Annotated in this window: 48 protein-coding genes, 1 pseudogene and 1 riboswitch; of the genes and pseudogenes, 28 read left to right on the top strand and 21 right to left on the bottom strand. The window is 64.4% G+C overall.

Annotated features, from left to right (window positions below):
- From AC5RUU_RS09310 to metE, 3 genes and pseudogenes are all read left to right on the top strand, one after another.
- Positions 1–494, top strand: a pseudogene (locus AC5RUU_RS09310) (HNH endonuclease); the annotation flags it as partial.
- Positions 495–696: 202 nt separating this feature from the next.
- Positions 697–1,659, top strand: coding sequence for a methylenetetrahydrofolate reductase (locus tag AC5RUU_RS09305; protein WP_493974906.1), 963 nt, complete (start codon positions 697–699; stop codon positions 1,657–1,659).
- 61 nt (positions 1,660–1,720) lie between these two features.
- Positions 1,721–4,051 (top strand): 5-methyltetrahydropteroyltriglutamate--homocysteine S-methyltransferase, encoded by a 2,331-nt coding sequence (gene metE / locus AC5RUU_RS09300; RefSeq protein WP_493974905.1) that lies wholly within the window; start codon positions 1,721–1,723, stop codon positions 4,049–4,051.
- A gap of 72 nt (positions 4,052–4,123) precedes the next feature.
- On the opposite strand, the gene AC5RUU_RS09295 is transcribed toward metE, so the two are convergent.
- Together AC5RUU_RS09295 and AC5RUU_RS09290 are read right to left on the bottom strand one after the other, a co-directional pair.
- Complete coding sequence (locus AC5RUU_RS09295; RefSeq protein ID WP_493974904.1) at positions 4,124–4,630, bottom strand: DUF2004 domain-containing protein; 507 nt, start codon at positions 4,628–4,630, stop codon at positions 4,124–4,126.
- A gap of 45 nt (positions 4,631–4,675) precedes the next feature.
- Complete coding sequence (locus AC5RUU_RS09290; protein WP_493974922.1) at positions 4,676–5,593, bottom strand: LysR family transcriptional regulator; 918 nt, start codon at positions 5,591–5,593, stop codon at positions 4,676–4,678.
- 511 nt (positions 5,594–6,104) lie between these two features.
- On the opposite strand from AC5RUU_RS09290, the gene nrdH reads away from it, so the two are divergent.
- The 4 genes from nrdH to nrdF all read left to right on the top strand — a co-directional run bounded on the left by nrdH (position 6,105) and on the right by nrdF (position 10,141).
- The gene (nrdH, locus tag AC5RUU_RS09285; RefSeq protein ID WP_013601222.1) at positions 6,105–6,350 is read left to right on the top strand and encodes a glutaredoxin-like protein NrdH; all 246 of its coding nucleotides are present in this window, start codon (positions 6,105–6,107) and stop codon (positions 6,348–6,350) included.
- Positions 6,351–6,459: 109 nt separating this feature from the next.
- Positions 6,460–6,930 (top strand): class Ib ribonucleoside-diphosphate reductase assembly flavoprotein NrdI, encoded by a 471-nt coding sequence (gene nrdI, locus AC5RUU_RS09280; RefSeq protein ID WP_493974921.1) that lies wholly within the window; start codon positions 6,460–6,462, stop codon positions 6,928–6,930.
- 20 nt (positions 6,931–6,950) lie between these two features.
- Positions 6,951–9,071 carry a class 1b ribonucleoside-diphosphate reductase subunit alpha gene (gene nrdE / locus AC5RUU_RS09275; RefSeq protein ID WP_493974920.1) on the top strand — a complete coding sequence of 707 codons (2,121 nt, stop codon included), beginning with the start codon at positions 6,951–6,953 and terminating at the stop codon, positions 9,069–9,071.
- 95 nt (positions 9,072–9,166) lie between these two features.
- On the top strand, positions 9,167–10,141 hold the full coding sequence (nrdF, locus tag AC5RUU_RS09270) for a class 1b ribonucleoside-diphosphate reductase subunit beta (protein WP_493974903.1): 975 nt from the start codon (positions 9,167–9,169) through the stop codon (positions 10,139–10,141).
- Between the two features lie 86 nt (positions 10,142–10,227).
- Here the strand turns inward: nrdF and AC5RUU_RS09265 are convergent, their stop codons facing one another.
- Entirely contained in the window at positions 10,228–12,096 is a 1,869-nt protein-coding gene (locus AC5RUU_RS09265) for a vWA domain-containing protein (RefSeq protein ID WP_493974902.1), read from the bottom strand.
- Positions 12,097–12,440: 344 nt separating this feature from the next.
- Between AC5RUU_RS09265 and AC5RUU_RS09260 the strand changes: the two genes are divergently transcribed.
- Complete coding sequence (locus AC5RUU_RS09260) at positions 12,441–12,713, top strand: hypothetical protein (protein ID WP_493974901.1); 273 nt, start codon at positions 12,441–12,443, stop codon at positions 12,711–12,713.
- 26 nt (positions 12,714–12,739) lie between these two features.
- On the opposite strand, the gene AC5RUU_RS09255 is transcribed toward AC5RUU_RS09260, so the two are convergent.
- The 10 genes from AC5RUU_RS09255 to AC5RUU_RS09210 form a co-directional block, all read right to left on the bottom strand.
- Positions 12,740–13,210 carry a VOC family protein gene (locus tag AC5RUU_RS09255; RefSeq protein ID WP_493974900.1) on the bottom strand — a complete coding sequence of 157 codons (471 nt, stop codon included), beginning with the start codon at positions 13,208–13,210 and terminating at the stop codon, positions 12,740–12,742.
- 90 nt (positions 13,211–13,300) lie between these two features.
- Complete coding sequence (locus tag AC5RUU_RS09250; RefSeq protein WP_493974899.1) at positions 13,301–14,833, bottom strand: glycoside hydrolase family 32 protein; 1,533 nt, start codon at positions 14,831–14,833, stop codon at positions 13,301–13,303.
- Positions 14,834–14,840: 7 nt separating this feature from the next.
- Positions 14,841–15,719 (bottom strand): carbohydrate ABC transporter permease, encoded by an 879-nt coding sequence (locus AC5RUU_RS09245; RefSeq protein ID WP_493974898.1) that lies wholly within the window; start codon positions 15,717–15,719, stop codon positions 14,841–14,843.
- A 1-nt stretch (position 15,720) separates the two neighbouring features.
- On the bottom strand, positions 15,721–16,698 hold the full coding sequence (locus AC5RUU_RS09240; protein WP_493974897.1) for a carbohydrate ABC transporter permease: 978 nt from the start codon (positions 16,696–16,698) through the stop codon (positions 15,721–15,723).
- A 72-nt stretch (positions 16,699–16,770) separates the two neighbouring features.
- The gene (locus AC5RUU_RS09235; protein WP_493974896.1) at positions 16,771–18,063 is read right to left on the bottom strand and encodes a sugar ABC transporter substrate-binding protein; all 1,293 of its coding nucleotides are present in this window, start codon (positions 18,061–18,063) and stop codon (positions 16,771–16,773) included.
- Positions 18,064–18,206: 143 nt separating this feature from the next.
- Positions 18,207–19,229 (bottom strand): LacI family DNA-binding transcriptional regulator, encoded by a 1,023-nt coding sequence (locus AC5RUU_RS09230; RefSeq protein WP_493974895.1) that lies wholly within the window; start codon positions 19,227–19,229, stop codon positions 18,207–18,209.
- Positions 19,230–19,340: 111 nt separating this feature from the next.
- Entirely contained in the window at positions 19,341–20,213 is an 873-nt protein-coding gene (locus AC5RUU_RS09225; RefSeq protein ID WP_493974894.1) for an HNH endonuclease, read from the bottom strand.
- A 55-nt stretch (positions 20,214–20,268) separates the two neighbouring features.
- Positions 20,269–20,463, bottom strand: coding sequence for a hypothetical protein (locus AC5RUU_RS09220; protein WP_493974893.1), 195 nt, complete (start codon positions 20,461–20,463; stop codon positions 20,269–20,271).
- On the bottom strand, positions 20,460–20,990 hold the full coding sequence (locus AC5RUU_RS09215) for a hypothetical protein (RefSeq protein ID WP_493974892.1): 531 nt from the start codon (positions 20,988–20,990) through the stop codon (positions 20,460–20,462). Before AC5RUU_RS09215 ends, AC5RUU_RS09220 begins: the two co-directional genes overlap by 4 nt.
- Positions 20,991–21,049: 59 nt before the next feature.
- Positions 21,050–21,922 carry a universal stress protein gene (locus AC5RUU_RS09210; RefSeq protein WP_493974891.1) on the bottom strand — a complete coding sequence of 291 codons (873 nt, stop codon included), beginning with the start codon at positions 21,920–21,922 and terminating at the stop codon, positions 21,050–21,052.
- A 375-nt stretch (positions 21,923–22,297) separates the two neighbouring features.
- Here AC5RUU_RS09210 and AC5RUU_RS09205 point away from each other — a divergent pair, with 375 nt between their 5' ends.
- The 5 genes from AC5RUU_RS09205 (at position 22,298) to AC5RUU_RS09185 (ending at position 27,322) form a co-directional block, all read left to right on the top strand.
- Complete coding sequence (locus AC5RUU_RS09205; protein WP_493974890.1) at positions 22,298–22,510, top strand: hypothetical protein; 213 nt, start codon at positions 22,298–22,300, stop codon at positions 22,508–22,510.
- A gap of 91 nt (positions 22,511–22,601) precedes the next feature.
- A complete protein-coding gene (locus AC5RUU_RS09200; protein WP_493974889.1) occupies positions 22,602–23,033 on the top strand; it encodes a hypothetical protein in 432 nt (143 codons plus the stop codon).
- A gap of 350 nt (positions 23,034–23,383) precedes the next feature.
- On the top strand, positions 23,384–24,313 hold the full coding sequence (locus AC5RUU_RS09195; protein WP_493974888.1) for a ribonuclease Z: 930 nt from the start codon (positions 23,384–23,386) through the stop codon (positions 24,311–24,313).
- Positions 24,314–24,407: 94 nt separating this feature from the next.
- On the top strand, positions 24,408–25,850 hold the full coding sequence (locus tag AC5RUU_RS09190) for an APC family permease (protein ID WP_493974887.1): 1,443 nt from the start codon (positions 24,408–24,410) through the stop codon (positions 25,848–25,850).
- Complete coding sequence (locus AC5RUU_RS09185; protein WP_493974886.1) at positions 25,847–27,322, top strand: protein adenylyltransferase SelO; 1,476 nt, start codon at positions 25,847–25,849, stop codon at positions 27,320–27,322. The genes AC5RUU_RS09190 and AC5RUU_RS09185 overlap by 4 nt, the downstream gene beginning before the upstream one ends.
- A 112-nt stretch (positions 27,323–27,434) precedes the next feature.
- Here AC5RUU_RS09185 and AC5RUU_RS09180 read toward each other — a convergent pair whose 3' ends face one another.
- Both AC5RUU_RS09180 and AC5RUU_RS09175 read right to left on the bottom strand, forming a co-directional pair.
- Positions 27,435–28,283 (bottom strand): LysM peptidoglycan-binding domain-containing protein, encoded by an 849-nt coding sequence (locus tag AC5RUU_RS09180; RefSeq protein WP_493974885.1) that lies wholly within the window; start codon positions 28,281–28,283, stop codon positions 27,435–27,437.
- 3 nt (positions 28,284–28,286) lie between these two features.
- A riboswitch (cyclic di-AMP (ydaO/yuaA leader) is annotated at positions 28,287–28,455 on the bottom strand.
- Positions 28,456–28,785: 330 nt separating this feature from the next.
- On the bottom strand, positions 28,786–29,019 hold the full coding sequence (locus AC5RUU_RS09175; RefSeq protein WP_493974884.1) for a hypothetical protein: 234 nt from the start codon (positions 29,017–29,019) through the stop codon (positions 28,786–28,788).
- Positions 29,020–29,191: 172 nt separating this feature from the next.
- Here AC5RUU_RS09175 and AC5RUU_RS09170 point away from each other — a divergent pair, with 172 nt between their 5' ends.
- From AC5RUU_RS09170 to AC5RUU_RS09155, 4 genes are read left to right on the top strand one after another with little or no spacing between them, the layout of a single operon-like run.
- Entirely contained in the window at positions 29,192–30,502 is a 1,311-nt protein-coding gene (locus AC5RUU_RS09170; RefSeq protein WP_493974883.1) for an aggregation-promoting factor C-terminal-like domain-containing protein, read from the top strand.
- Positions 30,503–30,522: 20 nt separating this feature from the next.
- Positions 30,523–30,879 (top strand): TraR/DksA family transcriptional regulator, encoded by a 357-nt coding sequence (locus tag AC5RUU_RS09165; RefSeq protein WP_493974882.1) that lies wholly within the window; start codon positions 30,523–30,525, stop codon positions 30,877–30,879.
- On the top strand, positions 30,876–31,463 hold the full coding sequence (locus AC5RUU_RS09160) for a DNA alkylation repair protein (RefSeq protein WP_493974881.1): 588 nt from the start codon (positions 30,876–30,878) through the stop codon (positions 31,461–31,463). Before AC5RUU_RS09165 ends, AC5RUU_RS09160 begins: the two co-directional genes overlap by 4 nt.
- Positions 31,447–31,890, top strand: a complete 444-nt coding sequence (locus tag AC5RUU_RS09155) for a DUF1810 domain-containing protein (protein ID WP_493974880.1) — start codon at positions 31,447–31,449, stop codon at positions 31,888–31,890. Before AC5RUU_RS09160 ends, AC5RUU_RS09155 begins: the two co-directional genes overlap by 17 nt.
- A 3-nt stretch (positions 31,891–31,893) precedes the next feature.
- Here AC5RUU_RS09155 and AC5RUU_RS09150 read toward each other — a convergent pair whose 3' ends face one another.
- Together AC5RUU_RS09150 and AC5RUU_RS09145 are read right to left on the bottom strand one after the other, a co-directional pair.
- Positions 31,894–32,787 carry a glucose 1-dehydrogenase gene (locus AC5RUU_RS09150; RefSeq protein WP_493974879.1) on the bottom strand — a complete coding sequence of 298 codons (894 nt, stop codon included), beginning with the start codon at positions 32,785–32,787 and terminating at the stop codon, positions 31,894–31,896.
- A 165-nt stretch (positions 32,788–32,952) separates the two neighbouring features.
- Positions 32,953–33,459 (bottom strand): metallophosphoesterase family protein, encoded by a 507-nt coding sequence (locus AC5RUU_RS09145; protein ID WP_493974878.1) that lies wholly within the window; start codon positions 33,457–33,459, stop codon positions 32,953–32,955.
- A gap of 74 nt (positions 33,460–33,533) precedes the next feature.
- Here AC5RUU_RS09145 and AC5RUU_RS09140 point away from each other — a divergent pair, with 74 nt between their 5' ends.
- Positions 33,534–33,725, top strand: a complete 192-nt coding sequence (locus tag AC5RUU_RS09140; protein ID WP_493974877.1) for a DUF1918 domain-containing protein — start codon at positions 33,534–33,536, stop codon at positions 33,723–33,725.
- 51 nt (positions 33,726–33,776) lie between these two features.
- Entirely contained in the window at positions 33,777–34,307 is a 531-nt protein-coding gene (locus tag AC5RUU_RS09135) for an NUDIX domain-containing protein (RefSeq protein WP_493974876.1), read from the top strand.
- Here AC5RUU_RS09135 and AC5RUU_RS09130 read toward each other — a convergent pair.
- Positions 34,304–34,981 carry an endonuclease/exonuclease/phosphatase family protein gene (locus tag AC5RUU_RS09130; protein WP_493974875.1) on the bottom strand — a complete coding sequence of 226 codons (678 nt, stop codon included), beginning with the start codon at positions 34,979–34,981 and terminating at the stop codon, positions 34,304–34,306. The two genes, AC5RUU_RS09135 and AC5RUU_RS09130, sit on opposite strands and share 4 nt — an antisense overlap.
- Positions 34,982–35,156: 175 nt before the next feature.
- Between AC5RUU_RS09130 and AC5RUU_RS09125 the strand changes: the two genes are divergently transcribed.
- The gene (locus AC5RUU_RS09125) at positions 35,157–35,960 is read left to right on the top strand and encodes a thioesterase family protein (protein WP_493974874.1); all 804 of its coding nucleotides are present in this window, start codon (positions 35,157–35,159) and stop codon (positions 35,958–35,960) included.
- A gap of 140 nt (positions 35,961–36,100) precedes the next feature.
- Positions 36,101–36,850 carry a lipoate--protein ligase family protein gene (locus AC5RUU_RS09120; RefSeq protein ID WP_493974919.1) on the top strand — a complete coding sequence of 250 codons (750 nt, stop codon included), beginning with the start codon at positions 36,101–36,103 and terminating at the stop codon, positions 36,848–36,850.
- A 42-nt stretch (positions 36,851–36,892) separates the two neighbouring features.
- On the opposite strand, the gene AC5RUU_RS09115 is transcribed toward AC5RUU_RS09120, so the two are convergent.
- Positions 36,893–37,150: a mycoredoxin gene (locus tag AC5RUU_RS09115; RefSeq protein WP_454485301.1), complete on the bottom strand. Its 258-nt coding sequence runs from the start codon at positions 37,148–37,150 to the stop codon at positions 36,893–36,895.
- Positions 37,151–37,279: 129 nt separating this feature from the next.
- On the opposite strand from AC5RUU_RS09115, the gene AC5RUU_RS09110 reads away from it, so the two are divergent.
- Positions 37,280–38,041, top strand: coding sequence for an SOS response-associated peptidase (locus tag AC5RUU_RS09110; protein WP_493974873.1), 762 nt, complete (start codon positions 37,280–37,282; stop codon positions 38,039–38,041).
- 22 nt (positions 38,042–38,063) lie between these two features.
- On the opposite strand, the gene AC5RUU_RS09105 is transcribed toward AC5RUU_RS09110, so the two are convergent.
- Positions 38,064–38,486, bottom strand: coding sequence for a VOC family protein (locus AC5RUU_RS09105; RefSeq protein WP_493974872.1), 423 nt, complete (start codon positions 38,484–38,486; stop codon positions 38,064–38,066).
- 19 nt (positions 38,487–38,505) lie between these two features.
- Here AC5RUU_RS09105 and AC5RUU_RS09100 point away from each other — a divergent pair, with 19 nt between their 5' ends.
- Positions 38,506–38,826 carry a chorismate mutase gene (locus tag AC5RUU_RS09100; RefSeq protein WP_493974871.1) on the top strand — a complete coding sequence of 107 codons (321 nt, stop codon included), beginning with the start codon at positions 38,506–38,508 and terminating at the stop codon, positions 38,824–38,826.
- Positions 38,827–38,877: 51 nt separating this feature from the next.
- On the opposite strand, the gene AC5RUU_RS09095 is transcribed toward AC5RUU_RS09100, so the two are convergent.
- On the bottom strand, positions 38,878–39,267 hold the full coding sequence (locus AC5RUU_RS09095) for a hypothetical protein (RefSeq protein ID WP_493974870.1): 390 nt from the start codon (positions 39,265–39,267) through the stop codon (positions 38,878–38,880).
- 146 nt (positions 39,268–39,413) lie between these two features.
- Here AC5RUU_RS09095 and AC5RUU_RS09090 point away from each other — a divergent pair, with 146 nt between their 5' ends.
- From AC5RUU_RS09090 to pgsA, 5 genes are all read left to right on the top strand, one after another.
- On the top strand, positions 39,414–39,752 hold the full coding sequence (locus AC5RUU_RS09090) for a DUF6504 family protein (RefSeq protein WP_493974869.1): 339 nt from the start codon (positions 39,414–39,416) through the stop codon (positions 39,750–39,752).
- The gene (locus AC5RUU_RS09085; protein WP_493974868.1) at positions 39,749–43,237 is read left to right on the top strand and encodes a DNA polymerase III subunit alpha; all 3,489 of its coding nucleotides are present in this window, start codon (positions 39,749–39,751) and stop codon (positions 43,235–43,237) included. The genes AC5RUU_RS09090 and AC5RUU_RS09085 overlap by 4 nt, the downstream gene beginning before the upstream one ends.
- A 116-nt stretch (positions 43,238–43,353) precedes the next feature.
- Positions 43,354–45,363, top strand: coding sequence for a threonine--tRNA ligase (gene thrS, locus AC5RUU_RS09080; RefSeq protein WP_493974867.1), 2,010 nt, complete (start codon positions 43,354–43,356; stop codon positions 45,361–45,363).
- A 17-nt stretch (positions 45,364–45,380) separates the two neighbouring features.
- On the top strand, positions 45,381–45,968 hold the full coding sequence (locus tag AC5RUU_RS09075; RefSeq protein WP_493974866.1) for an HIT family protein: 588 nt from the start codon (positions 45,381–45,383) through the stop codon (positions 45,966–45,968).
- On the top strand, positions 45,958–46,581 hold the full coding sequence (pgsA, locus tag AC5RUU_RS09070; protein ID WP_493974865.1) for a phosphatidylinositol phosphate synthase: 624 nt from the start codon (positions 45,958–45,960) through the stop codon (positions 46,579–46,581). Before AC5RUU_RS09075 ends, pgsA begins: the two co-directional genes overlap by 11 nt.
- The last annotated feature ends 140 nt before the right edge of the window (positions 46,582–46,721 follow it).

The following is a 46,721-nucleotide window of genomic DNA, read 5'->3' as shown; positions in this document are numbered from 1 at the left end:
TTCGAAGGCCCGGCTCTTCCCGGCAGGGCTCAAACGCTTCCTCCAGGTCCGGGACGACACCTGCCGCACCCCGTATTGCGACGCGCCGATCCGCCATGACGACCACATCACCGCCTGGCACGACGGCGGCTCCACCAATGCCGGCAACGGCCAGGGGCTCTGCGAGGCCTGCAACCACACCAAGGAAACCCCCCCGCTGGACGGCCGAACCGGTACTGGGACCACGCCATGCAGTCCGCCACGCAGTCCAGACCCGGACCCCCACCGGCCACACCTACCAATCCACCGCACCACCACTCCCCGGCACACTACGAACCGCGGCTGCCGCTGGCGGCAGGCCGGGAACAACAGGAGGCACCGTAACAAAGCAGCCGGTTTGGCGAAGATTATTCCGTCCAGCAACGAAACAAGTCGTAAAAGTGCGTCTTAATTCGGAGGCCGATTTGAATGCTCCGCCGGCCGCTCCTAGAGTCTTATACAAGTTACCGCGGTAACGTGTCAGCGATCCTCCGTGCCGGAGGGTGTGGGTGCCCCCATGTGGGCCTGACATTTGCTCACGGACAACTTCATTTCAGGCGTAACAGTCGCGGCTGCGTCCTGTGAAGTTCTTTCGTGTGTTCCCCAAACTCAATTCATTGCCGGTTGCCTTCACCCCTGTGGCAGGCAGACCTCAATGGCCCAAAGCCAAGGACGCAAATGTCACCACCAAGCCTTACTGACACACACCCCCATCTCTCGGACGCCGCCCCGGTGGCGCTTTCCTACGAGCTGTTCCCGCCCCGTTCGCCGGCAGCCGCGGAGACTCTCTGGACCACCATCCGTGAACTCGAAACCACAGAGCCGGACTATGTCTCCGTCACCTACGGCGCCAGCGGATCCAACCGGGACACCGCCGTCGAGCTCATCAATCGGCTCCTGCTTGAAACCACGCTCCGGCCGCTGGCCCACTTGACCTGCGTCGGCAACACGCCGCAGGAACTGGCTGGGATCATCGGCCAACTGCTGGACACCGGGGTGCGCGGCATCCTTGCCCTCCGCGGCGATCTTCCCAAGGACGGCGGCGAGCCGGTGGACGGGTCGCTGCGCTACGCCCAGGATCTGATCGACCTCATCCGCCGGGTTGAGCAGCGCCGTTCCGCACTGCTCTGCGCGGGGAAAATCGCGGTTGGCGTGGCGGCCTACCCCACCCGCCATCCCGAATCGCCAAGCGAGGGGCACGACGTCGAGGTGCTTCTGGCAAAGCAGCGGTCCGGCGCCGATTTCGCCATCACCCAGGTCTTCTTCCACGCGGACCAGTACGCGGACCTGTTGACCAGGGCGCGCCGGGCTGGGGTTACCATTCCCATCATCCCGGGCGTCATGCCACTCACCAGCCTCCGCCGGCTCAACCGGCTGGGTGAACTGGCCGGCGTGGAACCCGCCCCGGAGCTGATGGCCCGCCTGGCCGCCGCCGACAGCGATCTGGAACGGCTCCACATCGGCGTCGACGCCACGGTGGACCTGGCCAATGCGGCCCTGGAAGCCGGTGCGCCCGGCATCCACCTGTACACCTTCAATGAGCATCAAAGCGCGCTGGAAGTGCTGGACAAGCTGGCCCTTCCGCGGAGCAGCCGATCCGGCAGCCGCCGTGCATCAGCGGCCCGCCAGCTTGCCAGCTGACCGGCTCCCGCCGACCATCCATAGCCTTAGACGCACACCTCCCGAATAGAGGAACTTTGCCATGCCTGAAAACAACACTTCCTTCCCGTCCGCCTCGCTCCTGGGCTACCCCCGCATTGGCCGCCGCCGCGAGCTGAAGAAGGCCGTCGAGGCCTACTGGGCCGGCAAGATCGACGCCGCCGCCCTGGACGCCGCCGCCAAGGACATCCAGCTGACCATCGCCAGGCGCCTGCAGGAACTCGGCCTGACCGAGGCCGCAGCCATCCCCGGCACCTTCTCCTACTACGACCAGGTCCTGGACGCCACCGCGCACCTCGGCGCCGTGCCCGCCCGTTTCGGAAAGCTCCTCAACGATGAGGGCCAGCTGGACATTGACGGCTACTTCACCCTGGCCCGCGGCAACAAGGAACAGCAGCCGCTTGAAATGACCAAGTGGTTCGACACCAACTACCACTACCTGGTTCCGGAAATCGGCCCGGAGACCGAGTTCACCCTCGCCTCAACAGCCAAGGTGGACGAGTTCACCTTCTCCCTGGCCAACGGCATCGAGACCCGCCCGTACATCGTCGGCCCGGTCACGTACCTGCTGCTGTCGAAGGCTTCCGACGCCGCCCCGGCCGGGTTCGCGCCGCTGTCCCGCCTTGAGGACATCCTGCCCGTCTACGTCCAGCTGCTCGAGAAGCTGGCCGCCGCCGGCGCCAGCTGGGTCCAGCTCGACGAGCCCGCACTGGTTGTCGACCAGGACACCCCCGCCGCCGAAGTGGAAGCAGCCGTTGCCCGCGCATACGAAGTCCTCGCCGCTGCAGCCAACCGCCCGCAGATCCTCGTTGCCACTCCGTACGGTTCGCTGGACAACCAGCTCGGCACCCTTGCGGCCACGAACATCGACGCCCTGCACATCGACGTCTTCAAGGGCGCGGTTCCGTCGGCAGCAGCCCTGGCAGGCCTGGGCAACAAGACCCTGGTTGCCGGTGTAGTCGACGGCCACAACATCTGGCGCAACGACCTCGCCGCCTCGGCCGCCAAGCTGGACGCCCTGAAGGCCGCCGCCGGGAAGCTCGCCGTCTCCACCTCCACCTCCACCCAGCACGTCCCGCATGACGTCGCGGAGGAGACCCTGCTGTCCGAGCAGCTCCGCAGCTGGCTGGCCTTCTCCGACCAGAAGGCCGTTGAAGTCAAGACCCTCGCTTCCTACCTGGCCGACCCCGCCTCCGCCAAGGCTGCGATCGACGAGGCAACAGCCTTGATCGCTTCCCGCGCCACCGCCGAAGGCGTCCGCCGTGCCGACGTCCGTGCCCGCACCGAAGCCCTGACTGCCGGAGACTTTGCCCGTTCCGAGTACTCGGTCCGCGCGGCCGCCCAGGAAGAGGCGCTGCAGCTGCCGCCGCTGCCCACCACCACCATCGGTTCCTTCCCGCAGACGTCCGAAATCCGCTCGGCCCGCGCCCGCAACACCAAGGGCGAGCTGAGCGACGAGCAGTACCAGCAGCTCATGAAGGACGAGATCAAGCGCGTTGTGGACCTGCAGGAAGAGCTCGGCTATGACGTCCTGGTGCACGGCGAGCCAGAGCGCAACGACATGGTGCAGTACTTCGCCGAGAACCTTGAAGGCTTTGACGTGACAGTGCACGGCTGGGTCCAGTCCTATGGCTCACGCTGCACCCGCCCGTCCATACTCTGGGGTGACGTCACGCGTTCGGCTCCGATCACCGTTGAGTGGGCGAAGTACGCACAGTCCCTGACCAACAAGCCGATGAAGGGCATGCTTACCGGTCCGGTCACCATCCTGGCGTGGTCCTTCGTCCGCGACGACCAGCCGCTGGGCGAGACCGCCAACCAGGTTGGCCTGGCATTGCGCGACGAGATTGCCGACCTCGAAGCGGCGGGCATCAGGATTATCCAGGTGGACGAGCCCGCGCTGCGCGAACTCCTCCCGCTGCGCAAGGCTGACCACGCCGGCTACCTGAAGTGGTCCGTGGACTCCTTCCGCCTGGCCACCGCGGGTGCGGCTGACGCCACCCAGATCCACACCCACCTCTGCTACTCCGAGTTCGGCGTGATCATCGACGCGATCGACGGCCTCGACGCAGACGTGACCTCCATCGAGGCGGCCCGCTCCCGCATGGAGGTTGTCCACGACCTCGAGTCCCACGGCTTTGGCCGCGGCGTTGGCCCGGGCGTCTACGACATCCACTCGCCCCGCGTCCCGGGCGAGCAGGAAGTCACCGAACTGCTCAGCACCGCCGTCAAGCACGTTCCGTCCCGCCAACTGTGGGTCAACCCGGACTGCGGCCTGAAGACCCGCGGCTACGCCGAGACCGAAGAGTCGCTGCGCAACCTGGTCAAGGCAACCCAGGCGGTCCGTGCGGAACTGCTGGAAGCCGCCAAGTAACCACCGAAAGCACGACGCCGGCCGGTCACCTTACGGGGGACCGGCCGGCGTCGTGCTTAGGAAGCAGTTTTTTCAGGACTCCCAGAGGATCTCGTCGTCCACAACACCGTCTTCGTCGGCAGAGGCCACCAGGACTTCGTCCGTGAAGTGCTCGCCGAGGGTGAAGTCCAAAACGAAGTAGCGTTCAGGCTGGCCGGGGTATATGCCCACGTGGCCCAGTTTCAGTGCTTTGAGGAACACCTCATTGGTCAGCTGGCTGCGTTCCTCCACACCGAAGACCTTATGCAGGTGCTCGTCCTTGAGGGCGCTGCAGTGGAAATGCAGATACTCCTGCGGACTGGTGCCCTCCTGCTCCAGTTCCTCGGCAATCTTGTCGCGGACTTCGTCCACGAGTTCCGGGAGGAAGCGCAGCCGGTAGTCAACCTTGCGCAGTGCGGCTTCGTCGAGGTGGTCGTGGGCGGTGATGTTCAGGTCGAGTTCCAGTGGATGGCCGCGCAGTTCATGCTTGGCGGCGATGGAGTGATCCCTGCCGTGATTGAGCTCGATCTCTCCAAAGTGCTGGCTCGCTACCTTGTTCATATTCTCAACATAGACCCGAAGAGCAGACCATTCCAGCGTTCAGGCCTAATTCACCGACGTGCGCATTCCCGCCAACGTCTCGGCCAGCAGGTCAACGAAGAGCTGGACGCGGGCGGTTTTCCGGTCGTTTATCAGCAGCGCGAAGACGTTGCGGGCCAGCCGGATCTCGGGAACGTCGAGGACCACAACCCCTGCGGGCTTGTTCCGCAACGCAAGCTCCGGTACCAGTGCGGCTCCGAGGCCGGCGGCCGCCATTTCAAGACTGGCGTGGAAGTCGTCGCTGTGCGCCACTACCCGCGGGTGGAGGTTGCAGCCGGCGAAGAGCCGCTCGATCACCATGGCGTCGCTGGTCCCGGGATGGTGCATGATCCAAGGCAACTCCGAGAGATGGTCAGCCGCCACTTTCGCATCGGGACGGAAGCCCCATCCGGCGGGCAGGACCACCCGGAAGTCGTCGTCACCGATCCACTGCCGGTTGATGGTGGCCGGCCACGCCACACCGGTCTGGCCCACCTGGAACACTACGGCCAGGTCAAGGTCCCCGCCGGTGCGCAGGCCCTGGATAGTCTGGCCAGGTTCAGCCACGGACACTTTCAGGTCGATGCCCAGGTTCTTCCATGCAGGGTTCTTCAGGATCCGAGGCAGGACATAGGTGGCCAGGCTGGGAAAGATCCCGAGCCGGAGTTCCTGGCTGGCGCTGTCCTGGGTTTTGGCGGCGGCGGCCATCAGCGCCTCGATGTCTGTCAGCACCTTGGCGGCGTGCCTGGTCATGACGACGGCGGCCTCCGTGGGGACAACGCTCCGCGCCGAGCGCTGGAACAGGACCACGCCGGTGTCCCGTTCCAGGGCAGACATCTGTTGGGAGACGGCGGAGGCCGTGTAGCCCAGCGTTGACGCGGCGGCCGCGAACGAGCCGAGCCGCGTGACCTCCATGAGGGTTTTCAGGTGTACCGGATTTACCACCAGCCCACAGTACTCTGCGAAAAACCATTCCGTGTGGGCCATTCCGGGCCGCACTCCTCAGCGGCACCGGCGGCGCCGAATGGCACTCTGCATACCCACCCTTGGCAAGTGTTCAGGAAGCGCAGCTCCGGCGACGGCCGGATCCGGGGTCCCGGCCCTTGCCGCCGTCGTGCCGTTAATCACCAGGAGGGGTTCCGAAGGTCACTTCGATGCCGTTCTCGGTGCCCTCACGGTGCCCCGTTCACGGATGCGACACGCCGTCTTTCGCGCGACACGCTGGGCGTTAATTGTGCCTAACTACTCCACAGGGTGTGGATTCCGTCCGTGAAAAAGCCGTGATTCCGGACATTTTGAAGGGGCCTGCCTGTGGATTAACGGTGCATTAAATGACATACTTGTAATACATCATCTTGGGGTTCCAAAGAGGCGTCTGCACTACATGTAGTATCGACATACAGCTTGGACGGGGACACCGGGCCAGCGACGATTTCGACAAAAGGGGACAGCGACCATGACCGTAACGGTTTACACCAAGCCTGCTTGTGTTCAGTGCAACGCCACCTACCGTGCGCTCGACAAGAAGGGCATCACCTACCAGAGCGTTGACATTTCCCAGGATGCAGAGGCCCTCGAGCGCCTGAAGGCACTGGGCTACATGCAGGCACCCGTTGTGGTCACGGACCAGGACCACTGGTCAGGTTTCCGCCCGGACAAGATCGAGGAACTGGCCCTCTCGGCCGTTTCCTCCGTGGCCTAGGGGTCCTGCTTTTCCTGCCGGCAACCATCAACCAGCTGAGGTGACTCCCACGGCAGCGCCAACAGCACAGCAAGGCCACACGGCTTCGCAGATCCACGCGGCTCAGCGCGTGGAGGTGTCCCCGCCGGCCCGGATTTTGAATGACCCGGAAGCAGTCCGGACAAGCAGCCAGCTCATCTATTTTTCCTCGGCGTCCGAGAACACCAGCCGCTTCGTCTCGAAGCTCGGCCGCGAGGTGTCCCGGATTCCGCTGTACCCCAGGGACGCACCCCTTCTAGCCACCCGGCCGTTTGTGCTGGTGGTGCCCACCTACGGCGGCACCGGGGGAGAGGGGTCCGTCCCCAAGCAGGTCATCCGGTTTTTGAACAACCCGCAGAACAGGCAACTGCTCCGCGGGGTCATCGGAGCCGGCAACACAAACTTCGGTGACAACTACTGCCTGGCGGGCGACATCATCGCCGCCAAATGCGGAGTACCGCACCTCTACCGCTTCGAATTAATGGGCACGCCAGACGACGTGTCCCGCGTCAACAATGGATTGGACACGTTTTGGACACGACTGTCGCAGACACGGAAGTAACCAGGGCCCAGAAGCCCGAGATGCCGGCCGCGTACAAGGGACTGGGCTATCACGAGCTGAACGCAATGCTGAACCTGTACGGTCCCAGCGGCGAAATCCAGTTCGAAGCGGACCGCGAGGCCGCGCACCAGTACTTCCTGCAGCACGTCAACAACAACACCGTGTTCTTCCACGACCTGGAGGAAAAGCTCGACTACCTGGTAAAGAACCAGTACTACGAGCGCGAAACCCTGGACCAGTACACGATGAACTTCATCCGTGAGCTGTTCAACCGTGCGTACAAGAAGAAGTTCCGCTTTGAGACCTTCCTGGGCGCGTTCAAGTTCTACACGTCCTACACACTGAAGACATTCGACGGCAAGCGTTTCCTGGAGCGCTACGAGGACCGCGTCTGCATGGTGGCGCTGCACCTGGCCCGCGGCAACGAACAGCTGGCCACCCAGATGGTGGATGAGATCATCGAGGGCCGCTTCCAGCCGGCCACCCCCACATTCCTGAACGCCGGCAAGAAGCAGCGCGGCGAGCTGGTCTCCTGCTTCCTGCTGCGCATCGAAGACAACATGGAGTCGATCGGCCGCTCCATCAATTCCGCCCTGCAGCTCTCCAAGCGCGGCGGCGGCGTGGCGTTCGCGCTGACCAACATCCGCGAGGTGGGTGCGCCCATCAAGCAGATCGAGAACCAGTCCTCCGGTGTCATCCCCGTGATGAAGCTCCTCGAAGACAGCTTCTCCTACGCCAACCAGCTCGGTGCCCGCCAGGGTGCCGGTGCGGTATACCTGCACGCGCACCACCCGGACATCTACCGCTTCCTGGACACCAAGCGCGAGAACGCAGACGAAAAGATCCGTATCAAGACCCTCTCGCTGGGCGTCGTCATCCCGGACATCACCTTCGAACTGGCCAAGAAGGACGAGGACATGTACCTGTTCTCGCCGTATGACGTGGAGCGCGTCTACGGCATGCCGTTCTCCGATGTCTCGGTCACCGAGAAGTACTACGAGATGGTGGACGATTCCCGGATCAAGAAGACCAAGATCAAGGCCCGCGAGTTCTTCCAGACCCTCGCCGAGATCCAGTTCGAGTCCGGCTACCCGTACATCATGTTCGAGGACACCGTAAACCGCGAGAACCCGATCGACGGCAAGATCATCATGTCCAACCTGTGCTCGGAGATCCTCCAGGTTTCCCAGCCCACCACGTACAACGATGACCTGTCCTACGCTGACACCGGCAAGGACATCTCCTGCAACCTGGGCTCGCTGAACATCGCGAAGACCATGGACTCGCCGGACTTCGGGCTGACCATCGAAACGGCCATCCGGTCCCTCTCGGCAGTGTCCGACATGTCCAACATCACCTCGGTGCCCTCCATCGCCAAGGGCAATGACCAGAGCCACGCCATCGGCCTGGGCCAGATGAACCTGCATGGCTACCTGGCGCGCGAGCGGGTGCACTACGGTTCCGAAGAGGGCCTGGACTTCACCAACATCTACTTCTACTCGGTGGTGTTCCACGCCATCCGCGCGTCCAACCTGCTGGCCATCGAGACAGGCCAGACGTTCGGCGGCTTCGAGAAATCCAAGTACGCGTCGGGTGAGTTCTTTGACAAGTACACCGAGCAGGAGTGGGTGCCGCAGACCGAGAAGGTGCGGGAACTGTTCAAGAACGTGCACATCCCCACGCAGGCTGACTGGCTGGCGCTTAAGGCGTCCGTCATGGAGCACGGGATCTACAACCAGAACCTGCAGGCTGTTCCGCCGACGGGCTCGATCTCCTACATCAACAACTCCACCTCCTCGATCCACCCGGTGGCGTCCAAGATCGAGATCCGCAAGGAAGGCAAGATCGGCCGGGTCTACTACCCCGCGCCGTACCTGACGAACGACAACCTGGAGTACTACCAGGACGCGTATGAGATCGGCTACGAGAAGATCATCGACACCTACGCCGCTGCCACGCAGCACGTGGACCAGGGTCTGTCCCTGACGCTGTTCTTCAAGGACACCGCCACCACCCGCGACATCAACAAGGCCCAGATCTACGCGTGGCGCAAGGGCATCAAGACCATCTACTACATCCGTCTCCGCCAGCTCGCGCTGGAAGGAACCGAGGTTGAGGGTTGCGTAAGCTGCATGCTTTAGTTGCAGCTTAAACCAAACTTGGACGTACGACGGCGGGTGCCCGCCCGCCGTCGTACGCTTTAACGTAGAGAACCACCCAACATTGAGGGGAAGAAATGACCGAGAAGGTCAAGCTGCTGAGCCACGTTGAGGCCATCAACTGGAACCGGATCCAGGACGAAAAGGACGTGGAAGTCTGGAACCGCCTGGTCAACAACTTCTGGCTGCCGGAAAAGGTGCCGCTGTCCAACGACGTCCAGTCCTGGAACACCCTCACGCCCGCAGAGCAGCAACTCACCATGCGGGTCTTCACCGGCCTGACCCTGCTGGACACCATCCAGGGCACCGTGGGCGCCGTCTCCCTCATCCCGGATGCGCTGACCCCGCACGAGGAAGCCGTCTACACGAACATCGCGTTCATGGAGGCCGTACACGCCAAGAGCTACTCGTCGATTTTCTCCACGCTGTGCTCCACCAAGGAGATTGACGACGCCTTCCGCTGGTCCACCGAAAACGAGAACCTTCAGAAGAAGGCACAGATCGTCATGGACTACTACCAGGGCGATGACCCCCTGAAGCGCAAGGTCGCCTCCACGCTGCTGGAAAGCTTCCTGTTCTACTCGGGCTTCTATCTGCCCATGTACTGGTCATCGCGCGCCAAGCTTACGAACACGGCTGACCTGATCCGCCTGATCATCCGTGACGAGGCCGTGCACGGCTACTACATCGGCTACAAGTTCCAGCGCGCCCTTGAGACAGTTTCCGAGGAGCGTCGCCAGGAGATCAAGGACTACACCTTCGAACTGCTCTTCGAACTCTACGAGAACGAAGTCCAGTACACACACGACCTCTACGACGGCGTCGGCCTGGCCGAGGACGTCAAGAAGTTCCTGCACTACAACGCCAACAAGGCCCTGATGAACCTGGGCTACGAGGCCATGTTCCCGGCTTCGGTCACTGACGTGAACCCGGCCATCCTGTCTGCGCTGTCACCGAACGCAGACGAGAACCACGACTTCTTCTCGGGGTCGGGCTCCTCGTACGTCATCGGCAAGGCCGTCAACACCGAAGACGAGGACTGGGACTTCTAGCCACCGGTGTTGTTGAATCTCAAGTGCCCTGCATGGACTTTCCCTGCAGGGCACTTCCTTTCGATGGTGGATGGTGAGGGCCCGGCCTAGAAACTGGTCACCAGTTCGCCGAGCACCTGCTCGAGCCTGTTCGGATCTGTCGCGTCATAATAGTGCGCACCGCTGGCCCTGGCGATTTCCAGCAGGGTGGGAACGTCGGCGTCGGGCCCGTAAGCGAGTGTGAAGACGAGCACCGGCGTCGAATGGTTCTGATGGCTCAACTGTTCGGCGAGCCCGCCCAGGTCCCCGGGGTGGGTGGAATCATTCTTGCCGTCACTCAAAAGCACGATCGTGTTGATGAAGGAGTCTTTGTATTCTTTGGCCTGTTCAGCGGCGAAGCGGCTCACCGCCTCGAAAAGAGGCGTAGCGTCCACGGCCTGGAGCGCATTGAGCTTGGCGAGGAGGTCTTCTTTATTGTTTCCCAGCGGGGCTACCGGGCTGACGATGCCCGGCAGCAGGGGGCCGTCGCCCTCATGTGAGAAGGCGGCAAGTCCCACTTCGTCCTCAGCCGTGAAATGGTCCAGCGCCTTGCGAACGGCATCCTTGGCCCGTTGCAGCTTGTTTGCTCCAGGTTCCTGCACCATGGACTCCGATACGTCCACCAGGAACAAGGCCCGTGCCCGCTTGCGGACGTCGGGGAAGCTGTCCTGCATGGCTACCAGGGCCTCCGCCCTGGGCAGTGGCAGCGGCTGGAGCGATTCGGCGTACCGTCCGGTTCCCGCCACCCCAGGATCCAGACTGCCCTGGAGGGTCCTGTACCCGGACGCCTTGACCACATCCTGGCCCTGTTCCGTCACTGCGAACTTGAGGAAATCCTCGGCCGCCAGGCGTTGCTGGCTCCCCACCCATTCCCCGTCAAGGATTACTGCGGGGTTGTCGGACACCGGCACGCCGTCGCTGGGGTATATGGCGCGGAGGGGCTCGTTGGGCGGGGGACCGGGATGCTTCGTTATCCCGTCCTCGCTGACCACTCCCCGGTTGTAGTCCCAGACAAATTTCTCATCGACGATCACGGCGGAGAGGAATTCCGAGACCTTCCCGGCGTCATCTGCCTCCTTGACGTGCCACAGGAAATGCTCGGGCGTGGCCATGTAATGGCTGGTGCGCAGTTCCACGGCGCGGACTTTCTCCACCAGAGCAGGAGCATCCAGGTCCATGCTGTCCAGTCCTCCCAGGCTGCCGCCGGCGGCACCGTAGGAGGCAGCCAGGGCCATCAAACCCGATGTCGAGATGAGCGGGCTGGCCTTGCCGAACTTGAACTTCCCCCAGTCGCCGTGGCCGAGGCGCTCCCAGATGTCCTGGTCCTCGGCTGTCTTGAAGACTTCAGACCACGACGGCGGTTTGCTGTCCCAGCCGAGGGTGGTGGCCATTGCTTCCGGCATAGCCACGACGACGGCACTCTGCGCGAGGCTGGTTCCCTCGCGGGGGACAGGGCTTCCGCCCGTACCTTCCCCTGCTATGCGCAACCACGCGGAGGAGTCCGGCAGCCAGACTGAGGGCCTGTCAGCGGCATCAACATCCGGGAAGCGCGCCGCGACCTTGGCGGCAGCGATTCCCGATTTTTCCTGCGTCACTGCCGGGGTGACGCACTTGCCGTCCACGCTGCGGGGTTTCGCCGTGTACTCGGCCGCCAGGGCGCGGACCATGTCGGCGTTCTCCAGGGAAGTGAGGATGTTCAAGGAAATGCAGGGAGGGCTTCCGGCGACGGAGGCAGGATTGTCCTGCGCCAGGGGCCCGCCTGCGCCAGGCGGGCTGGCATTCCCGGCCGAAGGCGCATCTTTCCCTGACTCGGCGGGGAAGATCACAGTCCGCAGCACGAATCCGCCGCCAATGATGAGAAGTGCCACGGCGGCCGCCGCGGCGATCCAGACCCAGCGTGGATAGCTGGGGTCAGTTGCTGCGCGTCGACGGCCCATGTTTGTTTCCTTTGAATCCGCCGGTTCTCCCGGTGTGAATGCAAATATTGAAACTTGGCCCGCGGCAGTCAAACCGCGGGTGCGCCTAGCCCCCGTCCGGCTGCCCCAACAACTGGATGCGCACTTCGAGGATAAACCCGACGGGCGCAACGTGAGTGCTCGGTGTCACATCTTGATTGCATTTTTCGGGATTAGGATCCGGGCGATGCAGAGCAGGCAGGGGACGGTATCCGGCCGCCCTGGCCCACCCATGCGATGGGGTCTGGATGAAGTTGGGCACCAGGTCTAGATTGGTTCTTGGCTTATGCAAAAGGCCCGCCCACCCACCACTACAGGAGGGGACCATGAGCCCCGCACCAAAACAGCCCCTAACCGATGACAGCATCCAAGTCCGCCAGGTGAACCATTACCAGTTCAGCTGGGTGGCCGGGGACGCCGGCAAGCCTGGCACCTGGACGCTCCAATTGGTCCTTGACCAAGGCGCGTGGGAAGAAGTGCTGACGCTCGACGCTGAGGATGCCGAGGTTCTCCAAGGCCTCCTGAAACGTTCGGCAACCGTCTATTACGACGTGCGGCGGCGGACCCTGATGTTCGGGACCACGCCAGCGGGGCAGTAGTCAGGGCTGCCGGCCGGATATGTGCCTCATGAAGTACCTGGGTGGATTCCAGTTGGAGCCGGATTGGCCACCCGATCTTCGCTAGGCTCCAGTTCCTGGAACAGCGTCAGCTGTAGTCCGGCCGGCGCGGCGAGCCTGGAATTCAACGACCGCCACGGAGTCTCCCGCGGCGTGGCAATGAGTTCAGCCCCTGCTTCCACAAGCTGGGTCGTGACGGCCGCGGTGTCCTCCACCTCGAAAGCCACCCGGAGCCTGGCGCTGCGCTGACCTTCCGCCTCCACCCGGTCGATGAGCTTCACCTGGGCCGGGTTGGACAATTCAAGGGTCGCCCGTCCGGCATCGAGTATTGTCACGCGGGCGTCGCCCTCACCTTCGTAGGCTTCCTCTTCTGGGAGGCCCAGCACATCGCGGTAAAAGATCACGGCCGCCTCATAGTCTTCGGCCTCCACAACAAGGCGGAGCTGGCGGACCGGGGCTGCGGCATTTTCCGTTGTCATGCTTGTACCGTAAGCCCTGGCAGCACTAAAGGAGCAGCGGGCAGGGTCGTGCTTTACGCGGTTTGCCAGCTGGCCGCGGATTGGCCCGGGCTACCGGCCGACGGCGGCGAGCGCCACGAACTGCGCGCCCTCACCTTCGGCGAAGAGCGCCATCCCGGTGCTTTCCTCGGCGGGGAACACAAGGTCCGTGATGGTGGCGACCCCAGCCTGGGCGAAGACTTCCACCGAGCACCGGTCGAGGTACACACGCAGGCGCAGGCGGCCTTCCTGCAGCGGCACTGCCACGGCTTCCACCGACGGAAATGCTTCGTGGAAGCCGGTATTTCCTGACTCCCGCCGGTCCAGGGAAAGCGTGCCCTCCGCAACGTCATAGGTCAGAACGGTTCGTTCGGCACCGCCTGCACGGAGAACCAGACCCACTGCCCTTGCGTTCCCCGGCTGGAATTCGACGTCGATACGCGCTACTACAACGCCGTCCGGGAGTTCCAGGTCGCCGGATGCCAGGGGCTGCGGTCCCACGCGGAAGCCAGGGCCACCCGCGTCCCCAAGGGGTTCGATGGCCTCCTGCCGAAGCACCACCCTGCCGTCCACCCGGGTGAGCGTGACCTCCCGCGGCAGCGACATGGCACTGCGCCAGCCCCCGGTGGGCGTGAACGCAGCGTAGTCCCAGTTGTTCATCCAGCCGATCATGATCCGCCGCCCGTCCGGCACATTGCTGAACGAGACCGCCGCGTAGTAGTCGCGCCCCCAGTCCAGCCAGCCGTAGTGGGGCATGCGTGAGCCATCCTTCTGGAGTCCCTCGGTGACGGTCGATCCGGACCGGAACGTCACGCCGTCGAACTCTCCCACAAAGTACTGCCCCGCTGAGCCGCCGGCAATGCCGCCCGGGTTGATGTTCACGATGAGGACCCATCGCGTGTCCGCCGGATTGCCGTCCACCGGCAGTTCGAACAGGTCCGGGCACTCCCACACTCCGCCGGTTGCATTGGCGGGGCCGAAGGTGCTCAGGTACTCCCAGGACTTGAGGTCCGCGGACTTGTACAGCACCACTTGCCGCTCCACCGCCTCGACCGCCACCATCACCCAGTACTTGGCCGCGCCGCCGTCGTACCAGAAAACCTTGGGGTCGCGGAAGTCCGCCGAGGCGCGGTCCAGGACGGGATTGCCCTGGTATTTGGTCCACGTCCTGCCTTCGTCCAGGCTGTACGCGAGCGACTGGGCCTGCCGGCCGGCCAGCGGGGCGGCGTCGGAGTAGGCACTGGTGTAGATGGCCACGAGCGGAGGCGTCTCTGCCGTGCCGAAGCCGCTGGTGTTGTGCTCATCAAACACTGCCGAGCCGGAGAAGATGGCCTCCTGCCCGTCGCAGGGGATGGCCACGGGCTGCTCCTCCCAATGGCGCAGGTCCCGTGAGGTGGCGTGGCCCCAGGACATGTTGCCCCAGTCCGTGCCGAAGGGGTTGTGCTGGTAGAAGAGGTGGTAGGTGCCGTTGAGGTAGACCAGGCCGTTCGGATCGTTGAGCCAGTTGTTTGCAGCCGAGTAGTGCCATTCGGGCCGGAACTGGTCCCTTGAGGGAGCTGTGGAGGCGGCCGCGGGGGTGCTGGCCGCCGTCGTCAATGAATTCATGTTTGGTTCAACCCTTTACGCCGCTGGAGGCGATGCTGTTGACGAAGGAACGCTGGAAGGCGATGAAGAGCACCACCACGGGAACGGTGATGAGGGACGCGTACGCCATCACCTCGCCCCAGGAAACGTTCAGCTGGAAGAAGTACTGGATGCCGATCATCACCGGCCGCAGTTCCTCGGACTGGACCACCATGAGCGGCCAGAGGTAGGAGTTCCACGCGGGCAGGAAGGTCAGGATGGCCACCGTGGCGGTCGCGGGGCCGGACAGCGGCATGACCACCTGGCGGTAGATCTTGAACCAGCCGGCTCCGTCGATGCGTGCTGCCTCGTCCAGTTCCTTGGGAATGGATTCGAAGTACTGGTGGAACAGGTAGATGGAGAAGGCGTTGGCGATGAAGGGAATGATCTGGACCTGGTAGGTGTCCAGCCAGCCTTTGGACAATTCGAGGCTGAAGCCGTTCAGCTCGAAGTACGGGAGCTGGTTGACCCACCACACCAGCGGCAGCGCGAGCGTCTGGAACGGGACAATCAGGGTGGCCAGGATCGCGGTGAACACGATCTTCTTGCCCCGGACCTGCATCCGCGACAAGGCGAAGGCGCAGAGGCTGTTGACGAAAATGCCCAGGATGACCGTGACGGCGGAGACGCCCACCGAGTTGAGCAGGAACCGGGCGGCGGGGACACGGTCGAAGACCGCCGCGTAGTTGTCGAGGGAGATGTTGCCCACCGGCAGGAATGCGGCCAGGGAGGACATGTCGCCGAAGATCTGCTGGTCCGGCTTCAGTGAGGACACCAGCATGAAGACGATGGGGAACGCAGCGACGACGGCGAAGAGGATCCGAACCAGCATTGTGCCGGTGCTTTTGAGGAGCGCTTGGTTTTTCATGTCAGTCTTTCTCCCGGGTGAGGTGGCGCTGCACCGCGGAGACGATCAGCACGAGGACGAAGAACACCAGCGAGATGGCGGAGGCGTAGGAGGTCTCCTGCTGCCGGTAGCCGGACTGGACCGCCTCGTAAATGATGGTGGTGGTCGAGTCCATCGGGCCGCCCTGGGTCATGACGCTGATCTGGTCGAAGAGGCCAAGGGCCTGGATGGTGATGGTGACCAGGACCAGGCTGCGGGTGTGGAAGAGGCCGGGCCACGTGACGTAGCGGAACTGCTGCCACCGGCTGGTGCCGTCCAGCTGCGACGCCTCATACAGTTCGCCGGAGATGCCCTGCAGCCCGGCGAGCCAGATGATCATGTGGAAGCCGGCGGCCTGCCAAATGGACAGGATGATGATCGCCGGCATTGCGGTGTTCGGGTCGCCGAGCCAGTCGGGGCCGTCGATCAGGCCGAAGCTGACGGCGGAGAGGATCTCGTTGATCAGGCCGTCCTTGCGGTACATGAACAGCCAGAGCAGCGAGACCACCACCATGGAGGTGACCACGGGCAGGAAGTACACGGTCCGGAAGAAGTTCACGCCGCGGAACTTCTTGTTGATGAGCAGCGCCAAGACCAGGGCCAGGCCGGACTGCACCGGCACAATGACCACGGTGAAGTAGGCGACGTTCAGCAGGGCACGGTAGAACGTCGGGTCCGAGAAGAGCCGGGTGAAGTTTTCCACGCCGACGAATTCGACCGGACGCGGCGAGATGAGCCGTGCGTTGGTGAAGGCCAGGCCGAAGCCGAGGATAGCCGGGATGAAGATGAAGGCCAGCAGCAGCAGCGCCGCCGGTGCGATCATGCCCCAGCCGCTGAGCTGCTCACGGCGGAAGCCGGGCCGGCGGTGAGCGGGGCGTATCTTGCCTGTGTCGTTCGACGGCGGCAGCGCGGTTTCCGGGGTGGCAGGACGTGGGCGGGTGGGAAGGGGAACAGTTGCCATGAGGAGTCTTTCGTCGATAGGGCTGCCGGAGGGGTTGCGGGCATAGGCACCGTGGCCCCTCCGGAGCTCCGGCTAGTTCTTGTAGCCGCCGTTGGACTTGATATTGGCGTCGATCGCCTTCACAGCGTTATCCAGGATGGATTTCGCGTCGGCGCCGTTCAGGATGTCCTGGACGGCCTTGCCGTACTCGGTGGCGATGAAGGGGTAGGCCGGCGTCTCGGGCCGCATCACGGCGTACTCCCGGGAGAAGTCCATGAAGATCCGGTTGGCGCCGCCCTCGGCGAAAGCGGGGAGTTGCGCCGCGGCCTCCTCGCTGGCGGGAATTGCGCCGGTGGCCTTGGCCACAGCGGCGATGTTCTCAGGCTTCAGGGAGTAGGAGAGGTAGTCCATGGCGGCTTCGGTGTTGCTGCAGCCGCTGGTCACGCCCCACTGCCAGGATGCGCCGCCGATCTTCGGGCCCTCGCCGAGATCCACCGGCGGCATGACCACGAGGTCGTCCCCGAGCGCGGCCTTGGCCTTGTCCGCGGCCCATGAACCGGTGTAGACGATCGCGCTCTTGTTGTTCAGGAAGTCCTGGGTGGAGTCCTTGCCGCTCTTCTTGGCCATGAAACCCTGATCGGCCAGGCCGCGGAACCAGTCGGCCCACTGCACCGCCTTCTCGCCGTTTAGGACACCCTCCGCACTCTGGAAGCCGTCCCTGTTCACCAGGTCGCCACCGAAGGACTGCAGGAAGGGGGAGTAGGCGTACGGCAGCCATTCACCGGTGCCGGCCGTGCCAAGGTCCAGCGGGTGCTCCCACTTGCCCAGGGCCTTGAGCTTGGTGAGGGCGTCCTGGAACTCTTCCTTGCTCCAGGGCTGCTCCATGGTGGCGACGCGCACGCCGGCGGCTTCCAGGTCCGAGGCGCGGGCCATCATGGCAAGTGCTACGTCGTAGTAGCCCACGGCGTAGGGCTTTCCATCCCATTCAGCCACGGTGCTGGGAAGGTGCGTGGAAAGGTCAGTGTCGAGTTCGAGCGGCTTCAGGTACCCGGCCCAGGCCCAGTTGGGCACGTTCGGGCCGTCAATGTCCACGATGCAGGGGAGGTTGCCGGCAGCGGCGGCGGAGACCACCGAGTCGTTGTACGAGTCCTGCGGGAAAGCCTGGACCTTGATTTTCACTTTGTCCTGGCTGCCGTTGTAGGAGTCGACGATTTTCTGGACTGCGGCCAGTTCGTCGGGATTGCCGGCGTTGTGGGTCCAGAGGGCAATCTCGCCGGATCCTTCCGTGGAGGAGGAAGCACTGCCCTTGCCGCAGCCGGCGAGGGTGGCAGTGAGGGCGACGGCGGCTATGCTGGTCGCCAGGACCTTGGTGAGCTTCTTGTTCATGGGTCAGTCTTTCTGCTTGGACAGCGGGGATTGATGGAGGGTCCTGCAGGGAACGCGGCCGCTGCAACGGCTGCGTTCCCGTTTTTGTGAAGCATGGGTGGCGTTATGCCTGTGCGGCCGGCACGCTGGCCGGGCACCTGCCGTCAGCCCTGGGGCGGCGCGACAGAATTTCTTGCAATGAGCGGGCAGGGGATCTTTTCGTGCACCCGGGGTGCCCCTGGATTCTCGAGCTCGTCCAGCAGTTTGAGGACAGCCCACCGGCCCATCTCGTAGTGGGGGAGTGCCATCGTGGACAGGCCCGGCCAGAGGCCGTCTGCGATGAGCTCCAGGTTGTCTACCCCCACAACGGAGACGTCCGCCGGAACTTTCAGGCCAAGGTGGCCGGCGGCCTGGTAGGCGCCCATGGCCATCTGGTCGCTGAAGCAAAACAGCGCCGTGGGCCGTTCCGTCCGGGACAGCAGCTGCAGCGCCGCGTCCCGGCCCCCCTTCGTGCTCGGATGTCCGGCCAGCAGGCGTTCCGCCTGCAGTCCCAGGCCGTGGCCGGCAAGGCCCGCTTGGAAGCCGGCGAGCCGTTCGTGGGCTGCGGGAATATCGTCCTCATTGTTGATCATGGCGATTCTGCGGTGGCCTGCGCTGACCAGCAGTTCGGCGGCAGCCTTGCCGGCACCGAACTCATCCGGCACCACGGAGGAAACTCCGGGGTTGTCCGTGCTGGCATCCAAAACGATGGTGGGCGTTCCCTGGAGCTCCTCGGGGACGGACACCAGCTGGTTGTACATGCGGGCGTAGATGATGCCGTCCACCTGATGCTGCTGCAGTGCCCGGATCTCGTGCCTCTCCAGGTCGTTGTCCAGGCCGGAGTTGACCACCATCAGCAGGTGGCCCTTCTCGGAGGCGGCGTCCTGTGCGCCCTGGATCATGGCGCCGGCGAAAGGGGTGGTGGTGATCTCGTCGCTCACCAGGCCGAGGATCTGGGAGCGCTGGTTGCGCAGTCCGCTGGCCAGGCGGTTTGGTGCGTAGCCGAGGTCGCCGGCTACCGCCTTGATGTGCTGTACGGTTTGTGCGTTGACCCGCGAGCTGTGCGCTTCGCTGAGGGCATGCGACACCGTGGTCACGGAGACGCCGGCAGCCTTCGCCACGTCACGTATGTTCACCTTGGTCGCCATTGACACTTTCCTTTGCAAAACGTTTTGTGTTGTCTGCATCACTATATGCAAAACGTTTTGCCCCCGTCAAGGGGGTGCGGTGCTTTCGTGTCCAGTGCGGCGGCCGACCGGTCAGTCGCGGCGCCCATCGAGGATGCGCCTGGCGTCCGCCTGCGCTTCCAAGGCGGACTCAGTCACCACCTCACCGCCCAAGTGGCCCGCGGCGGAGATGATGCTCCGGAGTTCCTGGACGGTCCGCGGCGTGCCGGTGTCGCGGTGCACCATGGCGTGGCAGTTGGCGCAGAGTGGAACGAGGTCCGCCACCGGGTCCAGCTCGTAGCCACTTTCCAGCCGGGACGCCGGCACGGTGTGGTGGACGTGGATGAATCCGTTGCCAATCTCGCCGTAGCCGGCTTCGAAGGAGAAGCCGCAAGCCGCGCATGCCGTGCCATGGAATGCCAGGCAGACCCGGCGGGCGTCGGGGTCCCGTTCGTAGCGGTTGGTGTCGATGGTGCTGACTGCATCGGGCGGGTAAGTCCCGGGGACGACGTCGTTGGGATCAAGGGCCGTGGGGCCCAGGTCCCGCCAGAGCCGGCGGAGGTCCGGTTCCGACGACGGCGGAACGGACAGGATTTCGACGGAGAGCGCATCGGCCCATTGGATGTCCGGAGCGGCGGTGGCCAGCAAGTCCAGGTGTATCTGCTCGCCAAGGGGCAGGAACGCATCAAAGGCGATACTTGCATACCGCCTGGCTGTGCGGGCAACAGGGAGGTCCCCGGTCTGGAAGGCTTCCGAGGCCACGGTGCCGTGGCCTATCAGGCCGCTGCGGGCATCACTGCCGCCCTGGAAAAGCAGCCAGGCTTCCGTCCCCGGTCCGATGTTCCGCCCGCTGCCAACGTCCCACCGGTCCAGGAAACGGCCGGTTTGCAGGACTTGTTCGACGGCGGCGCGGTAGTTCCAGCGGTTCCACTGCCTGGCGTTCCATCCCAGAATCACTGCGGCCATGGGTCATCAAATCCAGGTCTTGGCGTGCGGACCGTCACAGCCTGCACAGGGCGATCTAGATGGGTTCCTTTGCCAGCGCCTTGGTCTTTGCCGGCGTTTCGCGGCCCAGACGCTCGTCCAGGGTGACGCGCAGCCTGGCAGCTGCCACCTGCACGCGGTGCTCGGCGGGGGTCACCTTTTTCTTGGCCGGCTTGGCGGCGGTGTTTCGCGGAGTATGGACAAACCGGTGTTCGGGCGACGCTGCGCTCATGGCCCAACCTCCTTGGTCTTGTCTTGGTCCGTCGTTCCATTCTCGCCCATGTTGTCAGCTGCGTCCACGAAGGCTGCCTCCTGGTCGGGCTCGACTTCCTGCATCACGTCGTCTCCGTTCTCGTCACCGGAGACGCTTTTCCAGGCGATGTCGAACAACTCGAGCTCCTCGGTGCGTGCAAGTTCACTCCGGGCCAGGACATCCAGCGTTGCCAGCCCCAGGGCCTTCGTCCCTTCATCCTGGTCCAGCGCCCGGTCCAGCGCCCATTGAGTCCGCCGCCACCATTCGGCACGGCTGTCCGCTTCCGTCTTCTGCCTAAGGGCCTGGGCGTCCGCTTCCCGCTTCTGATCGAGCGCCGTCTTGTCCGCCAGGGTGCGTTGCTTGAGAGTTCGCCAGTTGATGTAAAAGGCCAGCAGGGCGGCGATGAGCACGGCCAGGGGACCCAGTCCCGCAAGGATTACCCACCAATCAGCCGGCCCCGAATGAACTATGACATCAACCGGGGCGGGGGACGGGGAGGGAGTCATTCGACCAGCATAGGCCGGGGGGTGGACGCAGGCAGTTGAGGCAGGCGGGACACCGTGCCTCAGCGGCCTGGGTTGCGCCGTGAGATGAGGACCGGTCCCCGCGCGTGGTGAAGGACAGCATGGGCGATTGAACCAATGGTTTCCCGGAGGAATCCGTGGCCTTTGGTGCCCACAACCACTATCCGTGCATCTTCCGAAGCCTGGACAATCGCATGGGGCACAGAAGTGTCAGCAACAACGCTGCCCTTGAGCGGAATAGTGGGCGCGAGGGTCCGGGCACGTCTGACAGCGGCATCAAGAACTGCCCCGGCGGCAGCTTCGCCCCCGGCCTGGCCCCGGTTCACGTAACCGGCGGGTGTGTGATGAACGTGAATGATGCTGAGGGGTGCACGATACGCCAGGGCAATGGCGCAGGCATCTTCGAGTGCCGTGGGGGAACCCGATCTGCCGACGGCGACAACGACTGGGCCGTCCGGGTGCAGATCGGAACGTATGACCGCTACCGGGCAGGCTGCCGTGGCTGCGGCTTCGAGGCTCACCGATCCCACCATCAGCCCGAGGAATCCGCCGAGCCCGCGGCTTCCCACCACGAGCATTTCATGGGCGGCCGATATCGCGACCAGGTGGGAGGCGGGCAGTCCGTGGACCAGTGTTGAATCGACGTCGAGCTCCGGAGCCGCAGCTTCGGCGATCGCCAGGCCTTCCTCGAGGACGGCTTCGGCTGCCCGTTCCAGCCCGCTGTCCGCGACACCGGGGACGGGACCAAGGTTCCTCGTCAGCAGGGGCCAGATGGAGCAGTACACAACATGGAGCCGACAGTCCCGGAGCCGCGCCTGGTGTGCCGCCCACCGCACGGCCCCTGCAGCCTCGGCCGAACCGTCGTAGCCAGTGATGATGGATCCCGTTTCCTGCATGTCTTTCGCGCTCCCCATCAGCGGGACTTTCGGCTTCAAGGGCTCCAGTCAGGGGCCCTGCCTGATAGCCGCTTCTGCCACGAATTTTAGGCGACTACGTCAAGTGCACCGGGTGCTCCTTCCTCGCCAGAGGACAGGGGCGTACTCTTGGATGACCGTTAGGAAGTATGCGGTCACAGTGCACGACGGGTGAAATTTCCCCGGCATTCCGGAGGGATGCTTAGCAGCAGCGCGAACTCCCCTAGTACCTGATTGTTCCGCCCGCACTTGGGGCGCCGCCGCTGCCCGGGGCTGGCACCGTCCTCTTCGGAAACACAGTGCCCGCTGTCCGGGGGAAGCATCCATTCTTGAGCGACACCGCCATCCCAACTTTCAAACATTAGAGGAGTTCCCATGGAACCTGGGACGCTTCTGGCCCTGATCGGGGGCTATATCACTGCCATGATCGGCGTATTCCTGCTGTATTCGCCGGTTCTTGTCCTCGTGGTCGGACTGCTCCTGGCAGCTGGACTGCTGCGATTGCTGGCGTGGCCATTCCTTATCCTGATCCGCAAGATACGCAGGAAGCCGGAACCGCCACAGGACGGCTCCTGGCTCCTCCACTGATACAGGCAGTACGGGTGCTTGTTCACATCCAGGCCCGTTCGTCAGTATGCTTACTAATGTTCGACCGGCCGTTCACAAGAAAGGCATCACCATGACCGACCAGAACCTCCCCGATGACGAACTCGAAGTGATCGAGGAAAACGACGTGCTCCTCGATGAAGCCCCCGGCGCCGCCGCATCCCTTGAACTGGACCCCGTCAACGGTGAACCGGACAGCTACCCCGGCGCGGCCGAGAACAACCCTGACCGCTGGCAGGAGGACCCGCTCCTCCAGGGGGAGGCTGTTTCGGGCGAGGAAGAGGACTTCCTAAGCGATCAGACGCTGCGCGATGAGACGGCGGAGGCCCGGTATAACGCCGGCGACGAGCAGGTGCCGCCGGATGCACCCACCCTTGGCGAAGCGGTTGCCGATGTCGACTTCGGCGAAAACCCGACCGGCGCCGAGGCTGAAGGCAGCGACGACACGGAGAACTTCGGCGGGTCTCCACTCAGCGAGTTCGATCCTGAGGACCTGGAGCGCTGACAGCCGACGGATTGCATGCGCCTTGCACCTACCCGAAAACGGGATCAAGGCTAAGATGATAAGCAGACTGATGAATATCAGTCGGCAGATCAGAACTTAGGGAGTTTCACATGAACTTGGGAAGCATGATCAGGAATGCCGCTGGACGATTCTCAGGCAGGCCGGGCACCAGCGGAACAGTTCGCGGGTCCGGGCTGAACGCCACCAGGCGAACCCCGCACGCAACGGGAGCCGGCAGGACCGGGGGCATGGCCCACAAAATCATGGGAATGCTCAAGCGGCACTAAGACCACAAAAGCCAGGAAGCAGGTCCCGGATACGTCCGGAACCTGCTTTTTGTCCTCTGAAACATGCGCGAACTCGTCGTCCTGGGCACCGCGTCCCAGGTTCCCACCCGGACCCGGAACCATAACGGATACTTCCTGCGCTGGGACGGCGAGGGCCTGCTCTTCGATCCGGGAGAGGGAATCCAGCGCCAAATGATCCACGCCGGCGTCCCGGCAACCCAGATCACCAGGATCTGCCTGACCCACGTCCATGGCGACCACTGTTACGGTCTGCCCGGAGTCCTTTCCCGGATGGCCCTGGACGGCGTGCCGCATCCCGTCCATCTGCATTACCCGGCCTCGGGCGGGGATGTGGTTCAGGCCCTCGTGTCCGTCAGCTCTCCCGGCATTGATCTGCGGCTGCATCCGCACTCCGGTCCAGGAGCCATCGCCGACGGGCTTGAGGTCCGGCCGTTGAAGCACCGGGTGGAGACTTACGGCTACCGGCTCACGGAACCTGATGGCCGGACGCTGCTGCCGGACCGACTGGCGGGTGCGGGAATCGCAGGGCCCGACGTCGGCCTGCTGCAACGCGAAGGCACCCTGGCCGGCGTCCGCCTGGACGAGGTGAGCATCCCGCGGCCGGGCCAGAAATTCGCCTTCGTGATGGACACAGCAATGTGTGCGGGCGCGGACGAACTGGCCGACGGCGTCGATCTGCTTGTTGCCGAGTCGACCTTCAGCGACGACGACGCGGGGCTGGCACGCCAGTACCGCCACCTCACCGCCGGGCAGGCCGGGGAACTGGCTGGCCGGGGCGGCGCCGGCACCCTCGTGCTGACGCACTTCTCGTCACGCTATGGCGACGACGTAACGCCCCTCGCCGGGCAGGCAGCCGCACGTGCCGGGAAGGCAACGGTGCTGGCTGCCTCCGACCTGCAGCGCATTGGTTTTCCGCAGCGGCGGCGGTGGCCTGTTACCACCGTCCCTGCAGGCGAGCAGGCGCAGCGATGAGGTTATTGCCAAAGTTGGGCGGGAGGTTCAGAGTGAAATTCCGGGGGCAGGGCCCTTACAAGCCACGCCGCCCCATCTGCTGTGGAGGTCACTAATGAGCGCAACTTCAGAAGAAGTGTATGACGTAACTCCCGAAGGCAAGGAACCTGAACTCAAGCGGGTCCTGGGCCCCAAACTCCTCCTGCTGTTCATCGTGGGGGACATCCTTGGCGCCGGCGTCTACGCGGTGACCGGCACCATGGCCGGGACGGTGGGAGGCATCGTCTGGCTGCCGTTCCTGCTCGCGTTCGTGGTGGCAACGCTGACCGCGTTCTCCTACCTTGAGCTGGTCACGCAGTATCCCCAGGCCGCCGGTGCCGCCTTGTATACGCACAAGGCATTCGGTATTCACTTCGTCACGTTCCTGGTGGCCTTCGCAGTGGTCTGCTCCGGCATTACCAGCGCTTCAACCTCGGCCAACGTCCTGGCGCAAAACTTTTTTGGCGGGTTGGAAGTCAACGGCGTCATGGGCGATCCCGGACGGGGCGTCATCACCGCCGTGGCGCTCGCATTCATGCTCATCCTCGCAGCCATCAACCTCCGCGGTGTGGGGGAGAGCGTCAAGTTCAATGTGGTGCTCACCGTGGTGGAGATGGTGGCGCTGTGCATCGTGATCGGTGTGGGGTTTTTCGTCATGGCCCAAGGCACGGGCAACCCCGGCGAAATTTTCGTCTTCAATGACTACCAGGACAAGGGCATGTTCCTCGCCGTTACGGCCGCAACGTCCATCGCGTTCTTCGCCATGGTGGGTTTTGAGGACTCCGTGAACATGGTGGAGGAAACCCGGAATCCGGAGCGGATCTTCCCCCGGACAATGCTGACCGGCCTGGGCATCGCGGTGCTCCTGTACATGCTGGTGGCGGTATCCGTGGTCAGTGTGCTCACACCCACCGAGCTGGAAGGAATCCGGGAGGCCGAGGGTGCGGCGCTCCTTGAAGTGGTGCACAAAGGCTCCCCGGACTTCCCCATTGACAGGGTTTTCCCGTTCCTGGCAGTCTTCGCTGTCGCCAATACTGCGCTGATCAACATGCTCATGGCCAGCCGGCTCATTTACGGCATGGCCCGCCAGCACGTCCTGCCGCGTCCGCTGGGCAAAGTCCTGCCGGTCCGCCGCACCCCCTGGGCAGGCATTGCCTTCTCCACCATCCTGGCCCTGGGGCTCATCCTCTACGTGACCAGCGATCCCGAGAGCAACATTGTGGCCAACCTGTCCGGCACCACGGCGTTCCTGCTGCTGTGCGTTTTCACCGTGGTCAACGTGGCCTGCCTGGTGCTGCGGCGGAAGCGGGACCCCAACCGCAAGGTATTCTTCACCTCGCCCGGTCCACTGCCCCTGGTGGCGGCCATCCTGTGCGGCTTCCTTGCCGGACCATGGGTGGGACGGAACGAGATCCAGTACCAGATAGCCGGCGGGCTGATGGCCCTCGGGGTGGTCCTGTGGCTGGTCACCTGGCTGATCAACCGGCGCACCAATGAGAAGGATAGGGTAAACACATGACTGCCGCTGCAGAATCGACGGTAACTTTCGACAGCCGGTTCGCAAGGGAACTGGCAGAAATGGCCGTTCCCTGGCGGGCGGAGGAAGCACCGGAACCTCAGCTCCTGGTCCTCAACGAGGCGCTGGCGGAGGAGCTCGGACTCGACGCCGGCTACCTGCGCAGCCCAGAGGGCGTACGCCTCCTCCTGGGCAACCATGTGCCGGAGGGTGCGGCGCCGGTGGCCCAGGCGTATGCCGGGCACCAGTTCGGGGGCTACTCACCCCTGCTCGGTGACGGGCGCGCCCTTCTTCTCGGCGAGATCGTGGACACCAGGGGCCACCTGCGGGACATCCACCTCAAAGGCTCCGGCCGCACGCCCTTTGCGCGGGCAGGCGACGGACGCGCCGTCGTCGGACCAATGCTCCGGGAGTACCTGGTCAGCGAGGCAATGCACGCGCTGGGCATTCCCAGCACCCGGTCGCTCGCTGTCGTGGGCACCGGACGGCCGGTGCGCAGGGATGACATGCTGCCAGGAGCAGTTTTGGCCCGCGTGGCCAGCAGCCACTTGCGGGTGGGAAGTTTCCAGTATGCAAGGGCCACGGACAACCTGGAACTCCTGCGCCGCCTGGCCGACCATGCCATCAGCCGGCATTATCCCGCTGCGGCCGAGGCCGAGAATCCCTATTTGGCGCTCTTCGGGGCAGTGGTGTCCGCGCAGGCATCCCTGGTGGCGCAATGGATGCTGGTGGGCTTCGTCCACGGCGTCATGAATACGGACAACATGACCATCTCCGGCGAGACCATCGACTACGGGCCGTGCGCTTTCATGGACGCGTTCAACCCGGCCGCCGTCTACAGCTCCATCGATGTGGGCGGACGGTACGCCTACGCAAACCAGCCGGTCATCGCCGAATGGAACCTGGCCCGGCTCGCCGAGGCGATCCTCCCGCTCATCAACGAGGACCAGGAACAGGCCGTTCCCCCCGCTGTGGAGGCACTGGGCGAATTCCGCAGGCAGTACAGTGACGCCTGGTTCACCGGAATGAAAACCAAGCTGGGCCTCCCGCACAGCGAGCCCGGAAGTGCCCAGGCCGAAGCCGCATCCGAACTGGTGGACGGGGTGGTTGCTATTCTGAAGGACGGCCCCGTGGACTATACCCAGTTCTTCCGCAACCTTGGTAAGGCAGCGCGAGGCAACGTCCGCCCCGTGCGCGGCATGGTCCTGGACCTCGCCGCATTCGATGCCTGGGCTGAACGCTGGCAGTCCCTGAATCCCGACGCTGACCGGATGGACCGGGTGAACCCGCTGTACATTCCGCGAAACCACCTCGTGGAAGAGGCGCTCGCCGCCGCCACCGGCGGGGACCTGGACCCGTTCACCCGGCTCCTTGAAGCCGTAAGTGCCCCCTATGACGAGCGCCCCGGACTGGAGCGCTACACCGAAGGCGCGCCTGAAGACTTCGGCGAGTACATGACGTTCTGCGGGACCTAGCCCGGGCGGGCCGGCAGGGCAGGGTACGCAACGCGCATCAACGGACAAGGGCGGCAACCGGGTTAATCCCGGCTGCCGCCCTTGTCTGCGCTGCTTCAGTTGTACGCGGTGACTACGCCACGCGGACGAAGGAAGCGCCGCTGAGCCAGCTGAGGGAGTGGACCTCGGTCTTGAAGCCGTCAACGCCACCGCTGACAACCTGGCCGTTACCGGCGAAGACTCCCACGTGGCCGGCGGTGATCACCAGGTCACCGGGGGCCGGGGTGCCCACCACGGAGCCGTACTGGTAGAACTGGCCGGGAGCCAGGTCACCGACGGACTTGCCAACGGACCGGAGGGCCTTCTCCACCATCGCGGTGCAGTCCTGCTGGACACCAAGCTGGCCGTACGCGGAGGCCAGGATGGCTGCGCCCGTGCCGGTGCCGGCAGCGGCGGGGGCCGGGGCGGGAGCCGGGGCCGGAGCAGCTGCGGTGGACGCGTAGGACAGGTTCATGCCGGTGTTCGCCGGAGCGGCAGCAGCCTGGACCGGAGCGGCAGCAGGTGCTGCGTGGCCCGCACCCGGAATGGTGATCTGGTCACCCGGGTAGATGATGGTGGAGATGTCCAGGCCATTTGCGGCCAGGACATCGTTCAGGCTGACGCCGTGGGCCGCCGAGATGGCACCCAGGGTATCGCCGGAAACGACGGTGTGTACGTTAGCTGCGGCAGCGGCCGGGGCAGCGACTGCAGCAGCAGGTGCGCTGTGGGCCTGGACGTTAGTTGTTTCGGTGGTGTCCGGGCCGGTCACGCCTGCGTGGGCGGGGGCTCCAACACCGAACGCAATGCCGGATGCAGCGGCAACTGCGAGCACCGGTCGGCCGAGCGTCCGGGCCTGGGACTTGGCGGAAGCAGCCAAGCCCTGGAGCGCGATTGAGCGGGCCGGAGTCGCGCGGTGACGGGCGGTAGGGAAATTTTTTGACACGTTAGATCGCCTCTCCCATGCCTGCGGGGTGAGCTGTCGGGTTCGGGTTGGAGATACCCGGCCGAGAGCAACCCCCAAACTGACGGAGGCACTATCGACTTAACCCCAAGGCCGCGATGGCCGTGGAAACTTGGTTCCCCCGTCCCTGCCAGCTGGAAAGCGGTTGAATCCCGGGTCAGTGGCAGGGCTCGGCATACTGATGGGAATGTCCCGTCTGGGAGGGACACCAGAAGACCATAACCCGCCCTCAGCGGCATTGTCACGTTTAGGTAACATGCGAGGTGCCTCTATCGTATTAAGCAAACATCTTGATGTTTCCTTTACACACCGCTGACCTCACGAGATGTATTTGTGCGGGCGCGTCGTGTATTTAATGTCACAAAGTCATAAAGGCCGGGCCCATCCGCGGCTGCATGGCCTGAAAAGGGGCGCGAAAGAGGGCGGGCGCTACCCCATGTGGCGCCGCGCTGGCAAGCGCGTCATCTGGCCCTGAGCGCGTGCCCTAGCCGACCGGATGCCCCAGGTGGCAGGTTGTTTCGCCCCGATCCACGTCGTGCCCCTGGATGCACGTCACAGACGGAGCGTTAGGGGTGTCATGGGCCAGGAAGAACAGGCTGCTTGAACCGTGGCTGATGGCGTCGTCCTCCCGCTGCAGCCAGCTGCGGCGGCGGTACCCGGATTGGACCTTGGACGATGCGGCTGCCGGCTCGTCGGACTGATGCCGGTTTCCAAACATTTTTCGAACCACTGCGACCGCGACCTTCCCAACAGATGTCCACTGCCTCGCAGTGGAATGCGGTGAATCAATCGTAGACCCGCCAGTGCCCGCGCGCCCCCGGTTTCCGGTGCATAACGATGTGCCGCCGCCAACCCTCAACCCCTCGTTGAAACCGGTAGGCTTCGGAGCTATGCGCCTGTTTGGAAGCACGATAAAGCATCCGGTGCTGGGAGGGCTGCTTGCACTGGCTTTGGCCGGTTCGGCCGCGCTGCTTCCGGCTGCCGCGACCGAGGCCCCGCCGGAAGGCTACCCCTCCTGGGAGGACGTGCAGAAGGCGCAGCAGTCTGAAGCCGGGAAGGCGGCCGAGATCGAGAAGATCGACCACCTGCTGGCTGGCCTGCAATCCCAGTCCGAGTTGCTGGGCGCTGCGGCCGTGTCATCCGCTGCCGATTACGCCGCCGCGGACGCCGCCGTGCAGTCAGCCACAGCCCGGGTGGATGCCCTGGCCGGGCAGGCGGCCCAGGCCAATGCCGAGCTGAGGCGGCACCAGCAGGCAATCGGCGCGCTGGCAGCCCAGTCATACAAGACCGGCGGTACCACTATGGGCTTCTTTGTGGCCCTGGACGCCCTGGAGAACAACAGCATCCACGGGCTCAACGTCATTGAGGTGGTTGGTGGCAAGGCCGCGGACCTTGTCAGCAAGGCAGACGCCGCCGGCAAAAGCACCGCCGCACTGGCGGAGCAGGAAAAGGCCGCCAGGGCAGAACGTGAGCGCCTGTCCGGAGCGGCAAGAACCAAGCTGGATGCTGCCCGTTCCGCCCAGGCGGCGATGGTGCGCCAGGTAGCGGAAGAGCAGCGGCACAGCGGAGAGCTGACCGCGCAGCTTGCGTCCTTGAAGGGCACGACGGCGGCGCTGGAGTGGGAGTACCGGCAAGGCCAGGCGGCCCTGGCCGCCTACGAGACCGCGCAGGAGGCCAAGCGCGCCGCCGCGGAGGAGCAGGCGCGCCGCCAGGCGGATGAAGCAGCAAAGGCGGCACTCGCAGCAGCGCAGAATCCTCCGGCACCCGCGAATCCGGCACCTGCAGCGCCCCCCGCCAACCCGGCGCCTGCAAACCCCGTCCCCGCGGCCCCCGCACCCGTGGTCCCCAGCCCGCCGCCCGTCGTCGTGCCGTCCGTTCCCGGCGGTGCCGTCAACGACCCCGCCGCGGCTAAGGGGTATGCCTCCGGACGCCTCGGTGCCTACGGCTGGGGCCAGGACCAGTTCCTGTGCCTCGCCCAGCTCTGGACCAAGGAATCCAACTGGCTCACCACCGCCACCAACCCTTACTCCGGTGCCTACGGAATACCCCAGGCACTGCCGCCCGGCAAGCTGGGGAGCGCCGGCAGCGACTGGCTTACCAGCTACCGCACCCAGATCGAGTGGGGCCTGGGCTACATCCGGGACCGCTACCGTACGCCCTGCGCGGCCTGGGACCATTCCGTAGCCAGGAACTGGTATTGAGCCCGCGCTAGGCTTTCCCCATGCCAGATTTTGAGCGGTTCCGGGTCCTGCTTGAGGAGGAGCGGAAGCGGAAGGTGGCACTGCTGCCGGCCCTTCGCGCTGACATCGCCTCGGCCAGTTCGGCACGCCTGGACTCGAATGTCGACGACGAACACGATCCGGAAGGCGCCACCATCGCCTTCGAACTCTCCCAGGCGTCGGCACTCCTAAAGCAGAGTGCGGCGGGCCTGGACCAGGTGGAAGCCGCCCTCGCCCGTATCCGCGAGGGAACTTACGGTACCTGCGCCGTCTGCGGCGAAGCCATTGCTGAAGGCCGGCTGGAAGCCCGCCCGTGGACCGCGTTCTGCATCAACCATGCATCGGCGGGCAGGCAGTGACGACCGGTCCGGACATTGTTGCGGCGGCGGCGGAATTTATCGACCGGACCCTGCAAAACGAGGGTGCCTGGTACCGGGCGGACGACGTCGGAAGCAGGCTGGGCGGCGCCCTTGCCTCGTACGGTTCCTCCGTGGGCGCCGTCCGGGGTACCGTCCGCGACGCGCTGCGGAAGTTCAAGGCGCTGGACCATGACGCGGTGCTCATGCTGGCCTCCGCCCTCTGGGGCCAGCCCGGGCCCGGCGTCAGGCCGGTCTACGAACGGCGGCTGGCCGCCGTGGTGCTGCTCCAGTCCAGGACCGGACTGCTGCGGCACTCGGACCTGACCCGGATTGAGGGTTTCCTTCGCTCCGCCCACACGGCCGAACTTGTTGACCCCCTCGTGGCCGATGTGGTGGCCCCCATGCTGGCCGGGCTGCCGCAGCGGGACCGGCAACGCGCGGACGTGGTGCTGGCCCGGTGGACCAAGGACCAGCACAACAGCCTGCGCCATGCTGCGGCGCTGCTTCAGCGGGCGCAAAATTCGGACGCCGCGACCGGGCGTGACGCCTCTCGAGAAGGAGACACCCATGAACGATCCCTATGACCTGCAGCGGTTCGTGTCTGCACAGGACAGCGGCGGGACCTACGACCAGGCCCTTTCCGAGCTGCAGCTGGGCAGCAAGCGGGGGCACTGGATGTGGTTCATTTTTCCCCAGGTCGCCGGGCTGGGACAAAGTGCCACCTCGCGCAAATACGCCATCCGTTCACTGGCGGAAGCCCGGGAATACCTGGATCATGAGGTGCTGGGCCCCCGCCTGCTGGAGTGCGCACAGGCCCTGGCAAACCACACCGGGCGCTCCCCGGAGGACATCCTGGGCGGCATCGACGCCCGCAAGCTGCAGTCGTCCATGACGCTGTTCCTCCGCGCCGCGCCCGGCGAAACGGTGTTCAAGACTGTCCTGGCACAGTTTTTCGACGGCGAGCCGGACGAAGCCACTGACGCGCTGCTGGCCGGACAGGACCAGGCCTGACGCCTACGGCGTGGGGCTGCCGCCGTTGACGTTCAGCGTCTCACCCACCACGAAGCTGGACTCGGGAGAGGCCAGGAACACGTAGGCCGGTGCGAGTTCTGCAGGCTGGCCGGCGCGGCCCAGGGGAGTGGACTGCCCGAACTCCGGCAGGTCCTCCTTCGGCTGGCCGCTGCTGACCTGCAGCGGTGTCCAGATGGGTCCCGGCGCCACCGCATTCACGCGGATTCCCTTGGGTGCGAGCTGCTGGGCCAGGCCCTTGGTGAAGTTGTTGATGCTCGCTTTTGTGGTGGCGTAGTCCACCAGGGTTGGCGACGGATTGTAGGCCTGTACGGATGTGGTGTTGATGATGGTGGAACCAGCGGGCATATGCGGAAGGGCGGCCTTGGTCAGCCAGAACATCGCGTAGACGTTCGTTTTCAGTGTGTGGTCGAACTGCTCGTCCGTGATGTCTGTGAGCTCCTCCTGGGCAACCTGCTTTCCGGCGTTGTTGACCAGGATGTCCACGCCGCCCAGGACTGCCACGGCCGTGTCCACCACGTCCCGGCACATTGAAGGGTCCTTGAGGTCGCCGGGGACTTTCACGGCTTTCCGGCCTGCGGCCTCGATGATGCCTGCGATGCGGGCAGCATCCTCTTCCTCCTGCGGCAGGTAGGACAGGACGACGTCGGCCCCCTCCCTGGCGAAGGCGATGGCCGCCGCCGCGCCGATCCCGGAGTCCGCCCCGGTGACGATTGCTTTCCGGCCCTCCAGCCGTCCGGTGCCGCGGTACGTTTCCTCACCGAGGTCCGCCTTGGGCGTCAGCTCCGCGTCCAGCCCCGGCTCGGGCTGGTGCTGCTTGGGCGGGGAGATCTGCTCATAGGCGGTAACCGGGTTCCGGAAGGTGTACTGGTCTGTCATGGTGGTCCTCCATGTGCTGAGTGGACAGGGGCAGGTACTTCGCCCAGGCAAGCCGCTGCAGGGCGCCTGCCTAAAAGCTAAGCATGCTTACGGTTCCTAGCCTAGGCAATCGGGAATGGCCTGCCAAGCGGTGCTGACTGTTCAGGCAGTCCTGCTCCGGAAAAGTCAGTCCCGCCTGACTTCAACCAGCCGCACCTCTGCCAGCCGGCCGTCGTCGACCCTTGCCGTCATGTATGTGCAGGCGGGCTGGCGCCGGCGGTCCGTGGGCGAACCCGGGTTCAGCAGCCGCAGGCCACCGGGTGAGGTGGTGTTCCAGGGGATGTGGCTGTGCCCGAAAACCAGGACGTCCGCCTCCGGGTAGAGGGCCTCGCACCGCAGTTCCCGGCCCTTGGCCTGCCCGGTTTCGTGCACCATGGCGAACCGGACGCCGTCCAGCATGACGTGGGCTGTTTCAGGAAGGCGGGCGCGCAAGTCCGGGCCGTCGTTGTTTCCGTACACGCCTATCAGCGAGCGGCTGCGTTCTTCGAACCCGTCCAGGACATCCGCTGCCACCCAGTCGCCGGCATGGAAGACAACGTCCGCCTCTTCGACCGCGGCCCACACCAGGGCGGGTAGGTCCTTGGCCCGCTTTGGGATGTGGGTATCGGCAACCAGGACAAGATTCAGCGGCATATCGAAATCCTCCCACGCGGGGCCTGTTCCGGCTCCCGGGAGAGTCGTAATCTGGGGGCTGGGAGGTGATTGCCATGGAGGCAGCGCAGGGCGACCGCATTATCGTTCACGGCCGGAATGTCGGATCCACGGACCGTCACGGGGTGATCCTGGAAGTACGGGGCCAGGATGGAACCCCGCCTTACCTGGTCCGTTTTGATGACGGGCATGAAACCATCATGTATCCTGGCGGCGATTTCGCCGTCGAGCGCGGGCGCGGCCACTGACACCGCACCGGGTGCTGGGCCCAGGCGTAACACACCTGTCAGACTGGGTTGATGGATCATTCTCCGGCCTCCGCAGCGTCCGCCACCCCGCCCGTCCGCACCGGTCCCCGGGACCCCGGGGACGCCTGGGTGGAGGGAGACCGTGGGCGGTTCTGGGGCCGCTTCGGCGCAGCCGGCGTGCTGGCGTACGACCCCCGGAAGGGTGTGCTGCTGCAGCACCGCGCGGTCTGGAGCCATAACGGCGGAACGTGGGGGTTGCCTGGCGGTGCCCTCCACCAGGGTGAGGAGCCCGTTGTCGGAGCGCTCCGTGAAGCTCACGAGGAGGCAGCGGTCCCGCCAGAGGGGGTCGATGTGCTGTTCACCTCGGTGCTGGACCTGGGCTACTGGTCCTACACCACCGTGGTGGTGCTGGTGCGCGAGCCGTTCCATCCCGTGATCAGTGATCCGGAGAGCATCGAACTGCTGTGGGTCCCGCTGCACGAGGTGGAGGGCAAGGAACTGCACCCCGGCTTTGCTGCGGCCTGGCCGGACCTCAGGCGCCGGCTTGTTCCCGGCGGGTCTCTTCCCGGCGGCGCTTCCTAGTAGTCCGGGCCGTATTCGGCCTCGACGAGGATGGGCAGGTGGTCCGAGTTGCCGCGCGGCAGTGTCTCCACGCTTTGGATGTCCAGGCCCAGGGACGTTGCGAAGTCGAAGTGGCCTTTGAACACCTTGTACCGCGTGTAGGTGCGGCGGTTGCTGAGCGACAGGGCATATCCGGACTTTTTCATGTGGATGTCCAGGTTCTTGGTGAAGAACGGGTAGTTGAAATCGCCCACCATCAGGGTCATTAATCCCTTGCCCATGCTGAGCAACTCGGCGTGGGCGGCATGGATCTGCTTCCGCCGGAGCGAATTGGAGGCGGTCAGCGGTGCGGCGTGGAACGAACCGATCACGAGTTCATGCTGGGTGTCGTTGTCCATCACCCGCACACCGATCAGCCGCTCGTGGGCCGGGGCCAGGACCCTGTCATGCATGGACTTCTTCAGGGCAAAGGACTGGGTATCCAGCGCGGTGAAGCGGCTGGTGCGGTAGTAGACGGCCAGGCCCAGGCGGTTTCCCTTGGTGACGTGCGCCAGGTGCAGCGGGCCAAGGGTTTCAGGGAGGTCAGTGGCATCCACCTCCTGGAGGCAGAGGGCATCGACGTCATGGTTCCTGGCCAGGGCAAGGAGCTCGCCGCTGGCCAAGTGTTTGCGGAGGTTGTAGCTGATGACACGCATGGAACACCTCTTCCGAGGTCGCTGACAGGACCAGTTCCCGAGTCTAGTCCGCCGCATTCCCCCAGGCTCAAACATTTCGCTGCTCCATACTTTCGTGCCGTACCGCTGCGGCGGCTCCGGCGCAAGCGGTTAGAGTTAGTGGCAATTCACTGAAGTTTTCTGCGAAAGGTCACCGTTGACTGAAGAGCTTCCTGAGCTTGCGGCCGGCAATGCGTATTACCAGGTCCTGGGCAGCGGCCACTTCCGTTCCACCATCCACGCGCAGGGTGCCTGGAACGTCCACGAGCAGCACATGGCGCCTGCCTCCGGCCTGTTGGCCGATGCCCTGGAACGGCACCAGCCGCGGACGGACATGCGGATGGCCCGGCTCAGCTACGAGATCCTTGGGCTGATTCCCGGCGGGGAGTTCCACATCGAGACGTCCACCCTGAGGCCCGGGAAGACCATCGAACTGCTGCAGGCCGAACTCGTGTCCGCGGGCCGGACTACAATCCGGGCCACGGCGTGGCGGATGATCACCAGCGACACCGCGGCGGTAGCCGCCGTCGAGGACGCCGCCATACCCGGCCCTGACGACTGCAAGCCCTACGATGGGTCCGCCGTATGGCCCGGCGGATACATCAGGTCCCTGGAGATGCGCGTGGCCGAAGGCCACCGGCCGGGCGCGGGCAAGGTCTGGCTCCGTACCGGCCACCCGTTGACGGACCAGGCCGACAGCAGCGACCTGGCCCGGCTGATGGGGCTGGTGGACACCGCCAACGGAATAGCGGCACGGGTGCCGCCGGGCCGGGACAGCTACGCCTTCCCCAACCTGGACCTGCAGGTGCACATGTACCGCCGGCCGGAAGGGGAATGGTTGGGGCTGGACAACGCCGTCTCCTTTGGCCGGGACGGGATCGGCCTGACATCCACGGTCCTGCACGACCGGCAGGGCCCGTTCGGGCGGGCCGAACAGATTCTTACGCTGCGCCGGACGTGACGGGCCGGTGCCGGCTAATCCGGCACTGGCGGGCCTATCCCTGCTCGATGGCCTCCAAGGCCAGGGCGTAACCTAGGTTTGGCCGGTACGCCAGCAGTACAAGCAGGAATTGCACAATGACCGTAAGGGAGCCCAGCAAGATGCACCACCCCGTTCAGGGATCCCGCCCATTGACAGTGGTGCGGCAGGAAGCATCGCTGGGAGCGGGGAGGGACCTGGAATTCGGGCTCGAGCTTCTGTCCAAGGCCCGGTCCGGGCAGATTGGCCCTACCCTGCGGCTCTACCGGCCTGCCCCTACCGTGGCTTTCGGGCAGCGCGACACCCGGCTGCCGGGGTTCGAGGCAGCAGCCCGGGCGTGCCGTAACAACGGCTTCGAACCGCTTGTCCGCAGGGCCGGCGGACGCGCCGCCGCCTACCACCAGGGAACGCTGATCGTGGACCATATCGAGCCGGACCCGGATGCGATCGCCGGCTCCAAGACCCGCTTCGGGTATTTCGGGGACTTGTTCGCCCGGGCGCTGCAGGAGGTAGGTGTCCAGGCGGCAGTAGGCGAAATCCCGGGGGAGTACTGCCCGGGCGAGTTCAGCGTGCACGGGTGGGCCACAGCCAACCCGGGCCACCGGGTGAAACTTGTGGGCACCGCCCAGCGGGTGGTGGCGGGCGGCTGGCTGTTCAGTTCGGTGATTGTCGTGGAAGACTCCGCGCCCATCCGGAAAGTGCTAACGGACAGCTACGCCGCGCTGGGGCTGGAATGGGACCCTGCCACGGCCGGCGCTGTTGAGGACCTGGTCCCCGGCATCACCGTTCAGGCGGTGGAGGATGCTTTGCTGAAAACGTATGCGGGCCATGCCGCCCTGGAAACTGCTTCCTTCAGCAGGCTGGGTGCCTGACCCGCATCGCTTGCCAGGTGCGGGTCAGGCACCCGCAGGCGATCATGCTGCCAGGCGCGTCTTGACCTCGGCTGCGGAAGGGTTGGTGGCTGCCGTGCCGTCCGGGAACAGGACGGTGGGAACGGTGCGGTTGCCGCCGTTCAGCTGCTCCACGAGTTCGGCCGTACCGTCCACTTCCTCGATGTTGATCTCGGTGTAGCCTATGCCCTGCGCATCCAGCTGCTTCTTGAGCCGGTTGCAGTAGCCGCACCAGGTGGTGGAAAACATGGTGATGGTGCCGGATTCGGGAGTGAAATCCACAGGGTTCTCCTCTGTGTCGATGTTGGTTCCGTTCCTTTCAACGGTAGCGTGCCGGCCCGTATTCCCCCGCGCCCGCACCCGCCGGGCCGCCCGGATGACAGCATGTGTCGCCGATGGCATGCTGGAGCCATGTGTGGACGCTATGTGATGGCACGTGCCGTGGGGGACCTCCTGGCCGAGTTCGACGCCGAGCTCGAGGATGAGGTGAGCATTCCGCCGTCGTGGAATGTGGCGCCCACTGACGACGTTCCCATCGTCCTGGAGCGGCTGATTGATGACGGCCCGGAGCGCAGGCAGGTACGGCAGTTGCACGTTGCCCGGTGGGGGCTGGTTCCGTCCTGGGCGAAGGATCCAGGCATCGGCTCGCGGATGATCAATGCCAGGAGCGAGTCGGTGCTGGAGAAGCCGGCGTTCCGGAAAGCCATCCAGTCACGGCGCTGCGCTGTACCGGCCGACGGCTACTACGAGTGGAAACAGGGCCCGGGGAAGTCGAAGCAGCCCTACTATGTCCATCCCGGCGAAAACCGGGGACTGGTTTTTGCCGGGCTCTATGAATGGTGGAAGGACCCCTCCGTGCCTGCCGGTGAGCCGGGACAATGGATGCTGTCCACCTCCATCCTGACAGCGGACACGCCGCCTCCCGGGTCCGAATCAACGGTGTTCGGGAAGCTGACTGAGCTGCATGACCGGGTTCCGCTGCCCATGGACAAGGCCACCATGCAGGCCTGGCTGGATCCGGAGGTTGATGACGCCGCCGGGCTGGTGGATCTGGTGCGGTCCGGCGTCAAGGACGTGGCTGCCGACTGGCGTGTGGAGTCGGTGGGCAAGGAAGTGGGCAACGTGCGCAACAACGGGCCGGAACTGATCAGGCCTGTGGAAGCACTGTTCTAGCAGCCCCGTCCTGCGCGGCGGGTCACACGGTGACTGCGCCGCCGTCGTCCACTGCCCAGGTGGGGTTGTAAGCCACTTCCCAGCGGAATCCATCCGGGTCGGCAAAGTAGCCGCTGTAGCCGCCCCACGGCTGAGTGACCGGCTCCGCGACGATGGCGGCACCAGCCGCCGCAGCCTCCGCCATTACCCGGTCCACGTCTTCCGTGCTGCCCAGGTTGTGGCTCAGCGTGATGCACGGAACCGGCCCGGGGGCGCTGACCCCTGCCTCCGCCTGCATTTGCCCCGCGTCCCACAGGGAGAGCACCAGGCCGTGGTTGACCTGGATGAACAGCACATCCCCGGCAACCTCCTTATGGACCGGCCAGCCCAGGCCGTCCACATAGAACGTCCGGGACGCCGGAACGCTGCGGACGCCCAGTGAAATGAAGTCGACTCTTGGCTGCATGCTTCGATACTGTCAGAGGATGGCAACAATTCAAGGAAACGATCGAGACGCTTTGGCCGACAAGGAACAGCTCGCTGCCGTCCGTGTTGCTGTTGACGAGGTGGATGACCAGATTGTCACCCTTATCGCCCGCCGTGAACGGCTGATCCGCATTGCCGGCACCCTGAAGGGCGACGACGCTGAGGTGCGTGCGCCTGACCGCGTGGAGCGGATCATCCAGCACGTCCGTTCAGCCGCAGAGAAGAAGGACATCGACCCGGACATCGTGGAATCCACGTACCGGGCCATGATCTCGGGCTTCATTGAACTCGAGATGCGGGTCCACAAAGAAAGCAGCTGAACGCGTTTCCGGGCAACAGGCAGCAGTTTAGGGCAACAAAAAGAGGAAGCCTTAGAGGGCTTCCTCTACCGGGACGCCGGACTGGAATTCCCGGCCGTCCGCCTCGCTGAAGGCAGAGATGACATGCCCCTGTCCCAGCCCGTTAATGGCGGCGAGGGGGAAATGCCCCGTGATGGTGTTTCCGGAGTGCGATACGCCGGAGAGGTCATAGTTTTCCTCCGTGCCCTGTTCGCGGTTGAACGAGTAGAAGGCAATGGCCTCCCCGTTCATGAACTCGATGCATAGCCGCCGCTGGGACGAGTAATCCGGGGTGGCCCCAACCAGCCCAACGACATAAGCGCCGGACCCCGGGATGCTGCCGTCAATGTCGAAGGTGGCCACCAGGGTGGAGTCCTGGGCTTTGAGGGATGCCTGCTTGAGGAGTGCGTCTTGGGTTTCCATGGCACCATCCTGCTCCCTGCCGTACGCTCCGTCCACCCCCTTGGCTGCCCTGCGGGACCCTTTTCTATGCATTGGGTTGAACCCGGCGTAGACTTGAAGTGTTCGAACACATATTCGAATAGAGTCAGGTTCTTCCGGGAGGCGTTATGGGGATGTTCAGCGAATCCGTTGATGTCACGTGCTCGCCTGACGGCCAGCCCCAAAGCCTCTTTTGGGCGGGGCGTTCCTATGATGTTTGCGCTGAACCCGTCCGATGGTACGAACGCCGCAAATGGTGGGCCGAAGACAACAGGGCTCCACTGGGAAGCGGCCCAGGTGTGGTGGACCACGAAATCTGGCGGATCCAGGTTCTGCCGTCGTCTGATGGCAACGGCAGGGACAAGGCTTCCCTTGAACCAATGACCCTTGACCTTTCCCGGCATATCCGCAGCGGCCGCTGGCGGCTCCTGCGGATCCATGACGCCCTCCGGCCCAGAACAGCATGAGCTTCACGCACCTTCACGTCTCCACCGCATTCAGTGCCCACTACGGGGTTTCCTGGCCGGAAGAACTGGCCCAGGCTGCCGCCTCAGATGGTGCCACCGCTCTCGCCTGCACGGACCGCGACGGCCTGTACGGAACCATCAAGCACCTTAAAGCCTGCATGGCAGCTGGTTTGGATCCCATTGTGGGAGTGGACCTAGCGGTCCTGGACGACGACGGCGATCACCGCACCCAGGTGGCAGGCAGGGTAGTGGTGCTCGCCCGCGGCCACAATAATGGTTCCGGTTACCGGGCTCTGTGCCGCCTGATCTCCGATGCCCATGCCCGGACAACAGGAAAAGCCGGGGGAGCGGTGCCGGTGGCCGTGACGCGGGCGGAACTGGCTTCCCGCACGCTCGATCCCCAAACCCTCAAACCGGTTCTGACCGTCCTGATTGGCCCGGATTCCGATGTGGGGCGGGCAATGAGCGGCCGGCGTTATCTCCGGCCGCGGACACTGTTCAAGCAATGGCTGGATGCCATGCCAGGCGGCACGGTGGTGGCCGAAATTGTCTCTCAACTCAGTGCACCAGGTTCGCCTTTAAGTACTGCCCACGCAGTCCGCATGCTTCGGCTCGCCGAGGAACACCAAGTACCGGCAATCCTGACGAATGCAGTCCGATACTGCGCTGCGGACGGTGCCCCCACAGCTGATGTGCTGGATTCAGCCCGGACCTTGAAGTCGCTTCCGGAACTCGCCACCGAGCCGCTGCTTCAGCCCACCGGCCAGGGCTGGTTGAAGTCAGCCGACCAGATGCTCCTGCTCGGCAAGGAGATTATTTCTGCCGCCGGATACGGTGCCGCGGACCTCCAGCAGCTGATGACGCAAACCGGGGCGCTCGCCGATCTGTGCCGGATTGATCCGGTTGCCGACATGGGTTGGAAGCAGCCAGTCGTCCCGGAGGCATCAGTTTTAGGAATCAGCCAGGATCCACACAGCGAGCTGGTCCAGCGCTGCCGTTCCGGGATTGGCAGGCGGTTTCCCGGCATTAAAGGCGCGGAAGAAAAAACCATGCAGTCCCGGCTCGACCATGAACTGGGCATCATCCGAAACCTTGGGTTTTCTTCCTATTTCCTGACGGTTGCCGAAGTGTCACGGATGATCCAGGACATGGGGGTCCGGGCGGCTGCCCGCGGGTCAGGGGCTTCCAGCCTGGTCAACTACCTCATAGATGTCAGCCACGTGAATCCCCTCCAGCATGACCTGATCTTTGAACGCTTCCTCTCCCAGGACCGTGCCACCCTTCCTGACATCGATATTGACGTGGAGAGTGCTGAGCGCCACAACGTCTATCGGCGGATCTTCGAGCGGTTCGGTGCTGAACGGGTCACTTTGATGAGCATGCAGAACGGCTACCGCGCCAGGGGTGCAGTACGTGATGCCGGCCTGGCCCTTGGCATGGACGATGGCGAAGTAGGGGAGATCGCCAAGCAGTTGTGGCGCTTTTCGGCACGCAAGTTCCGTGAGGCACTGCAGGAAAAACCCGAACTGCGGGAGCTCGCCGGGAGGGTTGAGCAGCGGGACGCCGAAGGCAACCAGCAACTGGACCTGCTGGTCGACCTGACCGAACGCCTTGACCGGTTGCCCCGGCATATCTCCATGCATCCCTGCGGAGTGATCCTCGGCGATGCCACCCTGCTTGACCGCACGCCGGTCCAGCCCAGCGGTCTCGGGCTGCCCATGAGCCAGTTCGACAAACACGACATGGACCCCATGGGCATGCTCAAGCTCGATGTCCTGGGAGTCAGGATGCAAAGTGCCATGGCGTTTGCGGTGCGGGAAATCATCCGCATCCATCCGTCAAAGGAAGATGTAGTTGCTGCTGGCCGGCACCCCGCTGGCCCGGACGGTTCGGGACCCGACTACATTGCGGACAATGGCCATATCGATCTCAATGCAGTGCCCCTCGACGACGAGCCCACCTACGAGCTGATCCGGAGCACGCATACCCTCGGCTGCTTCCAGATCGAATCCCCAGGCCAGCGGGAGCTGATCGGAAAGATGGCGCCTCGGGAGTTCAACGACCTCATCATCGATATTTCGCTGTTCCGCCCCGGGCCCATGAAATCGGATATGGTGCGGCCATTCCTGGAACACCGTCACGGATTCTCCCCGGAGGTGTACCCCCACCCCGACCTGAAACCGGTGCTGGCGGAAACCCACGGGGTCACTGTCTTCCACGAGCAAATCCTGCGGACGTTCGACGTGATGACCGGTTGCGGGCTGGCCAAGGCAGACGAGTTCCGCAGGGCATTGAGCAACGATGCAGGGGAAGCCCACGTTGAGGAGTATTTCCGAAGGGAGGCAAAAGCCAAGGGGTATTCAGCTGAGGTGGTTGACAAGGTCTGGCACACCCTAAAGTCATTTGCCAGCTTCGGATTCTGCAAAGCCCACGGTGCGGCCTTTGCTGTGCCCACCTACCAGTCCGCTTGGTTGAAGACCCACCATCCTGAGGCATTCCTTGCCGGGTTGTGGGAACACGATCCGGGCATGTACCCGAAAAGGCTGCTGGTAGCGGAAGCGAGGAGGCTGGGCGTACCGATCCTTCCGTTGGACATCAACCTCAGCAAGGCGGAATACCGGGTGGAGCGGGTAACGTCCGGGCCGGACACCGGCAAATTGGGTATCCGCCTGAGCCTGAACGGAATCTACGGGCTCTCAAAATCAGAACTGCTAAGAATCGTCGCCGGCCAGCCCTATGAATCACTTGCCGACCTCCGGGCCAGGTCGAGGATCAGCAAGCCAAACATTAAGAGGCTGGCGCAGCTGGGCGCCTTCGATTCTTTGCACCGGGAGGCAGGAGGCACGGCCAACAGGGCTGACCTGGTACATCATCTGCAGAAACTCCAGGCCTCCGGCAGCAGCAGGAAAGGCGTAGAGGTCCTCGAGGGGCAGTTGTCGCTGCCACTGGGGGATGTTGAACTGCGGAATGTCAGCCACGGACTGCCTGCACCCACGTTGGTGGAAAATGTCCGGGCGGAGCTTGACCTGATGGCGGTGGATGTCAGCACCCATCTGATGGACAGCCACCGGCCCATGCTGGACAGGCTTGGCGTCACAACGGCGGACAAACTCCTGGGCCTGCGCAATGGTACCGAGGTCCTGGTGGCCGGGGTACGCGTCGCAACCCAGACGCCGCCCATGAGGGGCGGCCGGAGGGTGGTGTTCATAAGCATCGACGACGGCACCGGCTGCATAGATTCAGTCTTCTTCCACGAAGCACAGGAAAACGCCGGGTTACTCCTGTTCGGGACGCGGCTGCTGCTCATCCGCGGGACCACCCGGCGGACGGGGCCCAGGGGAATCAGTTTGAGTGCCAGCATGGCCTGGGACCTAAGCAGGACAGAAACCCTGCCGTTCCCCGATGCCACAGCCCAGGCGCCGGACGTGGCACATCCGCTGGACGGGATCAGCAGAAGCCTTGCCATCACGGGATATAGCGGCTGATCCTGCCGTGCGCCGCGTTGGTCGGCCCTTCGCTGAACCGATAGCATTGACGATGGCTGGCTGTGGTCCCCGTACGCCACAAGCTATGAAGCCTGAACTTTGAATAGGAGACACCCGTGTCAGATGCCCAGCAGATCACCCTCATCGTCGATGGCGAAGAGACCAAGGTGACTACCGGGACAACCGGTGCGGAACTCTTCTTTGAGCGCCGCGACGTTGTTGTTGCCCGCGTCAACGGCGAACTGAAGGACCTGGACCAGGAACTTCCCGAGGGCGGCGACGTCGAAGGCGTCACGATCGATTCCCCTGACGGGCTGAACGTGCTCCGCCACTCCGCCGCCCACGTGATGGCGCAAGCCGTCCAGCAGCTGCGCCCCGACGCCAAGCTGGGCATCGGCCCGTACATTACTGACGGCTTCTACTTCGACTTCGACGTCGCCGAGCCGTTCACCCCCGAGGACCTCAAAACCCTCGAAAAGATGATGCAGAAGATCATCAACCAGAACCAAAAATTTGTCCGCCGTGTGGTGAACGAGGACGAGGCCCGCGAGGCCATGAAGGACGAGCCCTACAAGCTTGAGCTGCTGGGCAAGAAGAACGATGCCGCCGAGGCCGGTGAAGGCGTCAACGTCGAGGTCGGCGCCGGTGACATCACCATTTATGACAACGTGGAGCGCAAGGACGGGACCACCGTCTGGTGCGACCTGTGCCGCGGCCCGCACCTGCCCAACACCAAGCTCATCTCCAACGCGTTCGCCCTGACCCGTTCGTCCTCCGCCTACTGGCTGGGCAACCAGAAAAACCAGCAGCTGCAGCGGATCTACGGCACCGCCTGGCCCACCAAGGACGCCCTGAAGGCCTACCAGGAGCGCCTCGCCGAAGCGGAGCGGCGCGACCACCGCAAGCTTGGTGCGGAGCTGGACCTGTTTTCGTTCCCGGACGAGCTGGGTTCCGGCCTGCCCGTTTTCCACCCCAAGGGCGGCATCATCCGCAAGGAGATGGAGGACTACTCGCGGCAGCGCCATGTGGAAGCCGGCTACGAGTTTGTCTACACGCCGCACATCACCAAGGGCCACCTGTATGAGGTTTCAGGCCACCTGGACTGGTACCGGGAGGGCATGTTCCCCGCAATGCGCGTGGACGAGGAACTCAACGCCGACGGCACCATCCGCAAGCCGGCTCAGGACTACTACCTGAAGCCGATGAATTGCCCTATGCACAACCTCATCTTCAGGTCCCGCGGCCGTTCCTACCGTGAACTGCCCCTGCGCCTGTTCGAGTTCGGGTCCGTCTACCGGTACGAAAAGTCCGGTGTGGTGCATGGCCTCACCCGGGTGCGCGGCATGACACAGGACGACGCCCACATCTACTGCACCCGCGAGCAGATGAAGGACGAGCTTACCAAGACGCTGAACTTCGTCCTTGGCCTGCTCAAGGACTACGGGCTGAACGACTTCTACCTTGAGCTTTCCACCAAGGACCCCGAAAAGTACGTCGGTGACGACGCCACCTGGGAGGAAGCAACCAGGACCCTCGCCGAGGTGGCGCAGGAATCGGGGCTGGAACTCGTCCCGGACCCGGGCGGGGCAGCCTTCTACGGACCCAAGATTTCCGTCCAGGCGAAGGACGCCTTGGGGCGCACCTGGCAGATGTCCACCATCCAGCTCGACTTCAACCTGCCCGAGCGCTTTGAATTGGAATTCCAGGCAGCAAACGGGTCCCGGCAGCGGCCGGTGATGATCCACCGCGCCCTGTTCGGCTCCATCGAGCGGTTCATGGGCGTGCTGACCGAGCACTACGCCGGTGCCTTTCCTGCCTGGCTGGCCCCTGTTCAGGTGGTGGGCATTCCGGTTGCCGAAGCTTTCAACGAGTACATGTTCGACGTCGTCGATCAACTTAAGGCTGCGGGCATCCGCGCAGAGGTGGATACTTCCTCGGACCGCTTCCCGAAAAAGATCCGCACGGCCAGCAAGGACAAGATTCCTTTCGTGCTGATTGCCGGCGGGGACGACGCCGACGCCGGTGCCGTGTCCTTCCGCTTCCGTGACGGAAGCCAGGACAACGGCGTGCCGGTGGAAGAGGCAATCAAGCGGATCACGGAAGCCGTCCGTAACCGGACCAGCTAGCGGAACGGAACAGCACGGTGCAGGAGAACACAGGCGCAGGATATCCCGGCGATGCCGGCGTTACCGACGACTTTGCCCTCGCCGGTGTCCCGGACGCTTTCCAGCGCCTGTGGACTCCGCACCGCATGGCTTACATCAAAGGCGGGCAGCACCAGTTCAAGAACGAAAATGACTGCCCTTTTTGCGTAGGGCCCGGCCGGACGAACGAAGACGCACTCATCGTCCACCGCGGCAGGACGTGCTACGTGGTACTGAACCTCTTCCCCTACAACCCCGGGCATCTGCTGGTGTGCCCCTACCGGCACATCCCCGACTACACGGACCTGACGCTGGAGGAAACGGCGGAGTTTGCCGACCTCACGCAGACCGCCATGCGGGTGCTGCGGAAGGTGGCAAACCCCGGCGGGTTCAACCTTGGCATGAACCAGGGCGTGGTGGGCGGAGCCGGCATCGCCGCCCACCTGCACCAGCACGTGGTTCCGCGCTGGGGCGGGGACGGAAATTTCTTCCCCATCATTGCCCAGACCAAGGCCATCACGCAGACCCTTGATGAGGTCCGCCAGCAGGTAGCCGATGCCTGGCCCGGGGAGACGGATGCTGAATAGGCACGCGCGCGGCTTTTTCACCGCGCTGTTCACCCCGCTGGCGCGCTGGCTCCTGAGGATCGGCGTTTCACCCGACGCTGTGACGGTCATCGGTACCACCGGAGTTGTTGTTGGCGCGCTGGTGTTCTACCCCCTGGGCCAGCTGTGGTGGGGGACATTGTTCATCACCGCGTTCATCTTCTCCGACGTCCTGGACGGCATCATGGCCAGGATGCGGGATGTGAAAAGCCGCTGGGGAAACTTCCTCGACTCCACCCTGGACCGGATCGCGGACGGCGCGCTCTTTGCGGGGCTGGCCATCTGGTTCTTCACGGGCGGGGCCAACGCACCCATCGCCGTGGCCGCGATGCTCTGCCTGGTCCTGGGCATGGTGGTTTCCTATGCCAGGGCCAAAGCCGAATCCCTGGGGTTCACCGCCAACGTAGGTATAGCTGAACGGGCCGAACGCCTGGTCTCGGTCCTGGTGGTTACCGGATTCACCGGCCTTGGCCTTCCGCCGGTGGTGCTCCTGGCAACCCTGGTGCTTCTCGCCCTGGCCAGCCTCATCACCGTCGTGCAGCGCATGCTGTCCGTCCGCCGGCAGGCCCAGGCGGAGCCATCACCGGCTGATTAAGCATGATTAAGCCGGCCGGCCCCGGTAGGACTAGTATTAGGACTGCCCGGTCAATGGATCCGGCACTATCCGTGTGTGCACCGTCCGGCATCTGCCGCCTGCACACCCGGCGAAGGTCATCTATCTACCCATAGGGGTTT

Source organism: Arthrobacter sp. K4-10C, from assembly GCF_059090085.1.
The sequence above is the reverse complement of the archived record's forward strand: the minus strand, read 5'-3'. Positions and strand labels throughout refer to the sequence as shown.

Bases quoted from the DNA above. Each gene is read 5' to 3' on its own strand.
- AC5RUU_RS09135 (WP_493974876.1), top strand. From the start codon at position 33,777: ATGGATCATTCTCCGGCCTCCGCAGCGTCCGCCACCCCGCCCGTCCGC.
- nrdH (WP_013601222.1), top strand. From the start codon at position 6,105: ATGACCGTAACGGTTTACACCAAGCCTGCTTGTGTTCAGTGCAACGCC.
- AC5RUU_RS09210 (WP_493974891.1), bottom strand. From the start codon at position 21,922: ATGGGGAGCGCGAAAGACATGCAGGAAACGGGATCCATCATCACTGGC.
- AC5RUU_RS09145 (WP_493974878.1), bottom strand. From the start codon at position 33,459: ATGCCGCTGAATCTTGTCCTGGTTGCCGATACCCACATCCCAAAGCGG.
- AC5RUU_RS09255 (WP_493974900.1), bottom strand. From the start codon at position 13,210: ATGACAACGGAAAATGCCGCAGCCCCGGTCCGCCAGCTCCGCCTTGTT.
- AC5RUU_RS09195 (WP_493974888.1), top strand. From the start codon at position 23,384: ATGCGCGAACTCGTCGTCCTGGGCACCGCGTCCCAGGTTCCCACCCGG.
- AC5RUU_RS09220 (WP_493974893.1), bottom strand. From the start codon at position 20,463: ATGAGCGCAGCGTCGCCCGAACACCGGTTTGTCCATACTCCGCGAAAC.
- AC5RUU_RS09265 (WP_493974902.1), bottom strand. From the start codon at position 12,096: ATGGGCCGTCGACGCGCAGCAACTGACCCCAGCTATCCACGCTGGGTC.
- AC5RUU_RS09085 (WP_493974868.1), top strand. From the start codon at position 39,749: ATGAGCTTCACGCACCTTCACGTCTCCACCGCATTCAGTGCCCACTAC.
- AC5RUU_RS09095 (WP_493974870.1), bottom strand. From the start codon at position 39,267: ATGGAAACCCAAGACGCACTCCTCAAGCAGGCATCCCTCAAAGCCCAG.
- AC5RUU_RS09250 (WP_493974899.1), bottom strand. From the start codon at position 14,833: ATGAATTCATTGACGACGGCGGCCAGCACCCCCGCGGCCGCCTCCACA.
- AC5RUU_RS09105 (WP_493974872.1), bottom strand. From the start codon at position 38,486: ATGCAGCCAAGAGTCGACTTCATTTCACTGGGCGTCCGCAGCGTTCCG.
- AC5RUU_RS09130 (WP_493974875.1), bottom strand. From the start codon at position 34,981: ATGCGTGTCATCAGCTACAACCTCCGCAAACACTTGGCCAGCGGCGAG.
- AC5RUU_RS09215 (WP_493974892.1), bottom strand. From the start codon at position 20,990: ATGACTCCCTCCCCGTCCCCCGCCCCGGTTGATGTCATAGTTCATTCG.
- nrdE (WP_493974920.1), top strand. From the start codon at position 6,951: ATGCCGGCCGCGTACAAGGGACTGGGCTATCACGAGCTGAACGCAATG.
- nrdF (WP_493974903.1), top strand. From the start codon at position 9,167: ATGACCGAGAAGGTCAAGCTGCTGAGCCACGTTGAGGCCATCAACTGG.
- AC5RUU_RS09225 (WP_493974894.1), bottom strand. From the start codon at position 20,213: ATGGCCGCAGTGATTCTGGGATGGAACGCCAGGCAGTGGAACCGCTGG.
- AC5RUU_RS09090 (WP_493974869.1), top strand. From the start codon at position 39,414: ATGGGGATGTTCAGCGAATCCGTTGATGTCACGTGCTCGCCTGACGGC.
- AC5RUU_RS09235 (WP_493974896.1), bottom strand. From the start codon at position 18,063: ATGAACAAGAAGCTCACCAAGGTCCTGGCGACCAGCATAGCCGCCGTC.
- AC5RUU_RS09245 (WP_493974898.1), bottom strand. From the start codon at position 15,719: ATGAAAAACCAAGCGCTCCTCAAAAGCACCGGCACAATGCTGGTTCGG.
- AC5RUU_RS09150 (WP_493974879.1), bottom strand. From the start codon at position 32,787: ATGACAGACCAGTACACCTTCCGGAACCCGGTTACCGCCTATGAGCAG.
- pgsA (WP_493974865.1), top strand. From the start codon at position 45,958: ATGCTGAATAGGCACGCGCGCGGCTTTTTCACCGCGCTGTTCACCCCG.
- AC5RUU_RS09120 (WP_493974919.1), top strand. From the start codon at position 36,101: ATGCACCACCCCGTTCAGGGATCCCGCCCATTGACAGTGGTGCGGCAG.
- AC5RUU_RS09295 (WP_493974904.1), bottom strand. From the start codon at position 4,630: ATGAACAAGGTAGCGAGCCAGCACTTTGGAGAGATCGAGCTCAATCAC.
- AC5RUU_RS09155 (WP_493974880.1), top strand. From the start codon at position 31,447: ATGAACGATCCCTATGACCTGCAGCGGTTCGTGTCTGCACAGGACAGC.
- AC5RUU_RS09305 (WP_493974906.1), top strand. From the start codon at position 697: ATGTCACCACCAAGCCTTACTGACACACACCCCCATCTCTCGGACGCC.
- AC5RUU_RS09200 (WP_493974889.1), top strand. From the start codon at position 22,602: ATGACCGACCAGAACCTCCCCGATGACGAACTCGAAGTGATCGAGGAA.
- metE (WP_493974905.1), top strand. From the start codon at position 1,721: ATGCCTGAAAACAACACTTCCTTCCCGTCCGCCTCGCTCCTGGGCTAC.
- AC5RUU_RS09140 (WP_493974877.1), top strand. From the start codon at position 33,534: ATGGAGGCAGCGCAGGGCGACCGCATTATCGTTCACGGCCGGAATGTC.
- AC5RUU_RS09260 (WP_493974901.1), top strand. From the start codon at position 12,441: ATGAGCCCCGCACCAAAACAGCCCCTAACCGATGACAGCATCCAAGTC.
- AC5RUU_RS09110 (WP_493974873.1), top strand. From the start codon at position 37,280: ATGTGTGGACGCTATGTGATGGCACGTGCCGTGGGGGACCTCCTGGCC.
- AC5RUU_RS09190 (WP_493974887.1), top strand. From the start codon at position 24,408: ATGAGCGCAACTTCAGAAGAAGTGTATGACGTAACTCCCGAAGGCAAG.
- AC5RUU_RS09240 (WP_493974897.1), bottom strand. From the start codon at position 16,698: ATGGCAACTGTTCCCCTTCCCACCCGCCCACGTCCTGCCACCCCGGAA.
- AC5RUU_RS09175 (WP_493974884.1), bottom strand. From the start codon at position 29,019: ATGTTTGGAAACCGGCATCAGTCCGACGAGCCGGCAGCCGCATCGTCC.
- AC5RUU_RS09100 (WP_493974871.1), top strand. From the start codon at position 38,506: ATGGCAACAATTCAAGGAAACGATCGAGACGCTTTGGCCGACAAGGAA.
- AC5RUU_RS09230 (WP_493974895.1), bottom strand. From the start codon at position 19,229: ATGGCGACCAAGGTGAACATACGTGACGTGGCGAAGGCTGCCGGCGTC.
- AC5RUU_RS09185 (WP_493974886.1), top strand. From the start codon at position 25,847: ATGACTGCCGCTGCAGAATCGACGGTAACTTTCGACAGCCGGTTCGCA.
- AC5RUU_RS09205 (WP_493974890.1), top strand. From the start codon at position 22,298: ATGGAACCTGGGACGCTTCTGGCCCTGATCGGGGGCTATATCACTGCC.
- AC5RUU_RS09165 (WP_493974882.1), top strand. From the start codon at position 30,523: ATGCCAGATTTTGAGCGGTTCCGGGTCCTGCTTGAGGAGGAGCGGAAG.
- AC5RUU_RS09170 (WP_493974883.1), top strand. From the start codon at position 29,192: ATGCGCCTGTTTGGAAGCACGATAAAGCATCCGGTGCTGGGAGGGCTG.